At 70.8% G+C, this 57,671-nt stretch carries 47 protein-coding genes (1 of these 47 running past the window's edge); 12 read left to right on the top strand and 35 right to left on the bottom strand.

Annotated features, from left to right (window positions below; genetic code table 11):
• From AB0M63_RS20935 to AB0M63_RS20920, 4 genes are all read right to left on the bottom strand, one after another.
• On the bottom strand, positions 1-1,038 hold the 5' portion of the coding sequence (locus AB0M63_RS20935) for a beta-xylosidase (protein ID WP_366020417.1). The gene continues 279 nt to the left of window position 1, outside the view; only the first 1,038 of its 1,317 coding nucleotides appear in the window; its start codon is at positions 1,036-1,038; its stop codon lies beyond the left edge, outside the window.
• Positions 1,039-1,211: 173 nt separating this feature from the next.
• On the bottom strand, positions 1,212-1,697 hold the full coding sequence (locus AB0M63_RS20930) for a hypothetical protein (protein WP_355923450.1): 486 nt from the start codon (positions 1,695-1,697) through the stop codon (positions 1,212-1,214).
• A gap of 163 nt (positions 1,698-1,860) precedes the next feature.
• The gene (locus tag AB0M63_RS20925) at positions 1,861-2,214 is read right to left on the bottom strand and encodes a cytidine deaminase (protein WP_355923452.1); all 354 of its coding nucleotides are present in this window, start codon (positions 2,212-2,214) and stop codon (positions 1,861-1,863) included.
• A 28-nt stretch (positions 2,215-2,242) separates the two neighbouring features.
• Positions 2,243-3,058, bottom strand: a complete 816-nt coding sequence (locus AB0M63_RS20920; protein ID WP_355923494.1) for a helix-turn-helix transcriptional regulator — start codon at positions 3,056-3,058, stop codon at positions 2,243-2,245.
• Between the two features lie 160 nt (positions 3,059-3,218).
• Here AB0M63_RS20920 and AB0M63_RS20915 point away from each other — a divergent pair, with 160 nt between their 5' ends.
• Positions 3,219-4,670 carry an MFS transporter gene (locus tag AB0M63_RS20915; protein ID WP_355923454.1) on the top strand — a complete coding sequence of 484 codons (1,452 nt, stop codon included), beginning with the start codon at positions 3,219-3,221 and terminating at the stop codon, positions 4,668-4,670.
• A gap of 4 nt (positions 4,671-4,674) precedes the next feature.
• Here AB0M63_RS20915 and AB0M63_RS20910 read toward each other — a convergent pair whose 3' ends face one another.
• The 5 genes from AB0M63_RS20910 to AB0M63_RS20890 are packed head-to-tail and all read right to left on the bottom strand — an operon-like array spanning position 4,675 to position 8,952.
• On the bottom strand, positions 4,675-5,679 hold the full coding sequence (locus AB0M63_RS20910; RefSeq protein ID WP_366020696.1) for a S66 peptidase family protein: 1,005 nt from the start codon (positions 5,677-5,679) through the stop codon (positions 4,675-4,677).
• A gap of 23 nt (positions 5,680-5,702) precedes the next feature.
• Complete coding sequence (locus AB0M63_RS20905) at positions 5,703-6,062, bottom strand: MmcQ/YjbR family DNA-binding protein (protein ID WP_355923456.1); 360 nt, start codon at positions 6,060-6,062, stop codon at positions 5,703-5,705.
• A complete protein-coding gene (locus AB0M63_RS20900; protein ID WP_355923458.1) occupies positions 6,059-7,366 on the bottom strand; it encodes a hemolysin family protein in 1,308 nt (435 codons plus the stop codon). Before AB0M63_RS20900 ends, AB0M63_RS20905 begins: the two co-directional genes overlap by 4 nt.
• A 20-nt stretch (positions 7,367-7,386) precedes the next feature.
• The gene (gene ybeY / locus AB0M63_RS20895) at positions 7,387-7,884 is read right to left on the bottom strand and encodes an rRNA maturation RNase YbeY (protein ID WP_355923460.1); all 498 of its coding nucleotides are present in this window, start codon (positions 7,882-7,884) and stop codon (positions 7,387-7,389) included.
• Between the two features lie 12 nt (positions 7,885-7,896).
• Positions 7,897-8,952, bottom strand: coding sequence for a PhoH family protein (locus tag AB0M63_RS20890; RefSeq protein WP_355923462.1), 1,056 nt, complete (start codon positions 8,950-8,952; stop codon positions 7,897-7,899).
• Positions 8,953-9,213: 261 nt separating this feature from the next.
• On the opposite strand from AB0M63_RS20890, the gene AB0M63_RS20885 reads away from it, so the two are divergent.
• Positions 9,214-9,924: an FAD binding domain-containing protein gene (locus AB0M63_RS20885; protein WP_366020416.1), complete on the top strand. Its 711-nt coding sequence runs from the start codon at positions 9,214-9,216 to the stop codon at positions 9,922-9,924.
• A gap of 176 nt (positions 9,925-10,100) precedes the next feature.
• On the opposite strand, the gene AB0M63_RS20880 is transcribed toward AB0M63_RS20885, so the two are convergent.
• The 3 genes from AB0M63_RS20880 to AB0M63_RS20870 all read right to left on the bottom strand — a co-directional run bounded on the left by AB0M63_RS20880 (position 10,101) and on the right by AB0M63_RS20870 (position 13,688).
• Positions 10,101-11,252 carry a PfkB family carbohydrate kinase gene (locus AB0M63_RS20880; protein WP_355923466.1) on the bottom strand — a complete coding sequence of 384 codons (1,152 nt, stop codon included), beginning with the start codon at positions 11,250-11,252 and terminating at the stop codon, positions 10,101-10,103.
• 199 nt (positions 11,253-11,451) lie between these two features.
• Positions 11,452-12,741: a glucarate dehydratase family protein gene (locus tag AB0M63_RS20875; protein ID WP_366020415.1), complete on the bottom strand. Its 1,290-nt coding sequence runs from the start codon at positions 12,739-12,741 to the stop codon at positions 11,452-11,454.
• Positions 12,738-13,688 carry a 5-dehydro-4-deoxyglucarate dehydratase gene (locus AB0M63_RS20870; protein ID WP_366020414.1) on the bottom strand — a complete coding sequence of 317 codons (951 nt, stop codon included), beginning with the start codon at positions 13,686-13,688 and terminating at the stop codon, positions 12,738-12,740. Before AB0M63_RS20870 ends, AB0M63_RS20875 begins: the two co-directional genes overlap by 4 nt.
• A 94-nt stretch (positions 13,689-13,782) precedes the next feature.
• On the opposite strand from AB0M63_RS20870, the gene AB0M63_RS20865 reads away from it, so the two are divergent.
• Together AB0M63_RS20865 and AB0M63_RS20860 are read left to right on the top strand one after the other, a co-directional pair.
• Entirely contained in the window at positions 13,783-14,565 is a 783-nt protein-coding gene (locus tag AB0M63_RS20865; RefSeq protein WP_366020413.1) for an IclR family transcriptional regulator, read from the top strand.
• Between the two features lie 209 nt (positions 14,566-14,774).
• Complete coding sequence (locus AB0M63_RS20860) at positions 14,775-15,995, top strand: MFS transporter (RefSeq protein WP_366020412.1); 1,221 nt, start codon at positions 14,775-14,777, stop codon at positions 15,993-15,995.
• On the opposite strand, the gene AB0M63_RS20855 is transcribed toward AB0M63_RS20860, so the two are convergent.
• The 10 genes from AB0M63_RS20855 to hrcA form a co-directional block, all read right to left on the bottom strand.
• On the bottom strand, positions 15,992-16,981 hold the full coding sequence (locus tag AB0M63_RS20855; RefSeq protein ID WP_366020411.1) for an adenosine deaminase: 990 nt from the start codon (positions 16,979-16,981) through the stop codon (positions 15,992-15,994). The two genes, AB0M63_RS20860 and AB0M63_RS20855, sit on opposite strands and share 4 nt — an antisense overlap.
• A 20-nt stretch (positions 16,982-17,001) precedes the next feature.
• A complete protein-coding gene (locus AB0M63_RS20850) occupies positions 17,002-17,907 on the bottom strand; it encodes a ribonuclease Z (RefSeq protein WP_366020410.1) in 906 nt (301 codons plus the stop codon).
• 6 nt (positions 17,908-17,913) lie between these two features.
• On the bottom strand, positions 17,914-18,267 hold the full coding sequence (locus tag AB0M63_RS20845; RefSeq protein ID WP_355923480.1) for a histidine triad nucleotide-binding protein: 354 nt from the start codon (positions 18,265-18,267) through the stop codon (positions 17,914-17,916).
• Between the two features lie 57 nt (positions 18,268-18,324).
• Entirely contained in the window at positions 18,325-21,552 is a 3,228-nt protein-coding gene (locus AB0M63_RS20840) for a S41 family peptidase (protein ID WP_355923482.1), read from the bottom strand.
• 45 nt (positions 21,553-21,597) lie between these two features.
• The gene (locus tag AB0M63_RS20835; protein ID WP_355923484.1) at positions 21,598-22,158 is read right to left on the bottom strand and encodes a hypothetical protein; all 561 of its coding nucleotides are present in this window, start codon (positions 22,156-22,158) and stop codon (positions 21,598-21,600) included.
• 89 nt (positions 22,159-22,247) lie between these two features.
• Positions 22,248-22,640, bottom strand: coding sequence for a VOC family protein (locus AB0M63_RS20830; RefSeq protein ID WP_355923486.1), 393 nt, complete (start codon positions 22,638-22,640; stop codon positions 22,248-22,250).
• Positions 22,641-22,657: 17 nt separating this feature from the next.
• Entirely contained in the window at positions 22,658-23,407 is a 750-nt protein-coding gene (locus AB0M63_RS20825; protein ID WP_366020409.1) for a 16S rRNA (uracil(1498)-N(3))-methyltransferase, read from the bottom strand.
• Complete coding sequence (locus AB0M63_RS20820) at positions 23,404-24,480, bottom strand: nitronate monooxygenase (RefSeq protein ID WP_358849747.1); 1,077 nt, start codon at positions 24,478-24,480, stop codon at positions 23,404-23,406. Before AB0M63_RS20820 ends, AB0M63_RS20825 begins: the two co-directional genes overlap by 4 nt.
• Before the next feature lie 87 nt (positions 24,481-24,567).
• Positions 24,568-25,701: a molecular chaperone DnaJ gene (gene dnaJ, locus AB0M63_RS20815; protein WP_355924859.1), complete on the bottom strand. Its 1,134-nt coding sequence runs from the start codon at positions 25,699-25,701 to the stop codon at positions 24,568-24,570.
• Positions 25,702-26,718, bottom strand: a complete 1,017-nt coding sequence (gene hrcA / locus AB0M63_RS20810) for a heat-inducible transcriptional repressor HrcA (protein ID WP_355924861.1) — start codon at positions 26,716-26,718, stop codon at positions 25,702-25,704.
• 172 nt (positions 26,719-26,890) lie between these two features.
• Here hrcA and AB0M63_RS20805 point away from each other — a divergent pair, with 172 nt between their 5' ends.
• Together AB0M63_RS20805 and AB0M63_RS20800 are read left to right on the top strand one after the other, a co-directional pair.
• On the top strand, positions 26,891-27,613 hold the full coding sequence (locus tag AB0M63_RS20805) for an MBL fold metallo-hydrolase (protein ID WP_366020408.1): 723 nt from the start codon (positions 26,891-26,893) through the stop codon (positions 27,611-27,613).
• Between the two features lie 31 nt (positions 27,614-27,644).
• The gene (locus AB0M63_RS20800; protein ID WP_355924865.1) at positions 27,645-28,454 is read left to right on the top strand and encodes a DUF3097 domain-containing protein; all 810 of its coding nucleotides are present in this window, start codon (positions 27,645-27,647) and stop codon (positions 28,452-28,454) included.
• A gap of 9 nt (positions 28,455-28,463) precedes the next feature.
• Here the strand turns inward: AB0M63_RS20800 and hemW are convergent, their stop codons facing one another.
• Together hemW and AB0M63_RS20790 are read right to left on the bottom strand one after the other, a co-directional pair.
• Positions 28,464-29,696, bottom strand: coding sequence for a radical SAM family heme chaperone HemW (gene hemW, locus AB0M63_RS20795; RefSeq protein WP_355924867.1), 1,233 nt, complete (start codon positions 29,694-29,696; stop codon positions 28,464-28,466).
• 30 nt (positions 29,697-29,726) lie between these two features.
• Positions 29,727-31,685 (bottom strand): SpoIIE family protein phosphatase, encoded by a 1,959-nt coding sequence (locus AB0M63_RS20790; RefSeq protein ID WP_366020407.1) that lies wholly within the window; start codon positions 31,683-31,685, stop codon positions 29,727-29,729.
• A 201-nt stretch (positions 31,686-31,886) separates the two neighbouring features.
• Between AB0M63_RS20790 and AB0M63_RS20785 the strand changes: the two genes are divergently transcribed.
• Both AB0M63_RS20785 and AB0M63_RS20780 read left to right on the top strand, forming a co-directional pair.
• Positions 31,887-35,927, top strand: a complete 4,041-nt coding sequence (locus AB0M63_RS20785) for a HAMP domain-containing protein (protein WP_366020695.1) — start codon at positions 31,887-31,889, stop codon at positions 35,925-35,927.
• Positions 35,924-36,499 (top strand): response regulator, encoded by a 576-nt coding sequence (locus tag AB0M63_RS20780; protein WP_355924871.1) that lies wholly within the window; start codon positions 35,924-35,926, stop codon positions 36,497-36,499. The genes AB0M63_RS20785 and AB0M63_RS20780 overlap by 4 nt, the downstream gene beginning before the upstream one ends.
• 393 nt (positions 36,500-36,892) lie before the next feature.
• Here AB0M63_RS20780 and AB0M63_RS20775 read toward each other — a convergent pair whose 3' ends face one another.
• Both AB0M63_RS20775 and lepA read right to left on the bottom strand, forming a co-directional pair.
• On the bottom strand, positions 36,893-38,776 hold the full coding sequence (locus AB0M63_RS20775; RefSeq protein ID WP_355924873.1) for an AMP-dependent synthetase/ligase: 1,884 nt from the start codon (positions 38,774-38,776) through the stop codon (positions 36,893-36,895).
• A 236-nt stretch (positions 38,777-39,012) separates the two neighbouring features.
• On the bottom strand, positions 39,013-40,887 hold the full coding sequence (gene lepA / locus AB0M63_RS20770) for a translation elongation factor 4 (RefSeq protein WP_355924875.1): 1,875 nt from the start codon (positions 40,885-40,887) through the stop codon (positions 39,013-39,015).
• Positions 40,888-41,119: 232 nt separating this feature from the next.
• Here lepA and rpsT point away from each other — a divergent pair, with 232 nt between their 5' ends.
• Positions 41,120-41,386 (top strand): 30S ribosomal protein S20, encoded by a 267-nt coding sequence (rpsT, locus tag AB0M63_RS20765; protein WP_019074070.1) that lies wholly within the window; start codon positions 41,120-41,122, stop codon positions 41,384-41,386.
• A 187-nt stretch (positions 41,387-41,573) separates the two neighbouring features.
• Here rpsT and holA read toward each other — a convergent pair whose 3' ends face one another.
• The 4 genes from holA to AB0M63_RS20745 form a co-directional block, all read right to left on the bottom strand.
• Positions 41,574-42,563 carry a DNA polymerase III subunit delta gene (gene holA, locus AB0M63_RS20760; protein ID WP_355924878.1) on the bottom strand — a complete coding sequence of 330 codons (990 nt, stop codon included), beginning with the start codon at positions 42,561-42,563 and terminating at the stop codon, positions 41,574-41,576.
• Positions 42,564-42,635: 72 nt separating this feature from the next.
• Positions 42,636-42,881, bottom strand: coding sequence for a hypothetical protein (locus AB0M63_RS20755; protein WP_355924880.1), 246 nt, complete (start codon positions 42,879-42,881; stop codon positions 42,636-42,638).
• 49 nt (positions 42,882-42,930) lie between these two features.
• The gene (locus tag AB0M63_RS20750; protein ID WP_366020406.1) at positions 42,931-43,725 is read right to left on the bottom strand and encodes an arylamine N-acetyltransferase; all 795 of its coding nucleotides are present in this window, start codon (positions 43,723-43,725) and stop codon (positions 42,931-42,933) included.
• 64 nt (positions 43,726-43,789) lie between these two features.
• Entirely contained in the window at positions 43,790-44,377 is a 588-nt protein-coding gene (locus tag AB0M63_RS20745) for a TetR/AcrR family transcriptional regulator (RefSeq protein ID WP_366020405.1), read from the bottom strand.
• A gap of 57 nt (positions 44,378-44,434) precedes the next feature.
• Here AB0M63_RS20745 and AB0M63_RS20740 point away from each other — a divergent pair, with 57 nt between their 5' ends.
• Complete coding sequence (locus tag AB0M63_RS20740; RefSeq protein ID WP_366020404.1) at positions 44,435-45,355, top strand: alpha/beta hydrolase; 921 nt, start codon at positions 44,435-44,437, stop codon at positions 45,353-45,355.
• A 98-nt stretch (positions 45,356-45,453) separates the two neighbouring features.
• Here the strand turns inward: AB0M63_RS20740 and AB0M63_RS20735 are convergent, their stop codons facing one another.
• The 5 genes from AB0M63_RS20735 to leuS form a co-directional block, all read right to left on the bottom strand.
• Positions 45,454-48,165 (bottom strand): ComEC/Rec2 family competence protein, encoded by a 2,712-nt coding sequence (locus tag AB0M63_RS20735; protein ID WP_366020403.1) that lies wholly within the window; start codon positions 48,163-48,165, stop codon positions 45,454-45,456.
• Positions 48,162-49,385: a ComEA family DNA-binding protein gene (locus AB0M63_RS20730; protein WP_366020402.1), complete on the bottom strand. Its 1,224-nt coding sequence runs from the start codon at positions 49,383-49,385 to the stop codon at positions 48,162-48,164. The genes AB0M63_RS20735 and AB0M63_RS20730 overlap by 4 nt, the downstream gene beginning before the upstream one ends.
• 152 nt (positions 49,386-49,537) lie before the next feature.
• Positions 49,538-50,383: a DegV family protein gene (locus tag AB0M63_RS20725; protein ID WP_355924892.1), complete on the bottom strand. Its 846-nt coding sequence runs from the start codon at positions 50,381-50,383 to the stop codon at positions 49,538-49,540.
• A 108-nt stretch (positions 50,384-50,491) separates the two neighbouring features.
• Positions 50,492-51,223 (bottom strand): hypothetical protein, encoded by a 732-nt coding sequence (locus tag AB0M63_RS20720; RefSeq protein WP_355924894.1) that lies wholly within the window; start codon positions 51,221-51,223, stop codon positions 50,492-50,494.
• Positions 51,224-51,366: 143 nt separating this feature from the next.
• The gene (gene leuS, locus AB0M63_RS20715; protein WP_366020401.1) at positions 51,367-54,255 is read right to left on the bottom strand and encodes a leucine--tRNA ligase; all 2,889 of its coding nucleotides are present in this window, start codon (positions 54,253-54,255) and stop codon (positions 51,367-51,369) included.
• 434 nt (positions 54,256-54,689) lie between these two features.
• Here leuS and AB0M63_RS20710 point away from each other — a divergent pair, with 434 nt between their 5' ends.
• Both AB0M63_RS20710 and AB0M63_RS20705 read left to right on the top strand, forming a co-directional pair.
• The gene (locus AB0M63_RS20710) at positions 54,690-56,018 is read left to right on the top strand and encodes a cytochrome b/b6 domain-containing protein (protein WP_355925514.1); all 1,329 of its coding nucleotides are present in this window, start codon (positions 54,690-54,692) and stop codon (positions 56,016-56,018) included.
• Positions 56,015-57,628, top strand: coding sequence for an NADH-ubiquinone oxidoreductase-F iron-sulfur binding region domain-containing protein (locus AB0M63_RS20705; RefSeq protein ID WP_355925512.1), 1,614 nt, complete (start codon positions 56,015-56,017; stop codon positions 57,626-57,628). Before AB0M63_RS20710 ends, AB0M63_RS20705 begins: the two co-directional genes overlap by 4 nt.
• The last annotated feature ends 43 nt before the right edge of the window (positions 57,629-57,671 follow it).

The raw sequence follows: 57,671 nt of genomic DNA, 5'->3' as shown, positions 1-57,671 counted from the left end.
GGACCAACCCGCGGGTCCGCCGCGGAAGTCCTGGACCGTCACCGTGTTCAGGGCGCCCGTGGAGGCACCGCCCTTGCCGAAGTCGACCGCGGAGAGGCCTACGGCGTCCCCGGCCTGCGCCATCGACAGCGTGCCCGCCTTGACGGTGGTCGTCAGCTTCTGACTCCCCGGCGGAACGGGCGTGGTGTCGTTGACGACATAGGCGGCAGGCCCGGCACCCAGATCAGCACTCCACGCGCTGCCCTCGTAGGCCACGATCCCGGTCGTCGTCTTGTCGCTGACGACGAGCGAGCCGCTGATGGTGCCACTGGCACTGGCCGTGACGGTCGCCGTGTCCGCGGTCTGCGCGGTCCCCGACCGCCCGGCCAGGGTCACGGTGGCACCCGGGGTGAAGTTGCTGCCGGTCACGGTGACGCTGTCACCGGCGTTGCCGGAGGCCGAACCCAGGCTGATCGCACGGGTGTTGACCGGAACGGTGGAGGTGGCGGTGACGGTCTCGGAGACCGGGGCCGGCGGGTTCGTCACCGTGCAGGGGGTGTCCAGTTCCAGGATGTAGCTGGTGTGGATGTTGTAGTCGCCCGGCGAGAGGGTGATCGCGCCGGGGGTGGTGACCGTGAAGGTGCCGGTCATGGAGAAGGACGGGAAGGCGCCGTTGCCCGGCACCGGGTCGTTCTTCTTGGGCCCGGCCACCGTGACACTGCCGGTCTGGGCACCGCCGAGGGTGATCTTCCCGGTCGGCGTCATGATGTCCGCCGGCAGGGCGATCGCGGTCGGGTTGCTGGCGGCCGGCTTGACCACCGTGTACGTCACGGTGACGGTGTCGCCCACCTTGGGCGCGGTGTTGTCCACCGTGATCGCGGCGGTCGTGGTGCCGTCGATCGGCGGGATGCCCGCGACCGCCGGCGGGATGCAGTGCGTGGCGAAGTCCACGTTCGTGGACGCGCCGGCCGGACAGGCCAGCGCACCGCCCGTGGCGACCGCGAGCGCGGTCACCCCGAGCAACGACGCCCATCGGCGTCTTCGGGATGTCGTAGCCATGGCTGAGCCCCCTCCTGAGGACGGTGGGCACAGCGGCTCGTCCGCGCCCACAGGGGGCATTGATGTGGGGATCGCGTGAGAAGTCAATGGACACGGTGAAACTAACTGATGGGCCGTCAGTTCCTGCCCAACGGCGGGAACTGACGGCCCAGTTGAAGCCGTGGGGGGAATTCTCAGTCGAACACGAACGGACCCGGTGACTGCGGTCCGGTCGCCGTGCAGGTGACCGCGATCCCGAAGATGGTCATCTGCAGCGACCCGCCGTACGCCTCCAGGCTGTCACCGGAGGCCACGGTGCCGTCGAGGGGACCGACGGTGACGGCGTCGCCGGTCGCCATGGCCGGGTTCTTCGTACCGGTGAACACGGTGGTGCCACCGCTCGCGTTCTCGAACGTGAAGGTGGAGGCGATGGAGTCCTGCGACAGGGCCAGCGGCGCGGTGATGGACGAGGTCACGGTGACCGTGGCCGCCGTTCCGTCCTGCGTGGCCGTGATGGTGGCGTCACCGCCGCCGAAGATCCCGCAGCTCGCGGTGATCGTCGCCGTCTGGGGAGTGACGGCGAGCGCACTGGGCGCGAACGCCAGCGAGGTGGCCGCGAGGACCCCCGTCACCAGTGCCGCACCCGTTCCGATTCGCTTGCTTCTCAGCTTGCCTTTCATGGATCTGGTTCCCTTCCCGTGTCACGCCTCACGGACGCGGTGCGGTGCGTCACGCGAGCGAGAATCTGACGGTCCGTCGGAACTTACGGTTCCATTGATGCGCGGGAGACGGGGGAGAGCAAGGGCGAAATCTGGACGGGTGACTTCCGGTCACCCGTGCCCGTTAGCCGGCAGCGACCGTCAGGCGGACAGTCCCGTCCGGCGAAGCCACGTGCACCGGCGTCTGTGGCCCACCGAGATCCCGGACAGCCGCCCGGTCATCCGCCGACACGGAATCCGCCTCCGTCACGACCGCCGCCGCCTCCAAGGACTTCGCACCGGACGCCACCGCCATCGCCACCGCCGTCCGCAACGCGCTCAGCCTCAGCGACGGAAGGTCGACCGTCCCGGCGACATACGTCCGCCCCGTCTCGTCGCGTACGGCCGCCCCCTCGGGCACACCGTTGCGGGCCCGCGCGGAACGGGCCAGGGTGACGATCTTGCGGTCCTCGGGGTCAAGCGCGCTGGTCTCGGTCATGAGCAGAGCATACGAAGGACCAGGGCCCTCATCCCGCCACGGGGTACATCGCACCCCGCCGCCCCTCCGGCGAAGCCAGCCACTCCAGCTTCGCCACCGTGTTCGCCTCCTCCAACGGCGTGTGCAGCACGATCGTGAGATCCGACCGCGCCGGCACCTTCAACGCCGTCGACTCGACACACAGCAGACCCACCAGCGGATGATCCAGCTCCTTGCGGATCACCCCCGCGTCCAGGATGTCCCGCCGCTCCCACAGCTCGGTGAACTCCGGGCTCACAGCGGTGAGTTCGGCCAGCACCGCGCGCAGCCCCTCGTCGTCGGGACTGTCCGCGCACATCGCCCGGAACTGCGCGACGACCGTACGCGCGTTCCGCTCCCAACTCTGCGAACGGGCACGGTAGAGCGGATCGGTGAAGAAGTCGACGAGACAGTTCTGCGTGTTCTCCGGCCGCATGCCCAGCACCCACCCGGCCGCGTCGTTGTACATCACGCAGTTGTAGTACCGGTCCATGATGTGCGCCGGGAACGGCATCCAGGCGTCGATCAGCCGCCGTATGCCCTCACAGCCGTGATCGGCGGCGGGCTCGGGCGCGGGCGGGTTCAGCCCGGCCAGCGCGTACAGGTGCCGCCGCTCGGCGTTGCTGAGCCGCAGCACCCGCGCGACGGAGTCGAGGACCTGCGGCGACACCGAGATGTCCCGCCCCTGCTCCAGCCACTGGTACCAGGAGGCGCCCACCCCGGCGAGCACGGCGACCTCCTCGCGCCGCAGTCCCGGCGTACGACGTCGCGCCCCGCCGTCCGGCAGACCCGCCTCGGTCGGGGAGACCCGGGCCCGCCGGCTCATCAGGAACTCCCGCAGTTCACTCAGCCGACGACTCTTCAGGGCGTCCTCAGTCACGCACCCCTCCCCTGGATCCTGCCGCTGTCCGTCACTGCCTGGTGGTGCCACCACCAGCACAACTTCCGGCTCCCCACGCCTATTCCGACGGCCGGAAGCTCTTCCCATGGCGACCGACACGACAACTCCCACCGTCCACGAACCACTCGCACCGCACAGCGACCCCAAGCTGTCGACCCGCGACAAACTCGTCCTCTTCGTCCTCTGCGCGGCCCAGTTCATGGTCGCCCTGGACTTCTCCGTCCTGAACGTGGCCCTGCCCACCCTCGGCAGCGACCTGGGCATGAGCCAGTCGGCCCTGCAGTGGGCGGTCACCGCGTTCGCGCTGCCGTCCGGCGGCTTCCTGCTCCTGTTCGGCCGCATCGGCGACCTCTACGGCCGCCGCCGGCTGTTCCTCACCGGCCTGGCCCTGTTCGGCGCGGCCTCGCTCCTCGCCACCTTCGCCTGGGACCCGGCGTCCTTCCTGACCGGCCGCGCACTGCAAGGTCTCGGCGCCGCCGCCATCGTCCCCACCGGCATGTCCCTCCTCACCACCACCTTCCCCGAGGGCCCGGCCCGCGACCGCGCGCTCGGCATCTCCGGCACCCTGCTCTCCCTCGGCTTCACGGTCGGCATGGTGGCCGGCGGCGTACTGACCGACGCGTTCGGCTGGCGCTCCACGATGGCCCTGCTCACCCTGTTCGCCGTACTGGTCCTGCCCCTTGCCCCCGCCCTGCTCCCCGAGTCCCGCACCCCGGACCGCCCCCGCCTGGACATCCCCGGCGCGATCACGGTCACCGGCGGCCTGCTCTCCCTGATCTACGCCCTCTCGACGGCCGCCGACCACGGCTTCGCCCGCGCCGACGTCATCGTCACCCTGATCACCGGCGTCCTGCTCCTCACGGCCTTCACCGCCATCGAGTCCCGCACCGCCCAGCCCCTGGTCTCCCTCCCCATGCTGCGCCGCCGCACGGTGGCCTGGGGCAACCTCGGCGGCCTGGTCACCTTCTCGATGATGTCGACGATCGTCTTCGTCCTGACCCTGTACCTCCAGGAGGTCCTGCACCTGTCGTCCTTCGAGACGGGCCTGGTCTTCGGCGTCCAGGGCGTCCTCTCGGCGGTCGCGGGTGTCTACGCCCCGAAGGTCATCGGCCGCATCGGCGCCCGCCGCACCCTGATCGCCTCACTCGTCGGCCAATCCGCCTTCATCGCCGCCCTGTTGGGCCTCAACGCCCACACCTGGTCGGTCTGGCTCGCCACGGCCGCCGTCTCCCTGGCCAGCATGTGCCACCTGGGCGCGATCATCTCCTACGGCCTGACCGTCACCTCCGGCGTCCCCGACGACCAACAGGGCCTGGCCACCGGCCTCGTCACCTCCACCCAGCAGGTCGGCCTCACCATCGGCATCCCGCTCCTGGGCGTCCTCGCCACCACCTCGGGCGACCTGGTCTCGGGGGTCCACACGGTCGTGGGCATCGACGCGGCGATCGTGCTGGGGGCGGCGGTGCTGGTGGCCGTAGGGCTCGGGAAGGACCGGACCCGGACGGCCGACCGAGCCGACACCGCGGCCACCGTATGAGATGTCAGTCCAGGGTCTGGACGACCTCGGAGCGCGCGGCCGTGTGGACGACCCGGCCGCGCGCTCCGTTCACCAGCGGCAGATACGGCGCGACATGACCGCACTCGATATCCGCGATCACCGGCACGCCCAGCGGGCCGAGCGCGTCCATGACGGCCTCGCGCTGGGTGAGCGTGGGGCTGTCGGGTGCGTGGGTGCGGCCGACGAGCACGGCGTTCGCCGCGTCGAAGAACCCGGCCAGCCGCATGCCGTGCAGGTTCCGGCAGATGGTGAACGCGTTGTCCTCACAGGCCTCGACGTACACGAGCAGCCCCTCGGGAGCCGAACTCCGCGCGAAGGACGCGGCATCCAGGTACCGCGTCCCGGCGAGATTGGCCAGCGTCTCGATACAGCCGCCGATCAGCCGCCCCTCGATGTCGACGTCACCGTCGCCGTCGAGCCGCGTCCAGCGCCCCGGGACGTCCAGGGTGAGGTCCCGGACCTCCGGATGACTCACGAAGTCGTCCCGGCCCGGGCTCCGATGACGGCCCGGCGGGGTCTGCGTGAACGGCTCGCCCAGCGGCGCCGCGACGACGTCCAGCCAGGACAGCAGCCCCTCGGGTGCCCGATAAGGCGTCTCCATAAGGCAGTTGCCGTGCACGGTCGCGGTACCGGTGAGCAGGGTCAGCGGTGTCAGCAGGGTCGACATGTCCGAGTAACCGACCAGCCAGGTCGGCTCGGCCCGCCCGATCCGCTCGAAGTCGAGCAACGGCAGCAGGTCGATGGCGGTCTCACCGCCCCACGGCGGCACCACGGCCCGGATCGCCGGGTCGGTCAGCATCGCGGTCAGTTCGGCGGCCCGCTCGGCGGCGGGGGCGCTGAGATGACCCGCACCGTCCATGCACCGGCCGACGACCACCTCGTACCCACGCGCCTCGACGGCCCGGATCGCCACGTCGAGCCGCTCACGCAGCACATCCGGGACCCCGCTGGAGGGTGCGGTGACACCGACCCGGTCACCGGGGCGCAGCGGACGCGGATATCGCACACCGCTCACGGCCGGTCCAGCCTCAGCCGCTCCGCGCGCGGCAGCCCCGCCACCACCAAGTCGTAGGAGTCCTCGATCAGTTCCCGCACCAGCCGGTCCGGAAGATCCCCGTCCACCGTCACCGTGTTCCAGTGCCGCTTGTTCATGTGATACCCGGGGATGATCAACCCCTCGTGCTCCTCGCGGAGCCGGATCGCGTCCTCCGGGTCGCACTTGAGGTTGACCGTGAGGGGACGTGCCTCCAGGTTCGTCAGGGCGAAGAGCTTGCCCAGCACCTTGAAGACGGACGTCTCCGGATTGAACGGGAAGTCCTCCACCACCGCGTTGAACGACAGGCAGAAGGCGCGCAACTCCTGGGGCCTCACTCCGGCTTCGTCTCCTCCTCCGGCGGACCGCCCGGGCCCACCGGCTCCACCAGCACCGTCACGATCTTGTTCCGGCGACCGGCCGAGGCCTCCGCCGTCAGCCGCAGCTCACGCCCGTCGGGCAGTTCCACGACCGACGACGCACCGGCGATGGGGACCCGGCCCAGCGCCTTCGCCAACAGCCCGCCCACCGTCTCCACGTCCTCGTCGTCGTACGCCTCGAAGCCGTACAACTCCCCCAGGTCACCGATGTCCAGGCGGGCCGTGACCCGGTAGCGGTCGTCGCCCAGCTCCTCCACCGGCGGGAGTTCACGGTCGTACTCGTCGGTGATCTCACCGACGATCTCCTCGAGGATGTCCTCGATGGTGACGATGCCGGCCGTGCCGCCGTACTCGTCGATGACCACCGCGACGTGATTGCGCTCCTGCTGCATCTCCCGCAGCAGATCACCGGCGTTCTTGGTGTCCGGCACGAAGGACGCCGGGCGCATCGCCGTCGACACCAGCTCCGACTCGGCGTCCCGGCTGATGTGCGTCTTGCGGACCAGGTCCTTCAGATACACGATCCCGACGATGTCGTCCTCGCTCTCCCCCGTCACCGGGATCCGCGAGAAACCGGAGCGCAGCGCGAGCGTGAGGGCCTGACGGATCGTCTTGTACCGCTCGATGACGACGAGATCCGTCCTCGGCACCATCACCTCACGGACGAGGGTGTCACCCAGCTCGAAGACCGAGTGCACCATCCGGCGCTCCTCGTCCTCGATCAGCGACTCCTTCTCGGCGAGATCCACCAGCGCCCGCAACTCGGCCTCGGACGCGAACGGACCGCGCCGGAAACCCTTGCCGGGCGTGAGCGCGTTGCCGATGAGGATCAGCAGATACGGGATCGGCCCCATGATCCGCGCCAGCGGCACCAGGATGTAGGCCGCCGCCGTGGCCGTGTTCAGCGGATGCTGACGCCCGATGGTGCGCGGGGAGACCCCGACCGCGACGTACGACACCAGGACCATGACGCCGATCGCGGCGAGGAGAGCGGGCGCTGTCCCGTGGATCACGTGCAGACACTCGTAGGTGACCAGCGCGGCGGCGGCCATCTCGCAGACGACCCTGACCAGCAGCGCCACATTGAGATAGCGGGTCGGGTCGGCGGCGACCTGCGCGAGCTTGGCGCTGCCGCGCCGACCGGACCGTACTGCCTCCTCGGCCCGGAAACTGGAGACGCGCGCGAGACCCGCCTCCGCGCAGGCGGCGAGCCAGGCGACCACGACAAGGGCGATGGCACCAAGAACGATCTGAGGACTCATCAGGCGGACTCTGCCGACTCTTATGAGACGGTCGGCGCCGGGGAGGGGCCGTCGTGGCCCTTCTCCGCCCGCCAGCCGTCCACGATGGCCGCCTGCAGACCGAACATCTCGGCCTTCTCGTCGGGCTCCTCGTGGTCGTAGCCCAGCAGGTGCAACACACCGTGGACGGTGAGCAGTTGAAGCTCCTCGTCCATGGTGTGCTGCGTCTCGGCCTCGGCCCCCTGCTTCGCGGCGACCTCCGGGCACAGCACGATGTCACCGAGCAGCCCCTGCGGCGGCTCCTCGTCGTCCTTGCTCGGCGGACGCAGCTCGTCCATCGGGAAGGACATGACATCGGTCGGCCCGGACAGATCCATCCACTGGATGTGAAGCTGCTCCATGGCGTCGGCGTCCACGACGATCACCGAGAGCTCGGAGAGCGGGTGGATGCGCATCCGCGCGAGCGCGTAGCGGGCGATGTCGAGGATCGCCTGCTCGTCGACCTCGGTTCCGGACTCGTTGTTGACGTCGATCGACATGGTCGCGCTGATCTACTTCCGCTTGTCACGGGCACCCTTGTGGGTGCCGTTCTCCGTACCGTGCTCGCTGTCGTACTTCTCGTACGCGTCGACGATACGGCCGACCAGCTTGTGCCGTACGACGTCCTGCGACGACAGGCGGGAGAAGTGCACGTCGTCGAGCCCCTCCAGAATGTCCTGCACCTGCCGGAGCCCCGACTTCGTCCCGCTCGGCAGGTCGACCTGCGTCACATCACCGGTGATCACGATCTTGGACTCGAACCCGAGCCGGGTGAGGAACATCTTCATCTGCTCGGGGCTGGTGTTCTGGGCTTCGTCCAGGATGATGAAGGCGTCGTTCAAGGTCCGGCCGCGCATATACGCCAGCGGCGCCACCTCGATCGTCCCCGCCGCCATCAGCTTCGGGATCGACTCCGGGTCGAGCATGTCGTGCAGGGCGTCGTACAGGGGGCGCAGGTACGGGTCGATCTTTTCGTACAGGGTGCCGGGGAGGAAGCCCAGCCGCTCGCCCGCCTCGACGGCCGGGCGGGTCAGGATGATGCGACTGACCTGCTTGGCCTGGAGGGCCTGGACCGCCTTGGCCATGGCGAGGTAGGTCTTGCCGGTGCCGGCGGGGCCGATGCCGAAGACGATCGTGTGCTTGTCGATCGCGTCGACGTACCGCTTCTGGTTGAGGGTCTTGGGGCGGATCGTGCGGCCTCGCGAGGACAGGATGTTCTGGGTGAGCACCTCGGCGGGTGTCTCCTCCGGGCCATCCCCGTTCTCGCTCGCCCTGAGCATGGCGATCGAGCGTTCCACTGCGTCCTCCGTCATCGGCTGCCCGGTGCGGAGCACCAGCATCATCTCGTCGAACAGGCGCTGGACGAGGGCGACTTCACGGGCATCGCCGGCCGCGCTGATCTCATTGCCCCGGACGTGGATGTCGGCCGCCGGGAAGGCCTTCTCGATCACGCGCAGGAGGGCGTCGCCGGATCCGAGGAGGGACACCATGGGGTGCTGGTCGGGGACGGTGAACTCTGCTCTCGCCTGCTCCCGCGCGGGGGTGTGAGCTGTGGGTGTCTGAGTCATGGGCCGGCTCTGTAGGCCTTGCTCGTCCTCCTCGATACGGCTCGCCCGCCACAAGGGCAGCCTGGTGATCCCAGGGTACGCCGGGCCACTGACAACGCCGTAGGGCTTTTCGGTGACCGTCGGGCCACGAAACGCGGGGCGTGCCCAGCGCAGGGAGAGCGCACAGGGTGACGCTGTGAGCCCTGTTCGCGCCCCCTCGTTTGTACGGACAATGCGCTGTGTCCGTCAGGTGAGCCATGCAGGGAAAGCAGGTCGGCCGCTGTGTTCGTGCGTCTGCCCACGTCCGTGTCCGAAGCGCAGGAGTGTCTGGCCGAGGGGGCGGTGCCCGTCGGCGGGGCGACGCTTGTGTGGGCCTCCTGGCAACGGGACGGGTTCCCCGAGCAGGCGGTGTCGCTGCGGGAGGTGCCCGAGGCGCGGGCGATCGGGGGCGGGACGCTGGGCGCGGCCGTACTGCTGCACGAGATCGACGCGCGGGTGCCGGAGGTGCTGCGGCGGGCGGCGGGCGGGGTGGGCACCGGTGCGGTGCGCCGGACGGCGACGGTCGGCGGGAACATAGTCGGCAGCACGTTGCGCTGTCTGCTGCCGGCCGCGCTGGTGCTGGACGCCCGCGCGGTGGTGCTGGAGCCGGAGGGGCCGGTCGAGACCGATCTCACCGAGTTGCTGGCGAAGCGGCCGCTGCTGCTGGGGCTGCGCTGGCGGGAGCCGGTGGCGAGCGGTTATCGCAAGCTGACGGGTGAGCTGCGCGGGGAGGTTCCGTTCGTGGTCGCGGTTGCCGTGGGGGCGGGTGCGTCCGTGGTGCGGGTCGCTGTGCGTGACGGTTACGACGTGGTCAGTGAGACCGTTCCCTATGACGCGGACGCGGGCCGGGTGCTCGGTGCGCTGGCGCTCACACCGCTCGGCACGCTGCCGGAGGCGGTCTTCGAGGCCGTACGGGAAGAGGTCGTCGGTGTGGTGGAGCGGGCGGCGGCGTAGGCCGGCCAACAGGCTCTGGGGCGATCTGCCGAACCCGATCGCCGGGACCGCCGCCGTGGGGTCCTGGTCCTCGACCGACCGGGCCTTCCGCCACCAGGCAACGATCTCGGACCAGCCCGGCGCGGAGAGCAGGGCGCCGAACTCCTGGACCGAGGGGGGCTGCGTCGCAGGCCGCCCTACGTGGACCTGCCGAACCCGATCGTCGGAACCGCCCGCCGCAGTGGCCAGTGGCCGGCGTCGCCCTGGTCCTCCGGCGGTACGAGGGCGGCCAGGAACGCGTAGCGGCTCAGGGCCGTCGGGTCCTGGCCCTCGACCGACTGGACCTTGCGCCACCAGGCGCCGATCTCGGACCAGCCGGGGGCGGAGAGGGAGCCGCCGAACTCCTGGACGGAGAGGGCGGCGGTGAGGCCGGCGAAGGCGAGGCGGTCGGCGAGGGGCCAGCCGGCGAGGGTGCCGGTGACGAAGCCGGCCACGAAGACGTCGCCGGCGCCGGTGGGGTCGAGGGCCTCGACGGCGATGGCCGGGACCTCGGCGGATTCTCCGGTGCGCCGGTCGACGGCGTAGGCGCCGTCCGCGCCGAGGGTGACGACGGCGAGCGGTACGTGGGCGGTGAGCGCGTGGGCGGCGGCGCGGGGGCAGTCGGCGCCGGTGTAGCGCATGGCTTCCTCGGCGTTCGGCAGGAAGGCCTCGCAGTGGGCGAGGTCGGCGAGGCCTGCGAGGTCCCAGGCTCCCGTGTCGTCCCAGCCGACGTCGGCGAAGATGCGGGTGCCCTCGCTCGCGGCCTGGGCGACCCAGGGGGCCTGTTTGCCGGGGGTGAGAGAGGCGACGGCGGCACGCGCGCGTGGGGGGCAGGCCGGGGCGCCACCTTCGCTGAACACGGTCTCCGGGGGCGGTTCGTGGCCGTGGGAGACCATCGTGCGTTCGCCCTCGTACGCCATCGAGACGGTGACCGGGGAGTGCCAGCCGGGTACCGAGCGGGAGGTGGAGAGGTCGATGCCCTCGCCCTGTTCCAGCGCGTCCCAGCAGTACTCGCCGTAGTGGTCGTCCCCGAAGGCCGCGGCGAGGGAGGTCCGCAGTCCGAGGCGGGCCAGCGCGGTCGCCATGTTGGCGACGCCGCCGGGGCTGGATCCCATCCCCCGGGCCCAGGACTCGGTGCCGCGGACGGGGGCGGATTCGAGGCCGGTGAAGATGATGTCGAGGAAGACGGTGCCGGTGAGGTACACGTCCCAGGGCGGGTCGTCCGCCGCGCGCAGGCCTGCCAGCGGGTCGACCTGGGCGGCCCGACAGGACGACGGTCCCTTTCCGGTGGACGCGTTGGACGCGGTCACGGTGCGCTCCCTGACGTGATACGGATCAGGCCAGTGTGCACCACCACGCACACGCGAGGGCGACTCCCGCTCCGGGGGCGCCCTTCGCGCCGGTGGCGGGAGCCGCAGGTCCGGGCGCTGCGGCAGCGTGCCGCGCCCGGCGCCGACACCGAGTGCACCGTGACCGCTTGTGTCCGATTCAGGCCATGGAGTTACGGATTCACCAGCGCGGCATGGAAGGCGTGACCCACTCCGGGTCGGTGACGCGCATCGCGGCCGCGTCGTCGCGTTCGCGCAGGGAGCCGTCGTCGTCGAGCCACCGCTGGTGCAGGAACTCCAGCTTGGCGCGGTCGAGTTCGATGCCGAGGCCGGGGGTGTCGGAGACGGTGACCTTGGCGTCGGTGAAGGTGAGGCGTTCGGTGAGGACGTCCTCGGACTGCCAGGGGTAGTGGGAGTCGCAGGCGTGGTGGAGGTTCGGGACGGTCGAGGCGACGTGGGTCATCGCGGCGAGGCTGATGCCGAGGTGGGTGTTGGAGTGCATGGAGATGCCGACGCCGAACGTGCGGCAGATGGCGGCGAGTTGCTGGGTGTTGCGCAGTCCGCCCCAGTAGTGGTGGTCGGAGAGGACCACTTGTACGGCGTCCTTGGTGAAGGCTTCCTTGATCTCGGCGAAGGTCGTCACGCACATGTTGGTGGCGAGCGGCACGTCGGTGCCGGCGGACACCTCGGCCATGGCGGGGATGCCGAGGGCGGGGTCCTCCAGGTATTCGAGGACGTCGCCGAGTTCCTTCGCGACCTTGAGTGAAGTCTCCACGGACCAGGCGCCGTTGGGGTCGAGGCGCAGGGGGTGGTCGGGGAAGGCGGCGGCCAGCGCGCGGATGGCGGCGATCTCCTCGTCGGGCGGGAAGACGCCGCCCTTGAGCTTGAAGGAGGTGAAGCCGTAGCGCTCCTTGAACTTGCGGGCCTGCTCGACGACTCCGGCCGGGTCGATCGCGGCGCCCCAGTCGTCCCTCTCGGCGGCCACGCCCTCGGGGTGGTCGGCCCACTTGTAGAAGAGGTAGCCGCTGTACTCGACCGCGTCCCGCACCTTGCCGCCGAGCAGCGCGTGCACGGGCAGTCCGAGTGCCTTGCCGAGAGCGTCGAGGCAGGCGACCTCGAAGGCGGAGACGACGGACAGGCGCAGTTTGTCGGCGGTCTGGACGCCGCGCAGTCCGCCGACGTCGACCTGTCCGGAGACCCGGGAGCTGTCGACGGCGACCTCGTCTGCGACGGTGAACAGGCCGTTCAGGTCGCTGACTTGACGGCCGATCAGTTTGCCGGCGTAGGGGCGGGCCAGTTCGAGGTACTTGGTGTCGCCGTAGGTCTCGCCGAGTCCGGTGACGCCGTCGGCGGTCACCACTTCCACGATCAGGCGGGGGGTGTAGGGCTGGTGGACGCCCTGGGTGTTCAGCAGGGGCGGGTCGGCGACCAGGATCGGGGTGAGGCGGATGTCGGTGATGGTGAGGTTCACAGGGCGGCTCCTACGAGGTCGAGTCCGGCGGTGAGCAGGGCGGTCAGCTCGGCGAGGTCGGCGGCCGAGGGATCGGTGAGCGGGGCGCGCACGGGGCCCACCGGGCAACCGCGCAGCCGGGCCGCCGACTTGACGAGGGACACGGCGTATCCGGGTACGCGGTCGCGGAGTTCGACGAGCGGGACGTAGAACTCGCGCAGCAGTCTCTCGACCGTCTTGTCGTCGCCGTCGCGCAGCGCGGTGAAGAAGGCGCCCGCGATCTCGGGGGCGAAGGCGTGCACGGCGGAGGAGTAGGCGGGGACGCCGACGGTGGCGTAGGCGCGGGCCTGGATCTCGGCGGTGGCGGCGCCGTTGAAGAAGAGGAAGCCCTCGGGGGCGGCGAGGGTGAGGCGTTGGAGGCGGTCCAGGTCGCTGTGGCCGTCCTTGAGGCCGATGACGCCGGGGATCTCCGCGATCCGCTTCAACGAGGCTGCCGTGAAGGCGACTTGGCCGCGCTGGTAGGCGATGAGCGGGAGCCGGGTGCGGGCGGCGAGCTGTTCGAGTTGGGCCACCAGACCGTCCTGCGGGGCGGCGACGAGGTAGTGCGGCAGGACGAGGAGGGCGTCGGCGCCGGCCTCCTCGGCGATGCGCGCGAAGCGGGCCGCCTGTGCCCAGCCGTAGCCGACGCCGGCGACGACGGGGAGGCGGCCTGCCGCCTCCTCCACGGTGATGGTGACGACCTGTCGGTACTCGTCCTCGTCGAGCGAGAAGAACTCGCCGGTGCCGCAGGCGGGGAAGACCGCGCCGGGGCCGGCGGCGATCCGCTCGGCGACATGGGTGCGGAAGCCGTCGGGAGCGAGGGAGCCGTCGTCATGAAAGGAGGTGAGCGGGAAGGAGAGCACGCCGCCCGCCATCCCGTCCCGCAGCCTGCGCACCACGGCATCCGTTTCGCCGCTCACTCGATCCATCTCCCTATGTAGACGCCATCCACGTATGAAGACAGAGATTAGATACGCGAACCGCGACCGTCAATGGGGCGCCCCCGCTGGCTACGATCGGCGCATGTCAGAGCCCGGTGGCGTCCGCGAGGTGAAGTCCGCCGCCCGCACGGTCGAGCTGCTCGAACTGCTCGCCGCGCGCGGCGACCGTCCCGCACGCCTCCAGGAACTCGCCGACGAGCTGGGCGTGCCGCGCAGCTCGATGTACGCCCTGCTCCAGACCCTGATCGCGCACGGCTGGGTCCGCACCGACATCACCGGCTCCCTCTACGGCATCGGCATCCACGCCCTGCTCACCGGCACGAGTTATCTGGACTCCGACCCGCGCGTGCGGGCCGTACGGCCGTATCTCGACGAGGCGTCCCAGGCGCTCGGCGAGACGATCCACCTGGGGCGGCTGGACGGGTGGGACGTGGCCTATCTGGCGACGCGGGAGTCGCACGAATACCTGCGGACCATCAGCCGGGTGGGGCGGCGGCTGCCCGCGCACGTCGGCGCCCTCGGCAAGGCGCTGCTCGCCGAACGGCCGGACACCGAACTGCCCGCCGGGCCCTACCAGCCCGCCACCCCCAACACCCACACCACCCGGGAGTCCCTGACCGCCGACCTCGCCGCGACCCGCGCCCGCGGGTACTCGATCGACCGCGAGGAGGGTGTCCTCGGGATCGTCGGCTTCGGCTTCGCCCTGCGCTACGACACCCCGCCACTGGACGCGATCAGTTGCTCGGTGCCGGTGGCCCGGCTGACGCCGGAGCACGAGGGGCAGATCGTGGCGGTGATGCGCGAGGTCAGGGCGAAGATCGAGGCGACGACGCCTGGCGCCGGGGGCGCTCCGCACTGGCGTTAGCACCGGGAATTCGCCGGGCGGCACCGCGAGGCGGGCGCTCGTTTACCCGGCACTTCCCACCTCAAACAGAACGTGCTCCAGATCACACCCCCCGCCCTTCTTTCAGCGACTACGTGCTTGATACAAATTGCCCGCGCGTTCCTGTCCGTCGACGGTCGTCGCCCAACCCCCTTTTCGAGCCGCTTCTTTCGCATGCCCTGGGAACGCCCGTGTCCGCCCGCACCACCACCACGCCCTGGCCCCTCGTCGCCCTTTTCACGGCCGGGTACCTCGCCCCCTATCTCCTGCCCACCACCGTCGGCCGTCTCGACGCCGGGCTGCCGCTGTCCGCCACGCAGGCCGGTGCCGTCGGCAGTGCGCTGCTGCTGAGTTCGGCCGCGGCGGGTTTCCTGCTCGCTTCGCGCGTCGACCGGATCGGCCCGCGCGTCCTCGCCCGCATCGGCCTCGCCCTCGCCGTCCTCGGCTACGGCTCGGCCGCGTTCACGCACGCCGTCCCGGCGGTCGTGGCAGGCGCGGTCGTCGGCGGCTTCGGATCGGGTACGGCCACGACGGTCGCCGCGTCCGGGATCGCCGCCGAACGTGACCCCCACCGCGCGTCCACACTAGGTCTGTTGAGCGTGTCGGCACTCGCGGGCGCGGTGTACCTGACCGTCCCGCACCTCGGCGCGGGCCACGGCCAGCCCCTCGCCGCCCTCACCCTCACCGCACTCGCCGTATGGCCGCTGACCGGCCGTCTCCCGGTCCGTACGGCGACGGAGCACACACGGGTGGAGACCGCCGGGCTCCCCCACCGCCGTGCCGGACTGGTCCTCGCCGCGACCCTGCTGTGCTGGTCGCTCGCCCAAAACTCCCTCTGGGGCGTCAGCGGACGCATCGGCCTCACCCAGGCCCACCTCTCCGAGGTCACCGTCGGCGCGGTCTTCGCGATCGCGCTCGGCACCGGTCTGGTCGGCGTGATCGGCGCGGGCGCGCTCGGCTCCCGGCTCGGCCGCGCGGTACCGATCGGCGCGGGCACGGCACTCATCGCGGGCTGCATCGTCCTCAGCGCGTCCGCACACGACCTGAGGACGTTCGCGACCGGCGAGATCGCCTGGAACACCCTCTACCCCATCGTCCTGTCCTACGTCCTCGGCCTCGCCGCCTCCCTTGATCCGCGCGGCCGTTGGGCGGTTCTGGTGGGCTCGGCCTCGTCACTGGGGACCGCGGCCGGACCGCTCGCGGGCAGCGTGCTGTCGGCGGGGGCCGGGTTCCCGGCGATGGGGGCGATCCTCGCGGCGGGGCTGATGGTGATCGCCGTACCGATGACAGGGGTCGCCCTGTACACCGGCAGGCGCCGGGTACAGGTGTCCCAGATCGTCGAGATCCCGGTGGAGACCATCCCGATGGAGACATCTGCCCCGCGCACCTACGACACGACGCCGGCCGCCTAGAACTCGTACGCCTCCACCTCGGCGAGATACCGCTCCCGTCGCTGCTCGTCGTCCTCCAGGAAGGACGCCACGAAGGAGTTGCGGGCCAGCTCGCGCAGACGCTCCTCGCTCAGGCCCAGCGCCGAGCGCACCGCGTCGAAGTTGTCGCCGGCGTAGCCGCCGAAGTAGGCCGGGTCGTCGGAGTTGACCGTGCAGAGGAGGCCCGCGTCCAGCATGGCGGGGAGGGGGTGGTCGGCGAGGACGTCCACCGTGCGGAGGCGGACGTTGGACAGCGGGCAGAGGGTGAGCGGTATGCGGTCGCGGACCAGGCGCGCGACCAGTTCCGCGTCCTCCATGCAGCGCAGGCCGTGGTCGACGCGCTCGACACCGAGGACGTCCAGGGCCTCGGTGATGTAGGCCGGCGGGCCCTCCTCACCGGCGTGGGCGACGCGTCGTAGACCCAGCGCGGCGGCGGCCTCGTAGACCTCGCGGAACTTCACCGGCGGGTGGCCGACCTCGGCCGAGTCGAGGCCGATGCCGGTGATCCGTTCGAGGTAGGGCTTGACCGCGTCCAGGGTCTCCATGGCCGAGGCGGCGGACTCGTCGCGCAGGAAGCACAGGATGAGCCGGGTCGAGATGCCGTGGTTGGTCTCGCTGTCGCCCAGCGCCCGCCACAGGCCCTCCACCACCGTGCCCATGTCCACGCCCCGCGCGAGATGCGCCTGCGGGTCGAAGAAGATCTCCGCGTGCCGTACGCCCTGCGCGGCGGCGCGGGCGAGATAGGCGTTCGCGAGGTCCTCGAAGTCCCGCTCGGTGCGCAGGACCGCCATCAGCTCGTAGTAGAGGTTCAGGAAGGACTGGAGGTCCTCGAAGCGGTACGCCTCGCGCAGCGCCTCGGTGTCCGCGTACGGCAGCTCGACGCCGTTGCGCGCGGCGAGCGCGAAGGCCAGCTCGGGCTCCAGGGTGCCTTCGATGTGCAGGTGCAGTTCGGCTTTGGGGATGGGCATCGAAGTATCGTACGGGTGTTTTATCGGCGTTTCGGAACCGGCACTCTCAGTAGATCGTGCGCCACGGTCAGCTCCCCCTCGAAGCCCGCGGCCCGCGCCTGCCGCTCGAACTCCTCCGGGTCGGAGTAGCGCTGACTGAAGTGGGTCAGGACCAGGTGGCGCACGCCCGCGTCCCGCGCCACGCGCGCCGCCTGACCAGCCGTCAAATGACCATGGTCCACGGCCAGTTGCTCGTCCTCGTCCAGGAACGTCGACTCGATGGTGAGCAGGTCGCAGCCTTCCGCGAGGGCGTGCACCCCTTCGCACAGCCTGGTGTCCATGACGAACGCGAACCTCTGTCCGCGCCGCACCTCGCTCACCTCGTCGAGGGAGACACCGGCCACGGTTCCCTCGCGCTGGATGCGGCCCACGTCCGGGCCCTTGATGCCGTGCGCGGCGAGACGGTCGGGCAGCATGCGGCGGCCGTCGGGTTCGGTGAGGCGGTAGCCGTAGGACTCGACGGGGTGGGAGAGCTTGCGGGCCTCCAGGGTGTACGCGGGCGTGGTGGCCAGCACGCCGTCCTCGGACACCGGCGCCTCGGTGATGCCGACCGTCTCGCGGTAGGCGGTGGAATAGCGCAGGCGGTCGAAGAAGCGCTGGCCGGACCTCGGGTAGTGGGCGGTGACCGGGTGCGGGACGCGGTCCAGGTTGATGCGCTGGATGACGCCCGCGAGGCCGAGGGAGTGGTCGCCGTGGAAGTGGGTGACGCAGATCCGGTTGAGGTCGTGCGCGGCGACCCCGGCGCGCAGCATCTGGCGCTGGGTGCCCTCGCCGGGGTCGAAGAGGATGCCTTCGGCGTCCCAGCGCAGCAGGTAGCCGTTGTGGTTGCGGTGGCGGGTGGGGACCTGGCTGGCGGTGCCGAGGATCACCAATTCACGTACGGACACGGCGAGTTACCCGGGCGGCCACTGCATACCGCGGCCGCCCAGGACGTGCGCGTGGGCGTGGAACACGGTCTGGCCGGCGCCGCTGCCCGTGTTGAACACGACCCGGTAGCTGTCGAGCTTCCCCTCGGCGGCGACCTCGCCGGCCTCGCGCAGCACGTCGGCGGCGATGGCCGGTTCGGCGGCGGCGAGGGTGGCGGCGTCGGCGTAGTGGACCCGGGGGATCACCAGGACGTGGGTCGGTGCCTGGGGGTTGATGTCCCGGAACGCGACGGTGGTGTCCGTTTCGCGGACGATCGTCGCCGGGATGTGTCCCTCGACGATCCTGCAGAACAAGCAGTCGTCCTGCGGTTCCCCTGACATGGTGTGGCCTCCTCGCACCCGGTGATCGCTGACCGGAGCATCGTATCGAGCGGTTCGTCAGTCCAGCTCCGGCAGGACCGGCGGTGTTTTCGCGGGGCTGGTCTCCAGCGCCTCCAACGCCAACCGGATCGCCTCGTCCAGTTGTGCGTCCCTCCCCGCCGCGTAGTCCTGCGGGCGCTGCACCACCTCCACGTCCGGGTCGACGCCGTGGTTCTCCACTCCCCAGCCGTAACCCTCGAGCCAGAACGCGTACTTGGGCTGGGTGATCAGCGTGCCGTCGACCAGGCGGTAGCGGCTGTCGATGCCGATGACGCCGCCCCAGGTGCGGGTGCCGACGACCGGGCCGATGCCCAGTGCCTTGATCGCCGCGTTGACGATGTCGCCGTCCGAGCCGGAGAACTCGTTCGCCACGGCCACGACCGGACCGCGCGGGGCGTCCTCGGGGTAGCTGTACGGGCGCATGCCCCGGGGGAGGTCCCAGCCGACGATCCGGCGGGCCAGTTTCTCGACGACGAGTTGGGAGGTGTGGCCGCCTCGGTTGTAGCGGACGTCCACGACCAGGCCCTCGCGGGCCACCTCGACGCGCAGGTCACGGTGGATCTGGGCCCAGCCGGGCGCCTGCATGTCGGGGACGTGGAGGTAGCCGAGGCGGCCGCCGGACTTCTCGTGGACGTAGGCGCGGCGGTCGGCGACCCACGCGTGGTAGTAGAGCGGTTCCTCGTCCGCGAGGGGAACGACGACCGCGTGCCGCGGGTCGCCGCCGCCGGCCGGGGAGATGGTCAGCTCGACGGGCTTGCCCGCCGTGCCGACGAGCAGGGGGGCGGGTCCGGTCACCGGGTCGACGGGCTGTCCGGCGACCGCGAGGATCGCGTCGCCCGCGCGGACGGCGACACCGGGGGCGGCGAGCGGGGCGCGGGCGGCGGGGTCGGAGGTCTCCGAGGGCAGGATGCGGTCGATACGCCAACTGCCGTCGCCGTGCAGGGAGATGTCCGCGCCGAGCAGGCCCTGGCGTTCGCCGTGGCCATGGCCGCCGCGCGGGGTGACATAGGCGTGCGAGGTGCCGAGTTCGCCGTGCACCTCCCAGAGGAGGTCGACGAGGTCGTCGTGGGTGGCGAGGCGGTCCAGGACGGGGCGGTAGCGGTCCAGGACGCCGGCCCAGTCGACGCCGCTCATGTCGGCGCGCCAGAAGTTGTCGCGCATGATGCGGCCGGTCTCGTCGAACATCTGCCGCCACTCGGCGGCCGGGTCGACGGTCTGGCGGATGCGGGACAGGTCGACGTTGATGTTCGAGTCGTTGTCGTCGTCGTCCGAGCCCGAGGCGCGGCGGTCGCTCGGCACGACCCGCAGTTTGTGGTCCGTCCACAGCAGGACGCGTTTGCCGTCGCCGCTGACCTCGAAGTGGTCGGCGTCCCCGGCGAGGTGCTCGATGCGCTGCTGGGCGAGGTCGTAGCGCTCCAACTCGGTTTTGGGGTCCGGGTCTTCGGGGGTCGCGCGGGTGGCACCGAGGACGCCCTGGACCGGGTGGCGCAGCCACAGCACGCCGTCCTTGGCCGCGCGCAGGTTGGAGTAGCGGCCGGCCTCGACCGGGAAGGGGACGATGCGGTCGGCGAGGCCTTCGAGGTCGACGCGGGTGGTGGGGCGGCCCTCGCTGTCGGGGGTCTCGTCCTTGTCGGGGGCCTCGAAGGGGCGGCCGTGTCGCTGCGGTCCGAACGGGGACGGGGTCGTCGCGGCGAGGGTGATCAGGTGCGGGCGGTCGCCGACCACGAAGGCGAGGTCGAAGACGTGCTCGTCGTAGACCGGGTCGAAGGAGCGGGTGGAGAGGAACACCAGGTGCTTGCCGTCGAGGGTGAAGGCGGGGGCGTAGTCCTGGAAGCGGAGCGGGGTGGCCTCGGTGACCGAGAGGTCGGTGGTGTTGGCGAGCTTGAGCTGGCGCAGCGGGCGCGGGCCGGGGTGCGACCAGGCGAGCCAGGCCGAGTCCGGGGAGAAGGCGAGGCCGGAGGCGTCGCCGTCCTCGCTGCGGTCGACCTCGCGGACCTCGCCTGTCTCCCGCTCGACGAGCAGGACGCGGCCGTCGTGCGAGGCCACGGCGGCGCGGCTGCCGTCGGGGGCGACGGTGAGGGCGAGGACGCGGCCGAGCTGTCCGGCGGCGATCCGGCGCGGGGTGGCGCCGGGGGCGAGGCCGGTGGCGGGGGCGAACTCCAGGGCGTCGTCGCCCTCGGCGTCCGTCACCCACACCACCCATTCCTCGCCGTCGCTGCGGAAGGTGCGGGGCAGCCGGGCCCGTACGCCGGGGGTGGCGGCGAGCGCGCGGGCCGGGCCGGAGCGGTGGGTGACCCAGTGGACGGCGCCGCGCACGGCGACCGCGCTGCCGCGCGCGGTGTGGTCGGGTGAGGCGGAGCCGAACCAGCGGCCCGCGGTCACCGGGAAGGGCTGCTGGTCGGTGCGCTGTCCGCCGAGCCGGATGTCGAGCCGGCGCGGCTCGGCGCCGTCCAGGTCGTCGAGGAGCCAGAGTTCACCGGCCGAGGAGTACACGATCCGGGTGCCGTCACCGGCCGCGTGCCGGGCGTAGAAGCCGTCGAGGGGGGTGTGCCGGCGCAGGTCGGAGCCGTCGGCGAGGGAGGAGTACAGGGCGCCGGTGCCCTCGTGGTCGGAGAGGAACGCGATCCGGTCGCCCGCCCACACGGGGTACTCGATGTTGCCGTCCAACTCCTCGTGCAGGCGCGTGAATTCACCGTTGCCGTCGCGGTCGATCCACAACTTGCCCGCGGTGCCGCCCCGGTAGCGTTTCCACCAGGCGGCCTCGCGGCCCATGGGCGCGGAGAGCAGGACCGTGGCTTCGGGGCCCACGGCGACATCGCCGACGGGCCCGTACGGGAGGGTCGTCGCCGGTCCGCCGTCCAGCGGGATCGCGCGGGCCCAACTGCGGCGGAGGTTCGCCTGGCCCGCGGTGCTGAGCGCGAGGACCTCGCCGTCCGCCGTCCAGCCGCGCACCTGGGTGCGTGAACTGCCCCAGTGCGTCAGGCGTTTGGCGGGTCCGCCGTCGACGGGGGCGATGTGCGCCTCGGGGGCGCCGTCGCGGGTGGAGGTCCAGGCGATGGTGGTGCCGTCGGGCGAGATCCGGGGGTGGTTCACGGGAACGTTCTCCGCGCTGACCCGCCAGGCCCGGCCGCCGCTGTCGAGGGACGCCAGCCACACGTCGTCCTCGGCGGTGAAGGCGATCAACTCGCCGTGCAGGTGCGGGAAGCGGAGATAGGCCTGGGCTGCGGACGCTGAGGGCTGAGTCACCTGATCAGGGTATGCATCGGCGGTATCCGCCGACAGCCCTTTGGATCACTTGCCTTCCACGGGCCAGCAGGTCGGGTCGCCCTTGCACCAGATGGTCTTGGTGACGGTGACGGTCGGTCCCGGGCCGTAGGTGAGGGTCGGGTCCGGGTTGCTCACGGACGACGGTGTCGCCGCGTTGCAGTCGCCGAGCCCGGTCACGTGGAAGACCTGCTTGCCGCCGACCTTGGCGACCAGGTCACCGCGTACACAGGCGCCGTCGACGGCGCGGGTGACCTTGCCGGTGACGGTGATGTCCCGGTTGTCGTCCGTCTGCCCCTGGCAGTCGACGGTGACGACCGTGGTCTCGGTCGGCGAGGGCGTCTTGCCGGGCGTGTAGGCCTTGTTGTTGCTGCCGTAGTTGCCCGTGCAGGTCAGCCAGCTCACGCTCACATGGTCCCGCTTGAGCTCGGCGGTCGCGGTCTTGTCGGTGGTGTACGCGACGGTCGCCGCGCTGAGATCACCGGGCTGGCACGCGACGGCCCCGCCCACGGTCACCGTCACGAGTCCCGCCACAGCGGCCACTCGCCGCCCGCGCGGCCGACGCCAGATCTGTCTCAACGCCCCCATGGACGGCAGCCTGCCACCGTCGGGGCGCACACGGAAGAGCGCATACGGCCACCCGTGCGCCGGGGGCGCGATCACCGGCGCACGATCCGTCAGCCCCGGAGCAGCAGCCACTCCTGCAGCTCCACCACATTGCCCTCGGGGTCCTTGAGATGCGCGACCCGCATCCGGTCCGTCATCGGCGCGGGGCCGTGCAGCAGCACCCCGCCCCGGCCCGCGATCTGCTCGCAGTACCCGTCCAGGTCGTCGACGCGCAGCACCACCAGCGAGCGGTGCCCGGTCGCCAAGTCGCCCAGTTCACCGAGGACTTGGGCCATCATCGCCCGGTCCTGGAGCGCGATCCCGGCCGATCCGATGGAGGGGGAGAACTTCTCGTACGGTCCCTGGGCCGACCCCGACTGGGGCTTCAGGCCGAGGACTTCGGCGTAGAAGCGGTAGCAGGCGGCGAAGTCGCTGACGAGCAGCCGTACTTGGGCGAGTTCCACGGCGATTCTCCCCTGTCTCAGGACCAGCGTCCGGTACGGCCCAGGAGCAGGGCCGTCGCCGCGGTTCCGGCCGTCGATGTACGCAGCACGCTACGCCCGAGCCGGTAGGCCTTCGCCCCGGCCTCCTCGAAGAGGGTCAACTCCTCGGGGGAGACGCCTCCTTCGGGGCCCACGACCAGCACGATCTCGCCCTCGGTGGGGAGTTCGGCGGTGGCGAGCGGTTCGCTGCCGTAGTCGCGGTCCTCGTGGAGGACGGCGGCGAAGTCGGCTTTGGCGAGAAGTGCGGCAACCTGCTTGCCCGTCGCGGCGTCCGCGACCTCCGGGAAGCGGATCCGGCGGGACTGCTTGCCGGCCTCCCGGGCGGTGGCCCGCCACTTCGCGAGGGCCTTGAGGCCGCGCTCGCCCTTCCACTGCGTGATGCAACGGGAGGCCGCCCAGGGGACGATCGCGTCGACACCCGTCTCGGTCATGGTCTCGACGGCCAGCTCGCCGCGGTCGCCCTTGGGGAGGGCCTGGACGACGGTGATACGGGGGGACTCCGCGGGCTCCTCCAAGACCGGGGCCAGCTGGAGGAGCAGCCGGTCCTTGCCTTCGGTGCCGATGACCTCGCCCGTCGCGTGGCGGCCGGCGCCGTCGGTGAGGACGACCTCCTCGCCGGGCTTGAGCCGCCGCACGGAGACCGCGTGCCGGCCCTCGGGTCCGTCCAGGACGTACGGTCCGCCGCCGTCCGCGCGGAAGTGGTCGACGACGAACACCGGCGCGGTCATCGGAGATCGCCTCCGGCCGACAACGCTGTCCGGGCGGAGGCCAGTTCGGCGGCCAGTACCTCGACCAGCTGGCCGGCGGGCAGCTCGCGTGCCATGCGGTGGCCCTGTCCGGCCCACAGCGCCATGCCCTGCGCGTCACCGGCCTTGGCGGCGGCCTTGCGCAGCGGCGAGGTGAGGTGGTGGACCTCCGGGTAGGCGGCGGGGGCGTAGGGGCCGTGCTCGCGCATGAAGCGGTTGACCAGGCCGCGGGCCGGGCGGCCGGAGAACGCGCGCGTCAACTCGGTACGCGTGAAAAGGGGGTTGGTGAGGGCCTGCTTGTGCACGGCGTTCGCGGCGGACTCCGGGGTGGCGAGGAACGCGGTGCCGAGCTGGGCCGCGCTCGCGCCCGCCGCGAGGGCCGCGGCGATCTGGCTGCCGCGCATCAGGCCGCCGGCGGCGACGATCGGGAGGGTCACGGTCTCGCGGATCTGCGCGACGAGGGAGAGCAGGCCGACGCCCGCGCCGTCCTGCTCCGGGAGGTCACGGTGGGTGCCCTGGTGGCCGCCGGCCTCGACGCCCTGCGCGATCACCGCGGCGGCACCGGCCCGCTCGACGGCGAGGGCCTCCTCGGCGGTGGTGGCGGTGACGAGGGTAAAGGTGCCGGCCCGGCGCAGCGCGTCCAGGACGTCACGGGTGGGGACGCCGAAGTGGAAGGAGACGAACGGCACCGGCTTGTCGAGCAGGACGGACAGCTTGGCGTCGTAGCCGTCCTCGCGGCCGCTGTCCGGGTCGCCGAGTTCCGTCTCGTACCAGGCGGCCTCGCCTGCCAGTTGGTGGGCGTAGACGTCGACGGCGGCCTTGTCCGCGTACTCGGGCTGGGGCAGGAAGAGGTTCACGCCGAAGGGGCGGGCCGTCAGGCTCCGCAACTGCTTGATCTCCTGGTACATGCCGTCGGCCGTCTTGTACCCGGCGGCGAGGAACCCCAGCCCGCCGGCCTCGGACACGGCCGCGGCGAGCTGGGGGACGGAGACACCGCCCGCCATCGGGGCCTGCACGATCGGATGAGGGAGGAGATCGGTCAGTGCGGAGGACATGACGGCATGTTGTCACGTCCTCCGAACAAGTCCGAATCCGGCCTTCCGCCCGGCATAGGACAGGTGCATGCCCCGGTTCCGGCCGGGTCAGCGACCGTTGAAAGCGTCCTTCAGCCGGGAGAACAGACCCTGCTGCCCGGGCTGGAACTGGCCGGTGGGCCGCTCCTCGCCGCGCAGTTTCGCCAGTTCCCTGAGCAGGCGTTCCTGCTCCACGTCGAGCTTGGTCGGGGTGGTGACCTCGACGTGCACGATGAGGTCGCCCCGGCCGCCGCCGCGCAGATGCGTGACGCCCCGGGTGTGCAGCGGGATCGACTGGCCGGACTGGGTGCCCGGCCGGATGTCGACCTCCTCCATGCCGTCCAGCGTCTCCAGCGGCACCTTGGTGCCGAGGGACGCCGCCGTCATCGGGAGGGTGACCGTGCAGTGCAGGTCGTCGCCGCGGCGCTGGAACATCGCGTGCGGCAGCTCGTGGATCTCGACGTACAGGTCACCGGCGGGGCCGCCGCCGGGGCCGACCTCGCCCTCGCCCGCGAGCTGGATCCGTGTGCCGTTGTCCACGCCCGCCGGGATCTTGACGGTGAGCGTGCGCCGCGAGCGGACGCGGCCGTCACCGGCGCACTCCGGGCACGGGGTCGGGACGACGGTGCCGAAGCCCTGGCACTGGGGGCAGGGGCGGGAGGTCATGACCTGGCCCAGGAAGGACCGGGTCACCTGCGAGACCTCACCGCGGCCGCGGCACATGTCACAGGTCTGCGCGGAGGTGCCGGGGGCCGCGCCCTCGCCGTTGCAGGTGTTGCAGACGACGGCGGTGTCGACCTGGATGTCCTTCGTGGTGCCGAAGGCCGCCTCGTCCAGCTCGATCTCAAGCCGGATCATGGCGTCCTGGCCCCGGCGGGTCCGCGAGCGCGGTCCGCGCTGCGAGGCCGTACCGAAGAACGCGTCCATGATGTCCGAGAAGTTCCCGAAGCCGCCCGCGCCGAAGCCCGCGCCCGCGCCGCCCGCCTGCGAGAGGGGGTCGCCGCCGAGGTCGTAGACCTGCTTCTTCTGCGGGTCCGAGAGCACCTCGTAGGCGGCGTTGATCTCCTTGAACCGCTCCTGAGTCTTCGGATCCGGATTGACGTCCGGGTGCAGCTCGCGCGCGAGCCGGCGGAAGGCCTTCTTGATCTCATCCTGCGACGCGTCGCGACGCACGCCGAGAACGGCGTAGTAGTCCGTGGCCACTTAGGACTCCGCCAGGATCTGTCCGACGTACCGTGCCACTGCGCGTACCGCTCCCATCGTTCCCGGGTAATCCATGCGGGTCGGTCCGACCACGCCGAGCTTGGCGACTGCCTCGCCGCCCGAACCGTAGCCGACCGACACCACCGAAGTGGAGTTGAGTCCCTCGTAGGCGTTCTCGTGACCGATCCGTACGGTCATGCCCGAATCCCCCGCCTCACCAAGCAACTTGAGGAGGACGACCTGCTCCTCCAGGGCTTCCAGGATGGGGCGGATGGTGAGGGGAAAGTCATGTCCGAAGCGGGTGAGATTGGCGGTGCCGCCGATCATCAGCCGCTCCTCGGTCTCCTCGACGAGGGTCTCCAGGAGGGTGGAGAGCACCGTCGCGACCGTGCCGCGGTCCTCGGCCTCGAAGGCCTCCGGCAGGTCCTGCACCAGCTGCGGCACGTCCGCGAAGCGGCGGCCGGCGATCCGGCTGTTGAGCCGCGCGCGTAGATCCGCGAGCGAGGCCTCCCCGAACGGCGCCGGGCAGTCCACCATGCGCTGCTCGACCCGCCCGGTGTCCGTGATCAGCACGAGCATCACGCGCGCGGGCGCCAGCGCCAGCAGCTCCACGTGCCGCACGGTCGAGCGGGTCAGCGAGGGGTACTGCACGACGGCGACCTGCCGGGTGAGCTGCGCGAGCAGCCGGACCGTACGGCCCACGACGTCGTCGAGGTCGACGGCGCCGTCCAGGAAGTTCTGGATCGCCTTGCGCTCGGGGCCGGTCATCGGCTTGACGCCGGCGAGCTTGTCGACGAAGAGCCGGTAGCCCTTGTCCGTCGGGATCCGCCCGGCGCTGGTGTGCGGCTGGGCGATGTACCCCTCGTCCTCCAGGGCCGCCATGTCGTTGCGCACGGTCGCCGGGGAGACGCCGAGGCTGTGCCGCTCGGTGAGCGCCTTGGAGCCGACCGGTTCCTCGGTGCCGACATAGTCCTGGACGATGGCGCGCAGCACCTGAAGCCTGCGTTCGCTGAGCATCGCGCACACCTCCAGTTCTGGTCGCCGGTACCGTCGGTCTGCCCTTTTCCTGGCACTCTGTGCGCGCGAGTGCCAGCGTTCCCCGGCCCAGTGTACGGCCGTGAGGTACACCCCGGGCAAGGCCGGTCCTGCGATGTCACGCCGTGGGTGCCGTCACCGTTAGCGTCGCCGTATGACGGTGACTTGGGAAGAGCTGGGGTGGGAGCGGCTGGCCGCCGGGGTGGGGCGGTGCCGGCTGCCTGGCTGGGACTGCACGGTGGGGCTGGTCGTCGGAGGCGGCTCGGCGCTCATGATCGACGCGGGGTCGAGCGTCGCGGAGGGCGCGCGGTTGCGCGGGGAGGCGCAGGCGCTCGCCGGGCACCGTGTGACCCATCTCGCGCTCACGCACCCGCATTTCGACCATGTCTTCGGGGCGGCGGTCTTCGCCGGGGCGACGGTTTTCGCGGCCGGGCGCGCGCACGAGGTGTTCGAGCGCGGTGGTGAGGAGCTGCGGGCCGACGCCGTGCGCAACGGACTGGACCCGCGGGCGGCGGAGAACGCGGCGGACACCCTCGTGCGCCCCCGCGAATACGTCTGGGGCAACGCACTGCTCGAACTCGACGAAGGCCCGCAGGCCCTGATGGTGACCACACGAGGCCACACCGCCCACGACCTGGTGCTCCTGGTGCCGGGCGACCCGGCGGTGGTCTTCTGCGGCGACCTGGTCGAGGAGTCCGGCGAACCCCAGGCGGGCCCCGACGCCGTCCCGTCGCTCTGGCCGGCCGCCCTGGACCGGCTCCTGGACCTGGGCGGCGAGGACGCGGTGTACGTGCCCGGTCACGGAGCGGTGGTGGACGCGGCCTTCGTGCGGGCCCAACGGGACGCGTTGGCAACCCGTTTCGGCGTGTCGCGGTGACGCCTGTCGGGGTTCTCCTATCGTCATCCGAATGCGCCAGTACTCCGCCGATCTGACCCCGCCGTGGAAGAAGCCCAAGCCCGTCCCCGAGGTCCCCGCGGAGGCGGGCCTGGTGGTCGAGGAGCCGGGCACCGGTTTCTGCGGCGCGGTGATCCGCTGCGAGGCCGGCACGGTCACCCTGGAGGACCGCTTCGGCAAGCACCGGGTCTTCCCGATGGAGCCACGCGGTTTCCTCCTGGAGGGCCGGGTGGTCACCCTGGTCAGACCCACTTCCGGTCCGCTACGGCCCACCCGTACGGCGTCCGGTTCGGTCGCCGTTCCCGGTGCACGCGCGCGCGTGGCCCGCGCCGGGCGGATCTACGTGGAGGGCCGGCACGACGCGGAACTCGTCGAGCGGGTCTGGGGCGACGACCTGCGCATCGAGGGCGTGGTGGTCGAGTACCTGGAGGGCGTCGACGATCTCCCGTCGATCGTCGAGGACTTCTCCCCCGGCCCGGACGCCCGCCTCGGCATCCTGGTCGACCACCTGGTGCCCGGCACCAAGGAGTGGCGCATCGCCCAGTCCGTCACCAGCGAGCACGCACTAGTCGTCGGCCACCCCTACATCGACATCTGGGAGGCCGTGAAACCGTCCTCCGTGGGCATCGCCGCGTGGCCCCGGATCCCGCACGGGCAGGACTGGAAGACGGGCGTCTGCCGGGCGCTGGGTTGGCCGGAAAACACCGGTGCGGTGTGGCAGGCGATTCTGGCCAAGGTGGGGTCCTACAAGGATCTTGAGCCGGAACTGCTGGGGCGGGTGGAGGAGTTGATCGACTTCGTCACGGCACCCGACGGCGACTGACGGGTCCGGTCAGTCCACCAGGTCCCGCACCACCGCGTCCGCCAGCAGCCGTCCACGCAGCGTGAGCACGGCGCGTCCCCCGTCGTAGGGACCGGTCTCCAGCAACCCCTCCCCCAGCGCCCGGCGCGAAGCCGCGAGCCCGTCCGGCCTGAGCAGGGACAGCGGTGCCCCCTCCCGCAGCCGTAGCTCCAGGAGAATCCGCTCCACCCGGCGGTCCTCCTCGGTCAGGATCTCCCGGCCCGCGCCCGGCGACCGGCCCGCCGCCAGCGCCCCCGCGTACGCCCCCGGGTGCTTGACGTTCCACCACCGCACGCCGCCCACGTGGGAGTGCGCGCCGGGGCCCGCGCCCCACCAGTCGGCGCCGCGCCAGTACAGCTCGTTGTGCAGACAACGGCCGGATTCCGACGTCGCCCAGTTCGAGACCTCGTACCAGTCGAAGCCCGCCGCGGACATCACCTCGTCCGCGATGAGGTAGCGGTCGGCGTGCACGTCGTCGTCCGTCATCGGGACCTCGCCGCGGCGGATCCGGCGGGCGAGCTGGGTGCCCTCCTCGACGATCAGGGCGTACGCGCTGATGTGGTCGGGGCCCGCGCCGAGGGCGGCGTCGAGGGACGCGCGCCAGTCGTCGTCCGTCTCGCCGGGGGTGCCGTAGATCAGGTCGAGGTTGACGTGGTCGAAGCCGACCGCGCGGGCCTCGGACACACAGGCCTCGGGGCGGCCGGGGGTGTGGGTGCGGTCGAGGATCTTCAGGACGTGCTGTTTCGCGCTCTGCATGCCGAAGGAGACCCGGTTGAAGCCGCCGTCGCGGAGGGCCGCGAGGTAGGCGGGGTCGACCGACTCCGGGTTCGCCTCCGTGGTGATCTCCGCGTCGGCCGCGAGGCCGAACTCGTCTCGGATCGCGCCCAGCATCCGTACGAGATCGCCCGCCGCCAGCAGCGTGGGTGTGCCGCCGCCGACGAAGACCGTGCGGACCGGGCGGGGGTCGTCGCCGAGGACCTTGCGGGCCAGGCGGACCTCGTCGATCAGGGTGTCCGCGTAGTTGTCGCGGGAGGCCAGCACTCCGCCGGTGCCGCGCAGCTCGGTCGCCGTGTAGGTGTTGAAGTCGCAGTAGCCGCAGCGGGTCGCGCAGTACGGGACGTGGAGATAGAAGCCGAGGGGGCGGTCGGCGGCCCCGGCGAGCGCCTGCGCGGGCAGGGCGCCGTCTTCGGGGACGGGATCGCCGTCGGGGAGTGCGGAAGGCATGTCCCCATTGTCCAGCACCCGTACGACTCTCTACTCCGCCTGGAGCACCAGCAGCGCCAGGTCGTCCTCCGGGGGCCTGCCGCCGAACTCGTGCACCAGGCGTTTGATCCGTTCCGCGATCAGCTCGGCGCTCAGCCCCGCGCACCCGGCGAGCGCGGTCGCGAGCCCGTCGCCGTCGTCGAACTGGACCGAGCCGGAGCGCCGCTCGGTCACCCCGTCCGTGACGCACAACAGGCTGTCGCCGGGCCGCAGTTCGAAGGTCTCGCTGGTGTACGTCACGTCCTCTATGACCCCGAGAAGGGTCTGCGGGCGCGCTGCCGTACCGACGCCGCCGTCCGGCCCCAGGAGCAGCGGCAGCGGGTGTCCGGCGGAGGCGAGGGTGCAGCGGACGCCGCCGTCGAAGGGGACGAGTTCGCCGTAGAGGAGGGAGAGGAAGCGGGGGCCGTCACCGACCGGACCCGGCCGGCCACCGGCTGCGACCAGAGCGTGGGCCGCCGCGTCGGCGGCCTCGGTGGCGTCGTCGAGGAGGAGCTGGTTGAGGCGGTCGAGGACGTCGGCGACGCGGTAGCCCTCGCGGGCCAGGAGCCGCAGCCAGGGGCGGGCGAGGCCGATCACCACGGCGGCCTCGGGGCCCTTGCCCTGGACGTCACCGAGGGCGAAGCACCAGCGGCCGTCGCCGGCCGGGAACACGTCGTAGAAGTCGCCGCTGGGGCCGCCCTTGTCGCACGGTTCGTAGACGAGGGCGCTGTGCACACCGGGGATCTCGGCGACGGCGCCGGGCAGCAGGCCGCGCTGGAGGACGCGGCTGATGGTGGCCTGGCGGGCGTACTGGCGGGCAGCGCCGATGGCGAGCGCGACCCGGCGGCTGAGGTCCTCGACCAGGCCGGTGACCTCGTCGGGGAAGCACGGCAGCCCGGACCGTCCGATGACCAGCGTGCCGAGCGGCCGGCCGCCCGCGATCAGCCGGTACGCCAGTGCCGCGCCGTGTGTGCCGTCCGGGCCGAGGGCGTCGGCGGGCCAGGGGTAGGACACGGGCCGCAGCGAGTCCGGCGGGCGGGGCGGGTCCTTCTCCAGGGCCCCGCGCAGTTCCTCGATGCGGTTCTCGCTGCCGTGCCAGACACGGGCCAGGCGCGGGCCGGCGCCGGCGTCCTCGCTCCAGCCCCCGCGGCCCATCGCCTCGTCCTCCAGCCATACGGCGCACCAGTCGGCCAGTCTGGGCACGATCAGCTGTCCGGCGAGGGCGGCGACCAGGTCCTCGTCGAGCTGTCCGGCGAGGAGGTCGGAGGCCTCGGCGAGGAAGGAGAGGGCGCCGCGGCCCAGCCAGTCACGGTCGCGTTCGGCGCGCCGGGGTTCGGGCGCGAGGATCTGCGCGACGCGCAGGCCGCGTTCACCGGCGTAGGTCTCGTAGGTCCCGTTGGTTCCGTTGGTTCCGTTGGTTCCGTTGGTTCCGTTGGTTCCGTTGATCCCGTTGGTCTCCAACTCCTCGGCGGCGGGGCTGCCTTCGGCCGCGAGCCGTGCCCAGACGGTCTTGGTGCCGGTGCGGTAGGTGACGCCCCAGGCCTCGGCGAGCGTGGCGACGAGCCGCAGTCCGCGCCCGAACTCCGGTGTCTCATAAGCCTGTTCGCCGCCGTTGTCGCGCGGGGCGCGGGAGGGGTGGTGGTCGGCGACCTCCACGACGACGGACCGCGTGTCCTCAAGCCGGCAGACCAGCTCGACGTCCGTGCCGGCGTGCACGACGGCGTTGGTGACGAGTTCGCTGACGACGACCATCGCGTCGTCGGCGAGCCGATCGGTGAGGTGTTCGCTGCCGGGCAGGGCGAGTTCGGTCCACTCGCGGAGCGCGGCGCGCACCAGAGCGCGGGCGGAGCCGGGCGCGAGGGGGCTTCCGGACAGCGTGGCGCGCACCGTCGTACGCGGGTCCGCGCCGTGGTGCGCGGGCGCGCCGGGAACACGCGAAGTGGTCTCCCGTTGGGTCGGAATGGCCCCCATGGACAGCCCCCCGGGCAGATCGGACGATTACGCCTCGGTCGATGCGGACAGAGTGACAGACTGGCCGCGGCCATAAGCGCCGAGTTACCGAAGTGGGCCGCCATGAGTGAGAACAGTGCTACGCGTGTGCTCGAAGACGGGCACGAATCCGTCGCGGGCGACTGGATTCGAGCATCGGATCTCCGTCCGCTGCTCGCCGTGATGACGGCGGCCCGGGACGGCGACTTCACGAAAGCGCCGGAGACCGGACACGGCATGGTGGCCGAACTGACCGCCGCCTTCAACCAGATCATGGACCGCAGCACCCACTTCAATTCCGAGACGCAGCGCGTCAAACGGGAGCTGGTGCGCCACGGCCGCCTCGACGAACGCCTCTCGGCCAGCCCCGGCCAGGGCGGCTGGACCTCCCGCGTCAACGACGTGAACCAGCTCCTCGACGCCCTGGTGGCCCCGGCCGCCAACGCGACCCGGGTGCTGGACGCGGTGGCGGGCGGCGATCTGACCCAGCGGGTCGATCTGCACGACGGCAGCAGGCAGTTGCGTGGTGATCTACGGCATCTGGGCCGGGCCGTGAACAAGATGGTGGACCAACTCTCCCTGTTCACTGGGGAGGTGACCCGGGTCGCCCGCGAGGTCGGCACCGAGGGCAGGCTCGGCGGGCGCGCCAAGGTGCAGGGTCTGTCCGGCAGTTGGCGGGACGTGACCCTGGCGGTCAACACGATGGCGTCCCGGCTGACCGCGCAGGTGCGGGACATCGCGCTGGTCACGACGGCGGTGGCGCGCGGCGACCTGACGCGTACGGTCACGGTCGAGGCGACCGGCGAGCTGCTCGAACTGAAGCTGACCGTGAACACGATGGTCGACCAGCTCTCCGCCTTCGCCGACGAGGTGACGCGGGTGGCGCGCGAGGTCGGCACCGAGGGCCAGTTGGGCGGTCGCGCGCAGGTGCGGGGCGTCTCCGGTGTCTGGAAGGACTTGACCGACAACGTCAACTTCATGGCCTCGAACCTGACTTCGCAGGTACGGAACATCGCGCAGGTGACGACCGCCGTCGCCAACGGCGACCTGAGTCAGAAGATCACGGTCGACGCCCAGGGCGAGATCCTCGAACTGAAGTCGACCATCAACACGATGGTCGACCAGCTCTCCGCCTTCGCCGACGAGGTCACCCGCGTCGCCCGCGAGGTCGGCACCGAAGGAAACCTCGGCGGACGCGCCCAGGTGCGAGGGGTGTCCGGGGTCTGGAAGGACCTCACCGACAACGTCAACTTCATGGCGGACAACCTGACTTCACAGGTCCGGAACATCGCGCTCGTGTCGACGGCCGTGGCGCAGGGCGACCTCGGCAAGAAGATCACGGTGGAGGCCAAGGGCGAGATCCTGGAACTGAAGTCGACCATCAACACGATGGTCGACCAGCTCTCCGCCTTCGCCGACGAAGTCACGCGCGTCGCCCGCGAGGTCGGCACCGAGGGCAACCTCGGTGGCCAGGCGCAGGTGCGGGGCGTCAGCGGGGTGTGGAAGGACCTGACGGACAACGTCAACTTCATGGCCCTGAACCTGACTTCGCAGGTACGGAACATCGCCCAGGTGACGACCGCCGTCGCCAACGGCGACCTGTCGAAGAAGATCACCGTCGATGCCCGCGGCGAGATCCTCGAACTCAAGGACACCGTCAACACGATGGTGGAGCAACTGCGCGCCTTCGCGGACGAGGTGACCCGGGTGGCCCGCGAGGTCGGCACCGACGGCCGACTCGGCGGCCGGGCCCAGGTGTTGGGCGTCTCCGGGGTCTGGCGCGATCTGACGGACAACGTCAACTACATGGCGGACAACCTGACTTCACAGGTGCGGAACATCGCCCAGGTCGCGACGGCGGTGGCGCAGGGCGACCTGTCGAAGAAGATCGACGTGGACGCGCGCGGCGAGATCCTGGAGCTGAAGACCACCATCAACACGATGGTCGACACCCTCTCCTCGTTCTCCTCCGAGGTCACCCGGGTCGCCCGCGAGGTCGGTTCCGAGGGCCAACTCGGCGGCCAGGCACGGGTGGAGGGCGTCTACGGCACCTGGAAGCGCCTGACCACCAACGTGAACGAACTCGCGCTCAACCTCACCACGCAGGTCCGCGCGATCGCCGAGGTGGCCTCGGCGGTGGCGCAGGGCGACATGTCCCGCTCGATCACGGTGGAGACCCAGGGCGAGGTCACCGAGCTCAAGGACAACATCAACCTGATGGTGGCCAACCTCCGCGAGACGACCCGCGCGAAGGACTGGCTGGAGTCCAACCTGGCCCGCCTCGCCGCGCTGATGCAGGGGCACCGGGACCTGATGGAGGTCGCCGACCTGATCCTGCGCGAGCTGACCCCGCTGGTGAACGCCCAGTACGGCGCGTTCTTCCTGGCCGACCCGGACGAGGACAGCCTGCGCACCGCGATCCCGGCCAAGGGGCTGGCGTTCATCGCCGGGTACGGGTCGGCGCAGGGCGCGACCGTGGACACGGGCGGGATGCCGGTGCACGGGCTGGTGCGGCAGGCGGCACGGGAGAAGAAGCGGATCCTGGTCGAGGAGGCCCCGCCGGACTACATCAAGATCAACAGCGGGCTCGGGGAGGCCGCCCCGGCGAGCGTGGTCATCATCCCGATCCTCTTCGAGGACAAGCTCCTCGGCGTGATCGAACTGGCCTCCTTCTCCCGCTTCTCCGACGTCCACCTGGCGTTCTTCGACCAGTTCGTGAACACCATCGGCGTCGCGATCAACACCATCATCGCCAACTCCCGCACCGAGTCCCTGCTCGGCGAGTCCCAACGCCTCGCGATGCAGTTGCAGGAACGTTCGGACGAACTCCAGAAGCAGCAGGCCGAGTTGCAGCGCTCCAACGCGGAACTGGAGGAGAAGGCCGCCCTGTTGGCGACCAGCTCCCAGTACAAGTCGGAGTTCCTGGCCAACATGTCGCACGAACTGCGCACCCCGCTCAACTCGTTGCTGATCCTGGCCCGGCTGCTCTCCGACAACCCGGACGGCCGGCTCTCCGACCAGGAGGTGCAGTTCGCGACCACGATCCACCGCTCCGGCTCGGACCTGCTCCAGCTCATCAACGACATCCTCGACCTGTCGAAGATCGAGGCCGGCCGCATGGACGTACGCCCCAAACGGCTCCCGCTCATCAAGCTCCTCGACTACGTCCACGCCACCTTCCGCCCGCTCACCCTGGACCGGGGGCTCGCCTTCGAGGTGTCGGTCGGCGAGGACGTACCGCGCGAGATGTGGTCGGACGAGCAGCGGCTCCAGCAGATCCTGCGCAATCTGCTGTCCAACGCCATCAAGTTCACCGCGACGGGCCGGGTCGAACTCCGCGTCAACCGGGTCAAGGACCCCGAACACCGCTACTCCGCCGACGGCGACGAGGTCATCGCGTTCGCCGTCTCCGACACCGGCATCGGGATCGCCGCCGAGAAACTCCCGGTGATCTTCGAGGCGTTCCAGCAGGCCGACGGCACCACCAACCGCAAGTACGGCGGCACGGGGCTGGGGTTGTCGATCAGCCGGGAGATCGCCGGGCTGCTCGGCGGCCGGATCGTCGCCGAGAGCGAGCCCGGCCGCGGCTCGACCTTCACGCTCTACGTCCCCGTCGTCAGCCCCGGCCACTCGGCGACCGGGCCGACCACCGAGGACCGTGAACTGCCCACAATGGCCGAGCAGTTGTCCACCGAGGCGTTCACCGGGCACGAGGTGGACGACTCCTGGCCGACACCCACCAAGCTGGAGGCGTGGAAGGCCGGGCGGGCGGGTCAAGTGCTGCCGGGGCGGCGGGTGTTGATCGTGGACGACGACATCCGCAACGTCTTCGCGCTCACCCATGTCCTGGGCCGCGTCGGCATGCCGGTGCTCTACGCGGAGAACGGCCGCGAGGGCATCGAGACGCTGGAGCGCAATCCCGACGTCGAACTCGTGCTGATGGACATCATGATGCCGGAGATGGACGGCTACGAGACCATCGCCGCCATCCGCCGCGCCCCGCACTGGACCGGCCTGCCCATCGTCGCGCTGACCGCCAAGGCGATGCCGGGCGACCGGGAGAAGTCCATCGCGCGGGGCGCCAACGACTACGTACCCAAGCCGGTGGACGTCGACCAACTGCTGACCGTTGTCTGCGCCCTGCTCGATCCCGAGGCCGTGGAGACGGAGGAGCCGCAGGAGCCAGAGGAGCCGGACGCCACGAGGGAGGCACCGTCGCCGTGAGCGCAGCGGAACCGACCGGAGGACCCGCGGGCATCCTCCTGGTCGACGACATGGAGGACAACCTGATCGCCCTGGAGGCCGTCCTCGCCTCCCTCAACGAGCCGCTGGTACGGGCGCGTTCGGGCGAGGAGGCGATGAAGGCGCTGCTGCGGCAGCGCTTCGCCGTGGTCCTGCTCGACATCCGGATGCCGGGCATGGACGGTTTCGAGACCGCCGCCAACATCAAGCGGCTCGACCAGACCAAGGACGTCCCGATCATCTTCCTGACCGGCACGGACGCCGACGCGGGCTACGCCTTCCGCGGCTACGCCACAGGCGCGGCCGACTACTTGACCAAGCCCTTCGACCCCTGGGTCCTACGCGCCAAGGTCACCGTCTTCCTCGAACTCCACCGCAAGAACCAGCTCCTGGAACGGATGATGACGCGGGCACAGGCGGACTACGCAGAAGTGGCCACCAGACTCGCCGAACTGTCGGACCACCTCTCCACCGACGAACCCCCCGACCTGCCCACACTGCGCGAACAGGTCCGGGAGCTGCGTGAACTGGTGGGCAGGGGGCGGCCGTTCTGAGCGGCTGGGCTTCGCGCGAGCCGACGTAGATCTGTCTCGTCGATCAGGTGCTTGGGCGCGTCAGAGCGGGGGCGCCCCAGCCGAGCGGCCGTTTGTCCGCGCGTGCCCCCAGCCGAGCAGTCGTTTGTCCGCGCGTGCCCCCAGCCGAGCGGTCACGAGTCCAGGCGTGCCGCCGGCCACGTGGCCGGGGAAATACCCGGCCGCAACCACTAACCGGGGCACCCTCATCACAAATGACCCCGGCCCCGCCTGCGGGAGCGACTCCCGCACTCCCAGCAGAGCGGGCGCGTACCCACGCGTGCTGCCGGACACGTGGTCGACGAGATGCCCGGCCGTATCCACCAGCCGGGGCACCTTCATCACAAACAGACCCCGGGCCCGCCTGCTCGACAACTACGCCTCGCGCGACCCCGCGTACATCTCGTCGATCAGGTGCTTGTACTCCCGTTCCACCACCGGCCGCTTCAGCTTGAGGCTCGGGGTGATCTCGCCGTGTTCGATGTCGAGGTCGCGCGGGAGGAGGCGGAACTTCTTGATGGTCTGCCAGCGCTGGAGGCCCTCGTTCAGCTCCTTGACGTAGGCCTCGATCAGGGCGACCGTCGCGGGCGCGGCGACGACCTCGGCGTAGGACTTGCCGGCGAGGTCGTTCTCGTTCGCCCACTCCAGGATGGACGGTTCGTCGAGGGCGATGAGCGCGGTGCAGAAGTTCCGGTCGGCGCCGTGCACCAGGATGTTGGAGACGTACGGGCACACGGCCTTGAACTGGCCCTCGACCTCGGCCGGCGCGATGTACTTGCCGCCGGACGTCTTGATGAGGTCCTTCTTGCGGTCGGTGATGCGGAGGTAGCCGTCGGGGGACAGCTCGCCGATGTCGCCGGTGTGGAACCAGCCGTCCGACTCCAGGACTTCGGCCGTCTTCTCGGGCAGCCCGTGGTAGCCCTCCATGATGCCGGGGCCGCGCAGCAGGATCTCGCCGTCGTCCGCGATCCGCACCTCCGTGCCGGGCAGCGGCTTGCCGACCGTGCCGGTGCGGTAGGCCTCGCCCGGGTTCACGAAGGAGGCCGCGGAGGACTCGGTCAGGCCGTAGCCCTCCAGGATGTGGATGCCGGCGCCGGCGAAGAAGTAGCCGATGTCGGGCGCGAGCGCGGCCGAGCCGGAGACACAGGCGCGCAGCTTTCCGCCGAAGGCCTCGCGGATCTTCGCGTAGACGAGCGCGTCGGCGACCTTGTGCTTGGCTTCGAGACCGAACGGCGCGGTGGCCGCACCGGTACGGCGGAAGTTGTCCTGAGTGACCTTGGCGTACTCGCGGGCGACCTCGGCCGCCCACTGGAAGATCTTGTACTTGGCGCCGCCACCGGCCCGCGCCTTGGCCGCGACCCCGTTGTAGACCTTCTCGAAGATGCGCGGCACGGCCGCCATGTACGTCGGCTGCACGACCGGCAGATTCTCGATGATCTTGTCGACCCGGCCGTCCACGGCGGTGACATGCCCGATCTCGATGTGCCCGGACGTGAGCACCTTGCCGAAGACGTGCGCGAGCGGCAGCCACAGGTACTGCACGTCCTCCGGGCCGAGCAGCCCGGTCGCGGCGATCGCCTTCGCCAGGTACGACCAGTTGTCGTGCGGCAGCCGGACCCCCTTGGGGCGGCCGGTGGTGCCGGAGGTGTAGATGATCGTCGCGAGCTGGTCCTTGGTGATGGCCCCGACCCGCTCCTTGATCAGGTCCGGGTTCTTCTCCAGGTACGCGGCACCGCGCTGCTCCAGCTCGGCGAGGGTCAGCACCCAGTCGCCGGTGTCCTGGGTGTCGACGCCGGCCGGGTCGATGACCACGACATGCGTCAGCTCGGGCAGCTCGGCGCGCTTCTCCCGCGCCTTGGCGAGCTGCGCCGCGTCCTCCGCGATCAGGACCTTGCTGCCGGAGTCGGAGAGGATGAACGTCGACTCGTCGGCGTTGGTCTGCGGATACACCGTGGTCGTGGCGGCCCCGGCGCACAGGATGCCCAGGTCGACGAGGATCCACTCGACGCGGGTGGCGGAGGCCAGCGCGACGCGCTCCTCGGGCTGTACGCCCAGTTCGATCAGGCCGGCCGCGATCGCGAAGACCCGCTCGGCGGCCTGTGCCCAGCTGAGCGCCTTCCAGTCGTCGGGGCCCTCGCCCGAGGCCGCCGGCACCGGGTAGCGGTAGGCCTCGGCGTCCGGTGTGGCCGCCACCCGCTCCAGGAAGAGGCCCGCCACGGACGGGGGACGGTTCTCGATCAGGGTCTGTGTGTCGCTCACGACATCCTCCGGGGCCCGCGACAGTGCGGCTGGCTCAGTGCTGCGGCTGTTGTTTAACTCGCGAGTAACTATCGAGCAGTGATCAGAGTAAGCCGCGACCGGCCGGTGCGTAAGGGGCGGCGGACCGTCACTTCCTCCAGAGACAGGACACAGGGCCCGCCGCGCGAAAGCGCGGCGGGCCCTGTGGATCGCCTGGGTGTCACCCTGTTGTCCCGGAATTCCGGTGTACGGGACCGCTACTTCTTGCCCTTGCCCCCGCCACCGCTGTCGTCACTGGAGAGCACGGCGATGAAGGCCTCCTGAGGAACCTCCACGGAACCCACCATCTTCATCCGCTTCTTGCCCTCCTTCTGCTTCTCCAGCAGCTTCCGCTTACGGGAGATGTCACCGCCGTAGCACTTGGCGAGGACGTCCTTGCGGATGGCGCGGATGGTCTCGCGGGCGATCACCCGCGAGCCGATGGCGGCCTGGATGGGCACCTCGAAGGCCTGCCGCGGGATCAGCTCCCGCAGCTTGGCGACCAGCCGCACCCCGTACGCGTACGCCGCGTCCTTGTGCGTGATCGCCGAGAACGCGTCCACCTTGTCGCCGTGCAGCAGGATGTCCACCTTGACCAGGCTGGACGTCACCTCGCCGGTGGGCTCGTAGTCGAGCGAGGCATAGCCGCGGGTCTTGGACTTCAGCTGGTCGAAGAAGTCGAAGACGATCTCCGCGAGCGGCAGCGTGTAGCGGATCTCCACCCGGTCCTCGGACAGGTAGTCCATGCCGAGCAGGGTGCCGCGCCGGGTCTGGCACAGCTCCATGATCGAACCGATGAACTCCGAGGGCGCGAGGATCGTCGCCCGTACGACCGGCTCGTAGACCTTGTCGATCTTCCCCTCGGGGAACTCGCTCGGGTTGGTGACGACATGCTCACTGCCGTCCTCCATGTCGACCCGGTACACCACGTTCGGCGCGGTGGCGATGAGGTCGAGCCCGAACTCGCGCTCCAGCCGCTCCCGGATCACGTCCAGGTGCAGCAGCCCGAGGAACCCGACACGGAAGCCGAAGCCGAGGGCGGCCGAGGTCTCCGGCTCGTACACGAGCGCGGCGTCGTTGAGCTGGAGCTTGTCCAGGGCCTCGCGCAGCTCCGGGTAGTCGGAACCGTCCAGCGGATACAGGCCCGAGAACACCATCGGCTTGGGGTCCTTGTATCCGCCGAGCGCCTCGGTCGCACCCTTGTTCAGGGTGGTGATCGTGTCACCGACCTTGGACTGGCGGACATCCTTCACCCCGGTGATCAGATAGCCGACCTCGCCGACGCCGAGCCCGTCCGCGCCGAGCATCTCCGGCGAGTTGGTGCCGATCTCCAGCAGCTCGTGCGTGGCGTTGGTCGACATCATCCGGATCCGCTCACGCTTGTTGAGCTGCCCGTCGATGACCCGGATGTACGTCACGACACCGCGGTAGGAGTCGTAGACCGAGTCGAAGATCATGGCGCGGGCGGGCGCGTCCGCGTTCCCGACGGGCGCCGGGATCTCCTTGACGACCTTGTTGAGCAGCGCGTCGACGCCGAGCCCGGTCTTGGCGGAGACCTTGAGCACGTCGTCGGGGTCGCAGCCGACGAGATTCGCCAGCTCCTCGGCGAACTTCTCGGGCTGCGCGGCCGGCAGGTCGATCTTGTTCAGTACGGGGATGATCGTGAGGTCGTTCTCCATCGCCAGGTAGAGATTGGCGAGGGTCTGGGCCTCGATGCCCTGGGCGGCGTCCACCAGCAGCACGGTGCCCTCGCAGGCGGCGAGCGACCGCGAGACCTCGTACGTGAAGTCGACGTGCCCCGGGGTGTCGATCATGTTGAGGATGTGCGTACTGCCCTCGCCGCCCCCGTCCGTGGGGGCCCACGGCAGACGCACCGCCTGGGACTTGATCGTGATGCCGCGCTCGCGCTCGATGTCCATGCGGTCGAGGTACTGAGCACGCATCTGCCGCTGGTCGACCACTCCGGTCAGCTGGAGCATCCGGTCGGCGAGCGTGGACTTGCCATGGTCGATGTGCGCGATGATGCAGAAATTGCGGATCAGCGCCGGGTCGGTACGGCTCGGCTCGGGCACATGGCTGGGGATCGCGGGCACGCAGGGTCCTGATTCTTGAGGCGTCCGCAGTGTCTGCGGTCTCGGGTCGGATCTATACGTAGGCTCCATGGTCCCACGAGCGGGGGCCTGCGACCGGTTTGGGCCGCTCCCGGAGCCACTGGTAGGCTGGGTGGCTGTGTCTCCTGCCCTCTCGGCAGCGGGACACACCCCAAGAAAAATCATCGGCCCGGGACCCGTGCGGCCCCGTGCCAGAACCTGCAAAGGCTCATTCGTGGCGAACATCAAGTCCCAGATCAAGCGGATCAAGACCAACGAGAAGGCTCGGCTGCGCAACAAGGCCGTCAAGTCCTCCCTGAAGACCGCGATCCGCAAGGCCCGTGAGGCTGCTGCCGCGGGTGACGTCGAGAAGGCCACCGAGTACCAGCGCGCTGCCGCGCGTCAGCTCGACAAGGCCGTCTCGAAGGGCGTCATCCACAAGAACCAGGCCGCCAACAAGAAGTCGGCGCTTGCTTCCAAGGTCACCGCGCTCAAGGGCTGATCCTTCCGCACTTGCCTCAGCCCGCGCACGCGCGGACCGAGCCAGTAGCAATCCACCGTGAGGACACGTCGAGCCCTCTACCTCGATTCACGGACAGACATCGTGGTCGCCACGCCACGTACAGTGCCCCCGGACCCACTTCGGGGGCATTGCTGTATCCGGAATGCCGTACCCGGAGGCCGAGTCGCTAGCCCTGCCCCCGTGAGCGGGCGGCCCGGGCGATCGTGACGACCGCCTTCTCCAACGCGTACTCCGGATCGTCCCCCCCGCCCTTCACTCCCGCGTCCGCCTCGGCCACCGCCCGCAGCGCGACGGAGACCGCGTCCGGGGTCCACCCCCGCATCTGCTGCCGCACCCGGTCGATCTTCCACGGCGGCATCCCCAGCTCACGCGCCAGATCCGCCGGCCGCCCCCCGCGCGCGGACGACAGCTTGCCGATCGCCCGCACTCCCTGCGCCAACGCACTGGTGATCAGCACCGGCGCCACCCCGGTGGACAACGACCACCGCAACGCCTCCAGCGCCTCCGCCGTCCGCCCTTCGACGGCCCGGTCCGCGACCGTGAAGCTCGACGCCTCGGCCCGCCCGGTGTAGTACCGCCCGACGACCGCCTCGTCGATGGTCCCCTCGACATCGGCGACCAACTGGGAGACGGCGGACGCCAGCTCCCGCAGATCGCTGCCGATGGAGTCGACGAGCGCCTGGCATGCCTCCGGCGTGGCCGATCTCCCGGTCGCCCGGAACTCACCCCGCACGAACGCCAGCCGGTCCGCCGGCTTCGTCATCTTCGGGCAGGCCACCTCCCGCGCCCCCGCCTTGCGCGCGGCATCGAGCAGCCCCTTGCCCTTGACCCCGCCCGCGTGCAACAACACCAGGGTGATCTCCTCGGCGGGCGCACCGAGATACCCCTTCACGTCCTTGATCGTGTCCGCGGACAGATCCTGCGCGTTGCGTACGACCACGACCTTGCGCTCCGCGAAGAGCGACGGGCTGGTCAGCTCGGCGAGCGTGCCGGGCTGCAACTGGTCCGAGGTCAGGTCACGTACATCCGTGTCGGCGTCGGCGGCCCTGGCGGCGGCCACCACCTCCTGCACGGCACGGTCGAGCAGGAGGTCCTCCTGGCCCACGGCAAGCGTCACCGGGGCGAGAGGGTCGTCATTCGCAGTCTTCCTGGCCATCTCGTAAAGCATCGCACGCGCCACTGACAACGCGGCCCGCGTGCCGGGTGCCGAGGCCGAGAGGGGTGCCGGTCACGGCTCCTCGCGCCAGCCATCCCACTCGCCCGCGAACGCGTCCAACTCCGCGGGATCGAGCCGCCCGTCCTCGTCCCGCAGCACAAGGAGCCACTGCGCGTCCTCGGCGTCGTCCTCACCGGCCAGCGCGTCCCGCACCAGCCGCGGCTCCTCGTCGAGCGCGAACCGCTCCCCGAGCGCCTCCGCCGCCTCCTGGGCCGCATCACGGTCGGGCAGCACCAGCACATGTCTCACATCACTCACGAGGACATGTTCCGGTACGCCCGCACCCGCACGCGAACCCGCCCAGGGCCTACGCGGCCTCACGCACCGTCGGCACCGCCTCCAGCTCGATCCCGAACCGCTCCCGGTACACCGCCAACACCTCTTCGTCCGTGGCCAGTTCGCGCACCTCCCGGGTCCCGTCCGCCCCCGTCACCGTCAGATCGCGCCCGCTGAGCGTGATCCGTCCGCCGTCGTCCGTGAGCCGCGAGCAGACCAGTGACCGGGTGAAGCGCGACACGGGCGAGGTGCTTTGCCACCACGCTCCGGCCACGAAGTCACCGAGCACCCGGGGCCGTGTCTCCAAGCGATACTCGGGCTTCCCGTTCCGGACCACATCCAGGTCCGCCGCGTCCGGCCCCGCTGCGACGACCCTGAACGTGCCGCCGGGATCCTCCTGTTCACCCCGCTCCCCGTAGGCCAGGGGATAGTGGCTGTGCGTCCCGAACCCCACATCGGCCAGCCACACATCCCCGTCCACCGTCCGCACCCGCAGCGCGAGATGGTCGTACGGAATCCCCAACTGCCCGTCGTCCCCGTGCACCCGCGCCGCGAGCAACTCGACATCGAAGCCCAGCGCAGCGAGCAACGCGCCGAACAGTCCGTTCAGTTCGTAGCAGAACCCGCCCCTGCCGCCGCCGATCACCTTGTCCAGCAGCCGGTTCTCCTCCAGCACGATCTCCTCGCCCAGATGAACCGACAGATTCTCGAAGGGCACGGTCTGCAGATGGCGCAGGTGCAGCTCGCGCAGGGCATCGACGGTGGGCGTCGCAGGGTACTTGGCTCCCAGGCGGCGGAGATAGGCGTCGATCTGTGCGGGGGTCATGCTCTCAGTGGATGTTCGAGAGGGCTTCTCATCGGGCACGTTCATGCTCCTGCTCGCGCACTACTCAAGGTAGTGACTGTGGTCCTTCAGGGATACGGGCGGCGGCCGCGGCGACGGTTGCCAGGTCTTCGCCCGAGAATCCGACGCGGCTCAGCACCGCCAGGGACTTGTTCGTCGCCAGTGTGGACAACGCCAGTTCCGCCGCCTCCCGCTCACCGGCCCCCGCCGCCCGCAAGGCCTGCTCCAGCATCGCCCGCAAACCGTCGATCATGGCGCGGACCATCGCCTGGCTCTCCGCGTCGAGGGCCGGGAACTGTGTTGCCGACACCGTGAGCAGGCAGCCGTCGGGGACTGTCGGGTCGGCGATGCGGTTCAGGGTGACCCGCAGGTAGGCGGCCACGACGGCGCTCGGGCTCGGGTGGGGGCCGGACAGTGCCTTGGCATACAGCGGGTGGTAGGTCTGCGCGTACCGCTGAAGGCTTTTCCGGAAGAGGGCGCTCTTGTCGCCGAACGTGCCGTAGAGCGAGCCCCGTCCCAGGCCCGTGCCCTCGGTCAGGCGGTCGATCGAGGCCTCCGAATAGCCCCAGCGCCAGAAGACATGCATCGCGCGGCGGAGCGCCTCGTCCACGTCGAATTGCTTGCGGCCTGCCATGGTTCGTCAGTCTACAGGTCTTGTAACGATCGTTCCAACATGCCTACGATGACCGGCATGACAAGCCTTGGTTCGCTGCGGCTGCCCGACGGGTTCGCCGACATCTTCACCAGCCGCCTCGTGGAACTGGACGGGCTGCGACTGCACGCGGTCACCGGCGGGGACGGCCCGCCGCTGCTGCTGATCGGCGGATGGCCACAGACCTGGTACGCCTGGCGGGAGGTGATGCCCGCGCTCGCCCGCGAGCACACCGTCGTCGCCGTCGACTCGCGCGGAGCCGGGCTCTCCGACAAACCCGACGACGGTTACGACGCCGGCACCCTGGCCGCCGACCTGGTCGCGTTGATGGCCGCGCTCGGGCACGACCGGTTCGACGTGGTCGGCCACGACATCGGCACGTGGACCGGATACGCCCTCGCCGCCGATCACCCCGAGCGGGTGGGCCGGCTCACCATCGTCGAAGCCATGATCCCCGGTCTCACGCCGTCCCCGCCGGTCTTCGGCCCGGCCGCGGCCAACCAGAAACTCTGGCAGTTCGGCTTCAACCGGCTCACCGAACTCAACGAGGAACTGGTCCGAGGGCGGGAACGGCTCTTCTTCGGCTGGCAGTTCGCCACCAAGGCCGCCACCCCGACCTCGATCCCCGCGTACGCCGTCGACGTCTACGTCGACGCGATCACCGCAGATCCCCGCGCGCTGCGGGCGAGCTTCGCGTACTACCGGGCGCTGGACGAGACGATCGCGCAGAACGAGCGGCGCGGCAGGACCCGGCTGACGCTGCCGGTGCTCGCCGTCGGCGGCGCGCTGTGGAGCGGCGAGAACGCTGCCCAGACGATGCGGCTGGCCGCCGACGACGTCACCGGGGTGGTCCTCGACGACTGCGGCCATTACCCGGCCGAGGAGCAGCCGACGCGGTTCACCGAGATCCTGCGGGACTTCCTCGACGGCAAACCGGTGTCGGGGGTGCCGCACGTCTGACGTGTGGGTGGCGGAGTTTTGCCATGTCCGTCTTCCTCCCCCCCCATCCCTCCCCCCTCCCCCTCCCCGCCCCACCCCTCCCTCCCCCACCCTCGCCCTCAGTCCCGCGTCACCCGAAGCCCGGCTCCCGCGCCTCCCACCGCCAGCGCACCGTCCACGTCCGTCCGCAGGACCACCGCTCCCATCGACCGCAGCGCCGCGACCGTGCTCGGGGCGGGGTGGCCGTAGACGTTGTTCTCACCGCAGGAGATCAGGGCCAGCCTCGGGGCCACCCGGCGTATCAGTTCCGGATCCTGGTAGGCGGAACCGTGATGGGCGACTTTGAGTACGTCCACGCCTCCCAGCAACGCGGCCGCCGGTGACCTCAACAGCTCCTGCTGGGCCGGGGGTTCGAGGTCTCCGAGCAGCAGCAGGCGCAGTCCGGCCGTCCGTACCAGCAGGGCGACGCTGGCGTCGTTCGGCCCGTCCGGGTCCGGTGCCGGGCGCGGCGGGGGCCACAGCACCTGCCAGGCGAGCGGACCGGTGCGTCGCTGTTCCCCGGCCACCGCCCGGGTGATCGGGATGTGCCGTTCCGCTGCCGCTCTCCGTACGAACTCGGCCTGGTCCACGGGCTCTTCGAAGGAGGTCGTCTCGATGGCGCCCACCGAGCGGCCCCGCAGCACCCCGGGCAGGCCCGCGACATGGTCGGCGTGGAAGTGGGTCAGGACGACGAGCGGGATCCTGGTGATGCCGAGCGTGCGCAGACACTGGTCGACCAGCTTCGGATCGGGTCCGGCGTCCACGACCACTGCGGCGCCCTTGCCCGCCGCGAGCACCGTCGCGTCACCCTGCCCGACATCGCACATCGCGAACCGCCAGCCCGGCGGCGGCCAGCCCGTGATCACCCGGGTCAGCGGCGCCGGCTCCACCACGACCAGCAGCAGAAGCAGCCCGCAGACACCGCACAGCCAGGGATGCCCGAGCAACCGTCGGCCGACCAGTACGAGGGCCGCGACGGCCACCGCGAGCAGCAGCGCCCCGGTCCAACTGCCCGGCCAGTCCACTCCCCCGCCCGGCAGCGCCGCCCCGGTGCGAGCGACATCCGCGATCCACCCGGTGGGCCAACTCGCCCCCCAGGCAAGGATCTTGGCCACCGGCATCGCCAGCGGTGCCGTCGCCAGTGCCGCGAAACCCAGCACCGTGGCCGGTGCGACAGCGACCTCCGCGAGCAGGTTGCACGGCACCGCCACCAGGCTGACCCGTGCCGACAGCACGGCCACGACCGGCGCGCACAGCGCCTGCGCGGCGGCAGCGGCGGCCAGTGCCTCGGCCAGTCGAGGCGGAACCCGGTGCCTCCGCAGCACTTCGCTCCAGCGCGGTGCGAGCGTGAGCAGGGCGCCGGTGGCCAGCACGGAGAGCAGGAAGCCGTAACTCCGGGCCAGCCACGGGTCGTAGAGGACCAGGAGCAGCACGGCCGTCGCCAGCGCCGGGATCAGTGATCTGCGGCGCCCGGTCGCCAGGGCGAGCAGCGCGACGGCACCGCAGGCGGCGGCCCGCAGGACGCTCGGGTCGGGGCGGCACACGACGACGAACCCGAGTGTGAGCACCCCGCCGAGCAGGGCGGTCGCCCGGAGGGAGATGCCCAGGCGGGGTGCCAGACCCCGGCGTTCGATGTGCTGGGCGAGGCCGGGTGGTCCGATGAGGAGGGCGAGCAGGATGGTCAGGTTGCTTCCGGAGACGGCGAGGGTGTGGGCGAGGTCCGTCTCCTTGAAGGCCTCGTCCAGTTCGGGTGTGATGCGCGCGGTGTCCCCGACGACGAGTCCCGGCAGCAGGGCCCGCGCGTCCGCCGGCAGCCCGTCGGTGGCCTCGCGGAGCCCGGCTCGCAGCCGCCCCGCGAACCTCTGTGCCCCGGACGGCTCCCCCACCAGCTCCGGAACCGGCTGGTTCCGCACCCGCAGCACGGCCGCGACCCGGTCCCCGCTCGTGAGCGAGGGCGCCAACCGCGCGGTCACCCTCACCCGCGTGGAAGGAAGCAGCCCGAGCCAGGGCGAACGCTCCGGCCCACCGCGGAAACCCCGCACGCCGTACGCCGCGCCTTTGCTGCGCGAGCCCGGATCGACGATCAGCAGCACCGGCGCCCGAGTGTCCACGGCCGTCCCGTCCGTCTCCTCCACCCGTCGTACCTCGGCCTCGATCAGCACGGAGACCGGAGCCGCGTGATCACCACTGATCCGGGGCCGGGTCAGCCGTGGATCGGAACCGACCTCCACCTCCGCGGTCACGGCCGCGTACTCCCGCGCCAACTCCGGCACCGGTCCTCGGCGCAGATCGGCTCCGTGCAGCCCGGCGGAGGCGGCGGCCGCGGCGATGGAGAGGAGCAGGGCGGCGATCGAGGCACGGGGCCATGCGGCCTGCCGCCATGACGATGCGAGGCGGAGTCCTTCCGGCGGGCGGGCTGGACTTTCGTCCGGTGAGCGGGCCGAGCGTGCGTCCGGTGTGGGGCCGGAGCATGCGCCCGGTGAGAGGCCAGGGTGTGCGTCCGGCCCGGAAGGGCTACGGCTGTCGTCGCCCGCGCTGCGCCGTCGCCGCGTCACCAGAAGCAGTACGAGCGCCACCGTCAGCGCGGCGACGGCGACCCCGGTGACCCGGGCCGGCGACGCGTCCAGCGCCAGTGCCGCCGTCGCCCAGGCCGCGAGCGCGGGCGGTACGAGTCGTAGGTCCGTCGGCCCTTCCTGTTGCGGGTGTGCGGCGCCCCGCCGATTGCCGGAGGCGGCGTGCACGTCCCGGCGAGGCGTCACCGACTGGGGCGGATCGCCGTGGGAGCGGGTCATGGCTGCACCAGGTCCCGCAGATCGGAGAAGCGTCGGTCGCCGATCCCATTGACCTGGCGCAGCTCGTCCACCGAGCGGAAGCCGCCGTGCCGGGTGCGGTAGTCGATGATGTGCTGGGCCAGGACCGGTCCCACGCCGGGGAGGGTGTTGAGCTGGTCCGCGGTGGCCGTGTTGAGGGAGATCGGTGCCGTCGGAGCCGCTCCGGTGGCGGAACCCACCGTGTTCGCACCGCCTGTCCCTGGCACCGCCGCAGGGGCGGCACCGCCGACGACGATCTGCTCCCCGTCCACGAGGAACCGGGCACGGTTGAGCCCTTCGGTGTTCGTGCCCGGGCGCACTCCACCGGCCGCTCGCAGCGCATCGGTCACCCTTGAACCGGCCGGAAGCCGATGAACCCCGGGTGCCCGGACCTTGCCACTGACGTCCACGACGATCTGGGCGCCGGCCGCACTCGAAACACCGGGCGCCCCGGCCGACGAGGCACGCGGCCGGCCCTCTTCACTCGCGGCCCCGCTTCCGTCCCCGTCTCCGTCTCCGTAGGGGGCCACTGCCCGGACCACCTCCGGGGCGCGCACGGGCTGGGTCCGGCCCGCCCAGAAGTGCTGTACGGCGAAGACCGCGGCCACGACCAGCAGCACGCCGAGCGCGACCGCGCTCCGCCGCTCCAGCCCGCACCGCGTCTGCACCCACACCGGCATCCGCTCCCGCAGCGCTGCCCCGACCCGTTCCCGCCAGGCCCCCGACACCCGATCGCCCCCGACATCGGAATCTTCGGCATATCCGGTATGCGAGAAGACATCAGGATCAGGGACAGCACCCCTCGGCGATCCCACCGGAGCCGCCCGCTCGCCCTCCTCCGGAACACCTCGCGGACGAACATCCACAGGCGCCGGAAACCGAAGCCCCGCCGCCCTGACAACAGGCGGAACGGGACGTCCCACGGCTTCAGCTACCGGCGATGAAAGGCCCTCAGCAGCCCGGTCCTCGACTTCCCCGACAACCCGCCCGTCCCCCGGCGGTCCATTCCCCAACTCCCCCCGCTCCCCGCCACGTTCAGCGAAGAGCACCTCCGCGCGTCGCCGAAGTTCCTCCGCCGAAGCCTGCCGATGTGCCCGCCCCCGTGTCGGCGGGCGGCGATACCGGGTTCGGCCGTCGGAGGACGGGGCGCGGCCCGGGCCGCTGGTCGCGGTCGCTGTGTGTGAGCGTGATCGAAGTGCCATGCGCCGAGGATCGGACATCCCGCGACTTCGTGATGATCTTGGTCAATTCCCGGGGACGACCACCCAGTTGTGGATAACTCCGTCACCCGCACGAGGCATCAGCCCTCGAAGGTCTCCCCCTCGAAGAACCGTTCAACCGGCGGAGCCACCCCTCACCGCGCCGAAACCACAGCCCCCAACAACCCGGGCCCGGTATGCGCCCCGATCACCGCCCCGACCTCGCTCACATGCAGCTCGGCCAGCCCGGGCACCCGTGCCCGCAACCGGTCCGCGAGGGCCGACGCCCGCTCGGGTGCGGAGAGATGGTGGACGGCGATGTCGACCTGGGCGCTGCCCGCACGGTCGGCGGCGAGTTCCTCCAGGCGGGCGATCGCCTTCGACGCCGTCCGTACCTTCTCCAGGGGTTCGATGCGCCCGCCCTCCAACTGGAGCAGGGGTTTCACGGCGAGCGCGGAGCCCAGCAGGGCCTGGGCCGCGCCGATACGGCCGCCCCGGCGGAGATAGTCGAGGGTGTCGACGTAGAAGTAGGCGGAGGTGCCCGCGGCGCGCTTCTCCGCCGCTGTGACGACCTCGTCCACCGTGCCGCCCGCCTCCGCCGTCTCGGCCGCGGCGAGTGCGCAGAAGCCGAGGGCCATCGCGATCATCCCGGTGTCCACGACCCGCACCGGCACGGGTGCCTCACGCGCTGCGACTACCGCCGCGTCGTAGGTGCCGGAGAGTTCGGCGGAGAGGTGCAGGGAGACGATGCCGGTAGCACCGGACTCGGCGACCTTGCGGTAGATCTCCGCGAAGCGCTGGGGACTGGGGCGCGAGGTGGTGACCGGGCGCCGCTTCTGCAGGGCCTGCGCCAGGGAGCGGGTCGAGATCTCGGTGCCCTCTTCGAGCGCCCGGTCGCCCAGGACGACGGTCAGTGGGACCGCTGTGATGCCGTGGCGCTCCATCGTCAGCGGCGGCAGGTAGGCCGTTGAATCGGTGACGATCGCGACATGGCGGGACATGAGCTGGAGGTTACCTGCCGTAGCGGCCGGGCGGCAGCCCGACCCCTCTCACCTGGGCCGGAACCGGACGGATCACCACATGCCGCCGGACCGAGCCGTGCCGCCCGATCAAGTCGTGCTCTCGGGACGGGGTTTCTTCTGCCAGGGGTAGGTCGGGCGTCGTCCCGGCGGGGTGATGGCGGACGGAGCCGGTTCCTCGGCGGCGGGGCGGGCGCGCGGGGTCTCCGGCCAGGTCTGCTGGGCCGTCGTGCTGTCGGCGGGCGGGGCGTCGGGCCACGGAGGTGGTGTGTGCTCCGACTTCGTCCAGTGCCGCAGGGCGCCGGCCTCCACGTCTATCTGGGCGCTCAGCGCGTCCAGGTCGTCCTCCGCGAAGCGGCCTGCGCGGTCGCGGGCGGCCCAGCGCAGCGAGTCCGCCGATTTCGTGATGCGCTCGGTGCGCTCGCGCAGGGCGGGCAGCCGCTTCGCGAGTGTGCCGCGGTCCGGCTCCGACTCCAGGCGCCTGAGCTCGCCGTCGAGTTCGCGGCCGTGTGCGCTGAGCCGCTCGAAGAGGCCCAGGGACTCCTTGAGGGACTCGTCCTCGGTCACGCCCGCGTGCAGCGCGTCCTGGGTCGCGCGCATCGATGTGCGCAGCGCGAGCCGCAGTTGGGCCACCTGTCCCTGTGGTCCGGGCTGGGCGAAGGACTTGGCGCGCAGGGTGTGGTCCTCGACGGTGCGCCGGGCCTGCGCGACGGTGCGGTCGACGCCGCGCTTGGCCGCACCGATCGCCTTCACCGCGACATAGCCGCCAAGGACCACGAACAGCAGGAAGAGAAGGGCGAAGACTGCGATCACGGCTTCCAACGCTCCTCCACCGGCTCCGGGCGGCACACGCCGCGCCGCTCTTCAACGGTAAACGCAAAGGGCAGGCCCGGAGTTCCAAAAGAACCCCGAACCTGCCCGTAGGGGACTACCCCCACACCTGCGTACGACTCCGACTGCGACGCCTACGCCGGAACGATGTTCACCAGCTTCGGCGCCCGCACGATCACCTTGCGGATGCCCGCGCCCTCCAGCGCGGCGACGACCTTCTCGTCGGCCAGCGCGACCTTCTCCAGGTCGGCGTCGGAGATCGTCGGGGAGACCTCCAGCCGCGCCTTGACCTTGCCCTTGATCTGCACGACGCAGGTCACGCTCTCGTCCACGACGTACGCCGGGTCGGCGACCGGGAAGTCCTGGTGGACCACCGTGTCGGTGCGGCCCAGCTTGCGCCACAGCTCCTCGGCGATGTGCGGGGCCAGCGGCGCGATCAGCAGCACCAGCGACTCGGCGACGGAGCGCGGCACCGCGCCGCCCGTCTTGGTCAGTTGGTTGTTCAGCTCGGTGATCTTGGCGATGGCCGTGTTGAAGCGCAGCCCTTGCAGGTCCTGGCGCACCCCGTCGATGGCCTTGTGCAGGGCACGCAGCGTGTCCACGTCGATGTCGGCGTCCGGGACGTCCACGACGGTGACCTCGCCGGTCGTCTCGTCGACGACGTTGCGCCACAGCCGCTGCAGCAGCCGGTACTGGCCCACCACCGCGCGCGTGTCCCACGGCCGGGACACGTCCAGCGGGCCCATGGCCATCTCGTACAGGCGCAGGGTGTCGGCGCCGTACTCGTCGCAGATCTCGTCCGGAGTGACCGCGTTCTTCAGGGACTTGCCCATCTTGCCCAGCAGCCGGGAGACCTTCTCGCCCTGGTGGTAGTAGGCGCCGTCGCGCTCCTCCACCTCGGCGGCCGGCACCGGGAAGCCCCGGCTGTCCCGGTAGACGTAGGCCTGGATCATGCCCTGGTTGAACAGCTTGTGGAACGGCTCGGCCGACGAGACGTGTCCCAGGTCGAACAGCACCTTGGACCAGAACCGCGCGTACAGCAGGTGCAGTACGGCGTGCTCGGCGCCGCCGACGTACAGGTCGACGCCGCCGTGCGGGATGTCCGCGCGGGGGCCCATCCAGTACTGCTCGATGGCCGGGTCGACCAGCTTCTGGTCGTTGTGCGGGTCCAGGTAGCGCAGTTCGTACCAGCAGGAACCGGCCCAGTTCGGCATGGTGTTGGTCTCGCGGCGGTACTTCCGGGGGCCGCGGCCGTCGCCCAGGTCCAGGGTGACGGCGACCCAGTCCTCGTTGCGGGACAGGGGCGTCTCCGGGGAGGTGTTCGCGTCGTCCGGGTCGAAGGTGCGCGGCGAGTAGTCCTCGACCTCCGGCAGCTCCAGGGGCAGCATCGACTCGGGCAGGGAGTGCGCGACGCCGTCCTCGTCGTAGACGATCGGGAAGGGCTCGCCCCAGTAGCGCTGGCGGCTGAACAGCCAGTCGCGCAGGCGGAAGTTGACGGTGCCCTCGCCGATGCCCTTGCGGGCCAGCCACTCGGTGATGCGGGCCTTGGCCTCGGGGACGGGCAGGCCGTCCAGGGAGATGTCGTCGTTCGAGGAGTTGATGATCTTCGCGTCGTAGGACCCGAAGGCGTTCTCCCATGTCGACGTGTCGGTGCCGCGGCCGTCGGTCGGCTCGACGATGCAGTGGATCGGCAGCTCGAAGGCGCGCGCGAAGTCGAAGTCGCGCTGGTCGCCCGCCGGGACGGCCATGATCGCGCCGGTGCCGTAACCCATCAGTACGTAGTCGGCGATGAAGACGGGGACCTGGGCGCCGTTGACCGGGTTGGTCGCGAACGCGCCGGTGAAGACACCGGTCTTGTCCTTGGCCTCGGCCTGCCGCTCCACGTCGGACTTGGTGCCGGCCTGCGCGCGGTAGGCGGTGACGGCCTCCGCCGGGGTGGCGTGGCCGCCGGTCCACACGTCGTGGGTGCCCTCGGGCCAGGCGTCCGGCGTGAACTTGTCGACCAGCGGGTGCTCGGGCGCCAGCACCATGTAGGTCGCGCCGAACAGGGTGTCGGGGCGGGTGGTGAAGACGGTGATGTGCTCCCCGTCGACGGGGAAGTCGACGCGGGCGCCCTCGGAGCGGCCGATCCAGTTGCGCTGCTGCAGCTTGATGGCCTCGGGCCAGTCCAGCTCCTCCAGGTCCGCCAGCAGCCGGTCGGCGTAGGCGGTGATGCGCATGTTCCACTGGCGCAGCTTGGCCTTGAAGACGGGGAAGTTGCCGCGCTCGGAGCGGCCGTCGGCGGTGACCTCCTCGTTGGCCAGGACGGTGCCCAGGCCGGGGCACCAGTTGACGGGTGCGTCGGAGGCGTACGCCAGGCGGAACTCGCTCAGGACGTCGGCGCGCTCGGTGGCACTCAGGTCCGGCCACGCGCGCGTGTGCCCCGGTACGGCTCGCTCACCGGTCTCGAACTGGGCGATCAGCTCGGCGATCGGGCGGGCCTTGTCGGCCTCGTCGTCGTACCAGGAGTTGAAGATCTGCAGAAAGATCCACTGGGTCCACTTGTAGTACTCGGGGTCGATCGTGGCGAACGACCGGCGCTTGTCGTGGCCCAGGCCCAGTGCGCGCAGTTGGGACTTCATGTTGTCGATGGCGGCGACGGTGGTGATCCGGGGGTGCTCGCCCGTCTGGACGGCGTGCTGCTCGGCGGGCAGGCCGAAGGCGTCGAAGCCCAGGGTGTGCAGCACGTTGTGGCCGGTCATCCGCTGGAACCGGGCGAACACATCGGTGGCGATGTAGCCCAGGGGGTGGCCGACGTGCAGGCCCGCACCCGAGGGGTACGGGAACATGTCCATGATGAACTTCTTGGGCCGGGCGGCCAGTTCGGGGTCGCCGGCCAGGTCGCCGCTCGGATTGGGCGCCTCGTAGGTGCCCTCGGCGTCCCAGAAGTCCTGCCAGCGTGCCTCGATGTCCGCGGCCATGGCGGCGGTGTAGCGGTGCGGCGCGACCGCCTCGGCGGCGGCAGCGGGGTTCGTCTCGCTCATGATCCTCAAAGCTCCATCGATCGTCTCTGCCAGCGGCTCAGGCTGCGACATGCAGCAAATGAAAAATCCCCTCGCACAGGAGGGGACGCCGCGCCGATTCCGACCTCACCGGTCACCGGTGGTCGGGACTCATCAGCGCGGCTCACTAAGCAGAAGGCGTACAGCACGCATGCGATGAGGGTACCGCAGCGCTTGAGCACAACGCGACGCGCTTCCGTATGCCTTCTAGATGCCCCCGCGCATCGCACGCAGGACCGTACCGAGACCACGCCAAGGCCAAAGGTTACTTCGCGTAACAGCCCCTAAGGGACATCACTACAACCGCATATTCACTTGATAACAACGCAATAACTCAAACCTCGTACCCACCGGTATGGAGCCACTTAGAGTTCGGCAGCGGGACCGCTTTCCCGATACTGCTCGGAGTTGCCCCCATGAACCCTCGTCGTAGTACCAGTTCGCTCCCCAAGCCGGGCCGTTCGGCCTATGGCGTGATGAGCGTCGTCGTCCTGCTCTTCATACCCGTGTTCGTGCTGCTCGGAGGCAGTCGGGTACAGGACTTTCTCAACTTCGGTGCGGGCGTTCTCTCGCTCGTCTCCCTCACCTGCTCGGTGATCTGGGGGCTCGTCGCCCAGGACCGGGTAGTCCTGAACATCCGCCAGCGGATCGTGGCCCAGGGCATCCACCGGGTGACCGCCGTCGGCTCGATCGCGTTCCTCGTGATCCACATCACAGTGAAGCTGGCGCTCGACCACACGGTCCTGATCGCCGCGCTGATCCCCTTCAGCCTCGGCGTGAAGGGCAGCGCCGGGCTCATCGGCCTCGGCTCCCTGGCCGGCCTGCTCATGATCTTCGTGGGCATCACCGGCGCCCTGCGCAACCAGTTCGCGTCCCCCGCGCCGGTCGCCGCCCGCTGGCGCGCGATGCACATGCTGGCCTACCCGGCCTGGTGCGCGGCGCTCGTCCACGGCCTGTTCGCGGGCCGCGCGGCGAAGCCCTTCTTCATGATCTCGTACGAGCTGTGCCTGGTCGGGGTCGCCGCCGCCCTCGCCCTGCGCTCGGCGCCCCGCCCCTTCAAGCGGAGGTTCGCCGACAAGATCGCCATGCTCCTGGGCAACGAGGAGCGGCCGGGTCTCGACGAACTCGACGCCAGCCGGGGCCGCGTGGCCGAGTCCGCGCTGCCGGGCTACGAGAGCCGCCGGCCGGCCGAGGGCCGACGCGCCGCGCAGCAGCCCTCGTTCACCGAGACCGGGTCGATGCCGCGCGTGGACCCCGCCATGTACGAGACAAGGTCCATGACCCCGGAGCCGTCGAACGGTTTCGCGGCCGCCTACCGCACCGCCACGCCCGAATCCACCGGTCAGATGCCGTTCGTCACCGACCAGACCTCGCGCATGAACGTACCGATGGACATGCAGAACACCGAGGCGGTCCCGCGCGTGGACAGCGGCGGCAGCACCTCCGGCAGTTGGCCGATCCCGTCGCCGCCGCCGGTCGGCGAGGCACCCCCGTCGGCCTACGACCCGCTCCAGGACACCGGATACAACATCCCGACGTACAACAACAATTCGGGCACCGGCGGGTACGGCGAGGGATACGTGTACGACACCGGTGAGTCAAACGGTGCCTCTGGTACGTACAACCCCAATGACACGTACAACAGCGGTCCCGCCACTGATCAGACGCCTGGTGCCTCGTACGACTTCGACGCGCCGGGCAACTCGGGCGAACCTTGGAACACGCCTTCCGGAGGCTATAGGTGAACGAGGCCCTGCCCGACGTCCCGGAAGTCCGCGTCGTCGGGCTTCCTCAGCTCACGTCGGGCTTCGACCTTGTCGAGAGACTTGACCTGCCCATGCACCTGAAGGTGCACGGGCCGCTCGAACCGATGGGCGGGGAGCAGCTCGCGAAGCTCTCCGAGGCGATCAACCTGAAGGGCCGCGGCGGCGCGGGCTTCCCCTTCCACAAGAAGCTGCGGTCGGTCGCCGAGGCGGCGATCAAACGCGGCGTACGACCCGTCGTCGTCGTCAACGGCAGCGAGGACGAACCGGCCTGCCGCAAGGACACGGTGCTCATCAACCGTGCCCCGCACCTCATCCTGGACGGCGCGCTGCTGGTCGCCGAAGCCCTGGGTGCCCGCACGCTCGTGGTGGGGGTCACCAGGGAGTCGACGCAGCGCTCCATGGAGGCCGCGCTCTCCGAACGCGGCCTCAGCAACAGCCGCCGCTCGGCCCTGAAGGCGTTCGTCCAGCGCAACCCGGTCCGCATGGTCACGGGCGCCGCCGCGTCACTGATCCGCTCGATCGACGGCGGCCCGGCGATCCCGCCGGGCCGCAAGGTCAGCGCCTCGCAGAACGGCGTCGGCGGCGCCCCGACCCTGCTGTCGAACGCCGAGACCTTCGCCCAACTCGCCATCGCCGCCCGCATCGGCCCGGAGCGCTACGGCAACACCGGCCTCTACGACGAGCCCGGCACCGTCATGCTCACGGTCTCCGGGGCGGTCGCGCGCCCCATGGTGATCGAGGTCCCCACGGGTGTACCGCTGCGCTACGTCCTGCAGTTGGCCGGCGCCCCGCCGGTCCCCCAGGGTGTGCTGACGGGCGGTTACCACGGCAAGTGGATCGACGCGGCGACGGTCAACGAGGCGATCGTCTCCCGCAACTCCCTGGACGCGGTGGGCGGTGCGCTCGGCGCCGGCGCCATCATGCCGATCACCCAGGAGACCTGCCCCCTGGGCGAGTCGCTGCGCGTGGCCCAGTGGCTGGCCGACGAGAGCGCGGGACAGTGCGGTCCCTGCTACCTCGGTCTGCCCGCCGCCGCGCGCGGCATGGAGGACATCCTCAACGGCGGCGGTCCGGCCGCCCTGGAGGCGCTGAAGCAGGTCGCCAAGGCCGTGAAGCGGCGCGGCGCGTGCTCGCACCCGGACGGCTCCGCGATGTTCCTGGAGTCGACCATCAAGGCGTTCACGGACGACCTCGCCGCCCACGTGCTCGGAAACGGCTGCGGAAGGCCCGTGGAGGGCGTTCTGCCGCTCTTCGAGGGCGGCCAGGTCCCGGCGGGCATCACGAGCGGCGCGGAGGCCGAGGAGAGCGGTCCCAGCCGTCAGAAGATCTACGTCGACTGGACACTGTGCCGGGGCCACGGCCTGTGCGCGGACATCCTCCCGGAGGTCTTCGAACTCGGCGCCGACGGATTCCCCACCGTCGCGCAGGCCCAGGTGCCGCGGTACGCGGAGGCGAAGGCGCTCCGCGCGGTACGCCGCTGCCCCGCGCTCGCCCTCCGCCTGGAGGAGGAGACCGCCCGGGACAAGGGCCCGGCCCGCAACCTGCCGGTCCTCTCCCAGGGGCGCGGCCGGCGGGCCCTGGGCCGCTGAAGCAAGCGGACGAGCGGTGGGCCGCCCTCTGTGGAGGGCGGCC

It is taken from the genome of Streptomyces sp. NPDC051576 (assembly GCF_040681835.1).
GTDB lineage: Bacteria > Actinomycetota > Actinomycetes > Streptomycetales > Streptomycetaceae > Streptomyces.
This window is presented reverse-complemented; position numbering and strand designations above follow the sequence as displayed.

Coding starts and splice junctions, on each gene's coding strand:
- AB0M63_RS20930 (WP_355923450.1), bottom strand. CDS start 1,697: ATGAAAGGCAAGCTGAGAAGCAAGCGAATCGGAACGGGTGCGGCACTG.
- AB0M63_RS20925 (WP_355923452.1), bottom strand. CDS start 2,214: ATGACCGAGACCAGCGCGCTTGACCCCGAGGACCGCAAGATCGTCACC.
- AB0M63_RS20920 (WP_355923494.1), bottom strand. CDS start 3,058: ATGAGCCGGCGGGCCCGGGTCTCCCCGACCGAGGCGGGTCTGCCGGAC.
- AB0M63_RS20915 (WP_355923454.1), top strand. CDS start 3,219: ATGGCGACCGACACGACAACTCCCACCGTCCACGAACCACTCGCACCG.
- AB0M63_RS20900 (WP_355923458.1), bottom strand. CDS start 7,366: ATGAGTCCTCAGATCGTTCTTGGTGCCATCGCCCTTGTCGTGGTCGCC.
- ybeY (WP_355923460.1), bottom strand. CDS start 7,884: ATGTCGATCGACGTCAACAACGAGTCCGGAACCGAGGTCGACGAGCAG.
- AB0M63_RS20890 (WP_355923462.1), bottom strand. CDS start 8,952: ATGACTCAGACACCCACAGCTCACACCCCCGCGCGGGAGCAGGCGAGA.
- AB0M63_RS20870 (WP_366020414.1), bottom strand. CDS start 13,688: ATGGATCGAGTGAGCGGCGAAACGGATGCCGTGGTGCGCAGGCTGCGG.
- AB0M63_RS20865 (WP_366020413.1), top strand. CDS start 13,783: ATGTCAGAGCCCGGTGGCGTCCGCGAGGTGAAGTCCGCCGCCCGCACG.
- AB0M63_RS20855 (WP_366020411.1), bottom strand. CDS start 16,981: ATGCCCATCCCCAAAGCCGAACTGCACCTGCACATCGAAGGCACCCTG.
- AB0M63_RS20845 (WP_355923480.1), bottom strand. CDS start 18,267: ATGTCAGGGGAACCGCAGGACGACTGCTTGTTCTGCAGGATCGTCGAG.
- AB0M63_RS20835 (WP_355923484.1), bottom strand. CDS start 22,158: ATGGGGGCGTTGAGACAGATCTGGCGTCGGCCGCGCGGGCGGCGAGTG.
- AB0M63_RS20825 (WP_366020409.1), bottom strand. CDS start 23,407: ATGACCGCGCCGGTGTTCGTCGTCGACCACTTCCGCGCGGACGGCGGC.
- AB0M63_RS20820 (WP_358849747.1), bottom strand. CDS start 24,480: ATGTCCTCCGCACTGACCGATCTCCTCCCTCATCCGATCGTGCAGGCC.
- hrcA (WP_355924861.1), bottom strand. CDS start 26,718: ATGCTCAGCGAACGCAGGCTTCAGGTGCTGCGCGCCATCGTCCAGGAC.
- AB0M63_RS20805 (WP_366020408.1), top strand. CDS start 26,891: ATGACGGTGACTTGGGAAGAGCTGGGGTGGGAGCGGCTGGCCGCCGGG.
- AB0M63_RS20800 (WP_355924865.1), top strand. CDS start 27,645: ATGCGCCAGTACTCCGCCGATCTGACCCCGCCGTGGAAGAAGCCCAAG.
- hemW (WP_355924867.1), bottom strand. CDS start 29,696: ATGCCTTCCGCACTCCCCGACGGCGATCCCGTCCCCGAAGACGGCGCC.
- AB0M63_RS20790 (WP_366020407.1), bottom strand. CDS start 31,685: ATGGGGGCCATTCCGACCCAACGGGAGACCACTTCGCGTGTTCCCGGC.
- AB0M63_RS20785 (WP_366020695.1), top strand. CDS start 31,887: ATGACGGCGGCCCGGGACGGCGACTTCACGAAAGCGCCGGAGACCGGA.
- holA (WP_355924878.1), bottom strand. CDS start 42,563: ATGGCCAGGAAGACTGCGAATGACGACCCTCTCGCCCCGGTGACGCTT.
- AB0M63_RS20750 (WP_366020406.1), bottom strand. CDS start 43,725: ATGACCCCCGCACAGATCGACGCCTATCTCCGCCGCCTGGGAGCCAAG.
- AB0M63_RS20745 (WP_366020405.1), bottom strand. CDS start 44,377: ATGGCAGGCCGCAAGCAATTCGACGTGGACGAGGCGCTCCGCCGCGCG.
- AB0M63_RS20740 (WP_366020404.1), top strand. CDS start 44,435: ATGACAAGCCTTGGTTCGCTGCGGCTGCCCGACGGGTTCGCCGACATC.
- AB0M63_RS20735 (WP_366020403.1), bottom strand. CDS start 48,165: ATGACCCGCTCCCACGGCGATCCGCCCCAGTCGGTGACGCCTCGCCGG.
- AB0M63_RS20730 (WP_366020402.1), bottom strand. CDS start 49,385: ATGGCACTTCGATCACGCTCACACACAGCGACCGCGACCAGCGGCCCG.
- AB0M63_RS20725 (WP_355924892.1), bottom strand. CDS start 50,383: ATGTCCCGCCATGTCGCGATCGTCACCGATTCAACGGCCTACCTGCCG.
- leuS (WP_366020401.1), bottom strand. CDS start 54,255: ATGAGCGAGACGAACCCCGCTGCCGCCGCCGAGGCGGTCGCGCCGCAC.
- AB0M63_RS20710 (WP_355925514.1), top strand. CDS start 54,690: ATGAACCCTCGTCGTAGTACCAGTTCGCTCCCCAAGCCGGGCCGTTCG.